The organism is Streptomyces sp. NPDC059002, assembly GCF_042740435.1.
GTDB lineage: Bacteria > Actinomycetota > Actinomycetes > Streptomycetales > Streptomycetaceae > Streptomyces.
Window position 1 is genome coordinate 144,829 of record NZ_JBHYJI010000011.1, and the last position, 57,671, is coordinate 202,499.

The 57,671-nt window shown below is 68.6% G+C and carries 45 protein-coding genes and 1 pseudogene (2 of these 46 only partly in view); 25 read left to right on the forward strand and 21 right to left on the reverse strand.

Translation table 11 applies throughout. The features are described from left to right. Nucleotides 1-254, reverse strand: the 5' end (the start) of a protein-coding gene (locus ACFWZ2_RS13370) for a DUF4236 domain-containing protein (RefSeq protein WP_384545200.1). 310 nt of this gene lie to the left of the window's left edge; the window shows 254 of its 564 coding nt (coding positions 1-254); the start codon lies at nt 252-254; its stop codon lies beyond the left edge, outside the window. A gap of 457 nt (nt 255-711) precedes the next feature. On the opposite strand from ACFWZ2_RS13370, the gene ACFWZ2_RS13375 reads away from it, so the two are divergent. The 3 genes from ACFWZ2_RS13375 to ACFWZ2_RS13385 all read left to right on the forward strand — a co-directional run bounded on the left by ACFWZ2_RS13375 (nt 712) and on the right by ACFWZ2_RS13385 (nt 13,038). Next, nucleotides 712-1,620 (forward strand): alpha/beta fold hydrolase, encoded by a 909-nt coding sequence (locus ACFWZ2_RS13375; protein WP_384545201.1) that lies wholly within the window; start codon nt 712-714, stop codon nt 1,618-1,620. A 190-nt stretch (nt 1,621-1,810) separates the two neighbouring features. Next, on the forward strand, nt 1,811-12,427 hold the full coding sequence (locus tag ACFWZ2_RS13380; protein ID WP_384545248.1) for a LamG-like jellyroll fold domain-containing protein: 10,617 nt from the start codon (nt 1,811-1,813) through the stop codon (nt 12,425-12,427). A 5-nt stretch (nt 12,428-12,432) separates the two neighbouring features. After that, the gene (locus ACFWZ2_RS13385; protein WP_384545202.1) at nt 12,433-13,038 is read left to right on the forward strand and encodes an SMI1/KNR4 family protein; all 606 of its coding nucleotides are present in this window, start codon (nt 12,433-12,435) and stop codon (nt 13,036-13,038) included. Nucleotides 13,039-13,281: 243 nt separating this feature from the next. On the opposite strand, the gene ACFWZ2_RS13390 is transcribed toward ACFWZ2_RS13385, so the two are convergent. After that, nucleotides 13,282-14,322 carry a helix-turn-helix domain-containing protein gene (locus ACFWZ2_RS13390; RefSeq protein ID WP_384545203.1) on the reverse strand — a complete coding sequence of 347 codons (1,041 nt, stop codon included), beginning with the start codon at nt 14,320-14,322 and terminating at the stop codon, nt 13,282-13,284. Nucleotides 14,323-14,766: 444 nt separating this feature from the next. On the opposite strand from ACFWZ2_RS13390, the gene ACFWZ2_RS13395 reads away from it, so the two are divergent. From ACFWZ2_RS13395 to ACFWZ2_RS13410, 4 genes are all read left to right on the forward strand, one after another. After that, nucleotides 14,767-19,902 carry a DUF6531 domain-containing protein gene (locus ACFWZ2_RS13395; protein WP_384545204.1) on the forward strand — a complete coding sequence of 1,712 codons (5,136 nt, stop codon included), beginning with the start codon at nt 14,767-14,769 and terminating at the stop codon, nt 19,900-19,902. Between the two features lie 23 nt (nt 19,903-19,925). Continuing rightward, nucleotides 19,926-20,723 carry a DUF4253 domain-containing protein gene (locus ACFWZ2_RS13400; RefSeq protein WP_384545205.1) on the forward strand — a complete coding sequence of 266 codons (798 nt, stop codon included), beginning with the start codon at nt 19,926-19,928 and terminating at the stop codon, nt 20,721-20,723. Nucleotides 20,724-21,429: 706 nt separating this feature from the next. Continuing rightward, nucleotides 21,430-21,594: a hypothetical protein gene (locus tag ACFWZ2_RS13405; protein ID WP_384545206.1), complete on the forward strand. Its 165-nt coding sequence runs from the start codon at nt 21,430-21,432 to the stop codon at nt 21,592-21,594. Nucleotides 21,595-21,662: 68 nt separating this feature from the next. Then, the gene (locus ACFWZ2_RS13410) at nt 21,663-22,247 is read left to right on the forward strand and encodes a DinB family protein (protein WP_384545207.1); all 585 of its coding nucleotides are present in this window, start codon (nt 21,663-21,665) and stop codon (nt 22,245-22,247) included. 156 nt (nt 22,248-22,403) lie between these two features. On the opposite strand, the gene ACFWZ2_RS13415 is transcribed toward ACFWZ2_RS13410, so the two are convergent. The 7 genes from ACFWZ2_RS13415 to ACFWZ2_RS13445 form a co-directional block, all read right to left on the reverse strand. Continuing rightward, nucleotides 22,404-23,357 carry an esterase/lipase family protein gene (locus ACFWZ2_RS13415; RefSeq protein WP_384545208.1) on the reverse strand — a complete coding sequence of 318 codons (954 nt, stop codon included), beginning with the start codon at nt 23,355-23,357 and terminating at the stop codon, nt 22,404-22,406. Nucleotides 23,358-23,758: 401 nt separating this feature from the next. Then, a complete protein-coding gene (locus tag ACFWZ2_RS13420) occupies nt 23,759-24,322 on the reverse strand; it encodes a hypothetical protein (protein ID WP_384545209.1) in 564 nt (187 codons plus the stop codon). A 453-nt stretch (nt 24,323-24,775) separates the two neighbouring features. Continuing rightward, nucleotides 24,776-25,642: a GNAT family N-acetyltransferase gene (locus tag ACFWZ2_RS13425; RefSeq protein WP_384545210.1), complete on the reverse strand. Its 867-nt coding sequence runs from the start codon at nt 25,640-25,642 to the stop codon at nt 24,776-24,778. A 57-nt stretch (nt 25,643-25,699) separates the two neighbouring features. After that, nucleotides 25,700-25,981: a methyltransferase domain-containing protein gene (locus ACFWZ2_RS13430; protein WP_384545211.1), complete on the reverse strand. Its 282-nt coding sequence runs from the start codon at nt 25,979-25,981 to the stop codon at nt 25,700-25,702. A 28-nt stretch (nt 25,982-26,009) separates the two neighbouring features. After that, complete coding sequence (locus ACFWZ2_RS13435; RefSeq protein ID WP_384545212.1) at nt 26,010-26,432, reverse strand: arsenate reductase ArsC; 423 nt, start codon at nt 26,430-26,432, stop codon at nt 26,010-26,012. Further along, nucleotides 26,425-27,534, reverse strand: coding sequence for an ACR3 family arsenite efflux transporter (gene arsB, locus ACFWZ2_RS13440; RefSeq protein ID WP_384545213.1), 1,110 nt, complete (start codon nt 27,532-27,534; stop codon nt 26,425-26,427). The genes ACFWZ2_RS13435 and arsB overlap by 8 nt, the downstream gene beginning before the upstream one ends. Next, the gene (locus ACFWZ2_RS13445) at nt 27,531-27,917 is read right to left on the reverse strand and encodes an ArsR/SmtB family transcription factor (RefSeq protein WP_384545214.1); all 387 of its coding nucleotides are present in this window, start codon (nt 27,915-27,917) and stop codon (nt 27,531-27,533) included. Before ACFWZ2_RS13445 ends, arsB begins: the two co-directional genes overlap by 4 nt. A gap of 108 nt (nt 27,918-28,025) precedes the next feature. On the opposite strand from ACFWZ2_RS13445, the gene arsM reads away from it, so the two are divergent. Beyond that, complete coding sequence (arsM, locus tag ACFWZ2_RS13450) at nt 28,026-28,853, forward strand: arsenite methyltransferase (protein WP_384545215.1); 828 nt, start codon at nt 28,026-28,028, stop codon at nt 28,851-28,853. 72 nt (nt 28,854-28,925) lie between these two features. Here arsM and ACFWZ2_RS13455 read toward each other — a convergent pair whose 3' ends face one another. After that, nucleotides 28,926-30,161 (reverse strand): FAD-dependent monooxygenase, encoded by a 1,236-nt coding sequence (locus ACFWZ2_RS13455; RefSeq protein WP_384545216.1) that lies wholly within the window; start codon nt 30,159-30,161, stop codon nt 28,926-28,928. Between the two features lie 122 nt (nt 30,162-30,283). On the opposite strand from ACFWZ2_RS13455, the gene ACFWZ2_RS13460 reads away from it, so the two are divergent. After that, a complete protein-coding gene (locus ACFWZ2_RS13460) occupies nt 30,284-30,865 on the forward strand; it encodes a TetR/AcrR family transcriptional regulator (protein ID WP_384545217.1) in 582 nt (193 codons plus the stop codon). A gap of 645 nt (nt 30,866-31,510) precedes the next feature. On the opposite strand, the gene ACFWZ2_RS13465 is transcribed toward ACFWZ2_RS13460, so the two are convergent. Then, nucleotides 31,511-31,711, reverse strand: coding sequence for a hypothetical protein (locus tag ACFWZ2_RS13465; RefSeq protein WP_384545218.1), 201 nt, complete (start codon nt 31,709-31,711; stop codon nt 31,511-31,513). 320 nt (nt 31,712-32,031) lie between these two features. On the opposite strand from ACFWZ2_RS13465, the gene ACFWZ2_RS13470 reads away from it, so the two are divergent. The 3 genes from ACFWZ2_RS13470 to ACFWZ2_RS13480 all read left to right on the forward strand — a co-directional run bounded on the left by ACFWZ2_RS13470 (nt 32,032) and on the right by ACFWZ2_RS13480 (nt 35,813). Next, on the forward strand, nt 32,032-33,222 hold the full coding sequence (locus tag ACFWZ2_RS13470; protein WP_384545219.1) for a hypothetical protein: 1,191 nt from the start codon (nt 32,032-32,034) through the stop codon (nt 33,220-33,222). A 67-nt stretch (nt 33,223-33,289) separates the two neighbouring features. Further along, nucleotides 33,290-34,087, forward strand: a complete 798-nt coding sequence (locus tag ACFWZ2_RS13475) for a hypothetical protein (RefSeq protein WP_384545220.1) — start codon at nt 33,290-33,292, stop codon at nt 34,085-34,087. A gap of 202 nt (nt 34,088-34,289) precedes the next feature. Beyond that, nucleotides 34,290-35,813: a DUF4157 domain-containing protein gene (locus ACFWZ2_RS13480; protein ID WP_384545221.1), complete on the forward strand. Its 1,524-nt coding sequence runs from the start codon at nt 34,290-34,292 to the stop codon at nt 35,811-35,813. A 168-nt stretch (nt 35,814-35,981) separates the two neighbouring features. Here the strand turns inward: ACFWZ2_RS13480 and ACFWZ2_RS13485 are convergent, their stop codons facing one another. Then, a complete protein-coding gene (locus ACFWZ2_RS13485; protein ID WP_384545222.1) occupies nt 35,982-36,332 on the reverse strand; it encodes a hypothetical protein in 351 nt (116 codons plus the stop codon). A gap of 571 nt (nt 36,333-36,903) precedes the next feature. On the opposite strand from ACFWZ2_RS13485, the gene ACFWZ2_RS13490 reads away from it, so the two are divergent. Then, a complete protein-coding gene (locus ACFWZ2_RS13490; protein ID WP_384545223.1) occupies nt 36,904-39,027 on the forward strand; it encodes an alkyl/aryl-sulfatase in 2,124 nt (707 codons plus the stop codon). A gap of 141 nt (nt 39,028-39,168) precedes the next feature. On the opposite strand, the gene ACFWZ2_RS13495 is transcribed toward ACFWZ2_RS13490, so the two are convergent. Continuing rightward, nucleotides 39,169-39,513: a hypothetical protein gene (locus ACFWZ2_RS13495; protein ID WP_384545224.1), complete on the reverse strand. Its 345-nt coding sequence runs from the start codon at nt 39,511-39,513 to the stop codon at nt 39,169-39,171. 219 nt (nt 39,514-39,732) lie between these two features. Beyond that, a complete protein-coding gene (locus tag ACFWZ2_RS13500; RefSeq protein ID WP_384545225.1) occupies nt 39,733-40,584 on the reverse strand; it encodes an alpha/beta fold hydrolase in 852 nt (283 codons plus the stop codon). A gap of 103 nt (nt 40,585-40,687) precedes the next feature. Between ACFWZ2_RS13500 and ACFWZ2_RS13505 the strand changes: the two genes are divergently transcribed. The 4 genes from ACFWZ2_RS13505 to ACFWZ2_RS13520 all read left to right on the forward strand — a co-directional run bounded on the left by ACFWZ2_RS13505 (nt 40,688) and on the right by ACFWZ2_RS13520 (nt 44,497). Then, the gene (locus tag ACFWZ2_RS13505) at nt 40,688-41,101 is read left to right on the forward strand and encodes a winged helix-turn-helix transcriptional regulator (protein ID WP_384545226.1); all 414 of its coding nucleotides are present in this window, start codon (nt 40,688-40,690) and stop codon (nt 41,099-41,101) included. A gap of 98 nt (nt 41,102-41,199) precedes the next feature. Further along, on the forward strand, nt 41,200-41,583 hold the full coding sequence (locus ACFWZ2_RS13510) for a VOC family protein (RefSeq protein ID WP_384545227.1): 384 nt from the start codon (nt 41,200-41,202) through the stop codon (nt 41,581-41,583). Nucleotides 41,584-42,039: 456 nt separating this feature from the next. Next, a complete protein-coding gene (locus ACFWZ2_RS13515; RefSeq protein WP_384545228.1) occupies nt 42,040-42,774 on the forward strand; it encodes a S1 family peptidase in 735 nt (244 codons plus the stop codon). A gap of 775 nt (nt 42,775-43,549) precedes the next feature. Beyond that, nucleotides 43,550-44,497 (forward strand): trypsin-like serine peptidase, encoded by a 948-nt coding sequence (locus ACFWZ2_RS13520; RefSeq protein ID WP_384545229.1) that lies wholly within the window; start codon nt 43,550-43,552, stop codon nt 44,495-44,497. An 83-nt stretch (nt 44,498-44,580) separates the two neighbouring features. Here ACFWZ2_RS13520 and ACFWZ2_RS13525 read toward each other — a convergent pair whose 3' ends face one another. Further along, nucleotides 44,581-45,381: a hypothetical protein gene (locus ACFWZ2_RS13525; protein ID WP_384545230.1), complete on the reverse strand. Its 801-nt coding sequence runs from the start codon at nt 45,379-45,381 to the stop codon at nt 44,581-44,583. 629 nt (nt 45,382-46,010) lie between these two features. Between ACFWZ2_RS13525 and ACFWZ2_RS13530 the strand changes: the two genes are divergently transcribed. Then, a complete protein-coding gene (locus ACFWZ2_RS13530) occupies nt 46,011-46,358 on the forward strand; it encodes a hypothetical protein (protein WP_384545231.1) in 348 nt (115 codons plus the stop codon). Nucleotides 46,359-46,530: 172 nt separating this feature from the next. Continuing rightward, nucleotides 46,531-46,804, forward strand: a pseudogene (locus ACFWZ2_RS13535) (hypothetical protein); the annotation flags it as partial. Between the two features lie 15 nt (nt 46,805-46,819). Here the strand turns inward: ACFWZ2_RS13535 and ACFWZ2_RS13540 are convergent. Further along, nucleotides 46,820-47,842 carry a GNAT family N-acetyltransferase gene (locus tag ACFWZ2_RS13540; RefSeq protein WP_384545249.1) on the reverse strand — a complete coding sequence of 341 codons (1,023 nt, stop codon included), beginning with the start codon at nt 47,840-47,842 and terminating at the stop codon, nt 46,820-46,822. Nucleotides 47,843-48,017: 175 nt separating this feature from the next. Here ACFWZ2_RS13540 and ACFWZ2_RS13545 point away from each other — a divergent pair, with 175 nt between their 5' ends. Both ACFWZ2_RS13545 and ACFWZ2_RS13550 read left to right on the forward strand, forming a co-directional pair. Continuing rightward, on the forward strand, nt 48,018-48,860 hold the full coding sequence (locus tag ACFWZ2_RS13545; protein WP_384545232.1) for an SDR family oxidoreductase: 843 nt from the start codon (nt 48,018-48,020) through the stop codon (nt 48,858-48,860). A 49-nt stretch (nt 48,861-48,909) separates the two neighbouring features. Beyond that, entirely contained in the window at nt 48,910-49,446 is a 537-nt protein-coding gene (locus ACFWZ2_RS13550; protein WP_384545250.1) for a DinB family protein, read from the forward strand. An 84-nt stretch (nt 49,447-49,530) separates the two neighbouring features. Here ACFWZ2_RS13550 and ACFWZ2_RS13555 read toward each other — a convergent pair whose 3' ends face one another. From ACFWZ2_RS13555 to ACFWZ2_RS13565, 3 genes are read right to left on the reverse strand one after another with little or no spacing between them, the layout of a single operon-like run. Then, nucleotides 49,531-50,256 (reverse strand): IclR family transcriptional regulator C-terminal domain-containing protein, encoded by a 726-nt coding sequence (locus ACFWZ2_RS13555; protein WP_384545233.1) that lies wholly within the window; start codon nt 50,254-50,256, stop codon nt 49,531-49,533. Continuing rightward, nucleotides 50,253-50,768, reverse strand: a complete 516-nt coding sequence (locus ACFWZ2_RS13560) for an RNA polymerase sigma factor (RefSeq protein ID WP_384545234.1) — start codon at nt 50,766-50,768, stop codon at nt 50,253-50,255. The genes ACFWZ2_RS13555 and ACFWZ2_RS13560 overlap by 4 nt, the downstream gene beginning before the upstream one ends. A gap of 39 nt (nt 50,769-50,807) precedes the next feature. Next, complete coding sequence (locus ACFWZ2_RS13565; protein WP_384545235.1) at nt 50,808-51,080, reverse strand: hypothetical protein; 273 nt, start codon at nt 51,078-51,080, stop codon at nt 50,808-50,810. 865 nt (nt 51,081-51,945) lie between these two features. Here ACFWZ2_RS13565 and ACFWZ2_RS13570 point away from each other — a divergent pair. After that, nucleotides 51,946-53,676, forward strand: a complete 1,731-nt coding sequence (locus ACFWZ2_RS13570; protein WP_384545236.1) for a hypothetical protein — start codon at nt 51,946-51,948, stop codon at nt 53,674-53,676. Continuing rightward, entirely contained in the window at nt 53,654-55,420 is a 1,767-nt protein-coding gene (locus tag ACFWZ2_RS13575; protein ID WP_384545237.1) for a hypothetical protein, read from the forward strand. The genes ACFWZ2_RS13570 and ACFWZ2_RS13575 overlap by 23 nt, the downstream gene beginning before the upstream one ends. A gap of 13 nt (nt 55,421-55,433) precedes the next feature. Here ACFWZ2_RS13575 and ACFWZ2_RS13580 read toward each other — a convergent pair whose 3' ends face one another. Together ACFWZ2_RS13580 and ACFWZ2_RS13585 are read right to left on the reverse strand one after the other, a co-directional pair. Beyond that, nucleotides 55,434-55,907, reverse strand: a complete 474-nt coding sequence (locus ACFWZ2_RS13580) for a hypothetical protein (protein WP_384545238.1) — start codon at nt 55,905-55,907, stop codon at nt 55,434-55,436. Nucleotides 55,908-56,059: 152 nt separating this feature from the next. Beyond that, a complete protein-coding gene (locus tag ACFWZ2_RS13585; protein WP_384545239.1) occupies nt 56,060-56,545 on the reverse strand; it encodes a hypothetical protein in 486 nt (161 codons plus the stop codon). Between the two features lie 257 nt (nt 56,546-56,802). On the opposite strand from ACFWZ2_RS13585, the gene ACFWZ2_RS13590 reads away from it, so the two are divergent. After that, nucleotides 56,803-57,294 carry a peptidase inhibitor family I36 protein gene (locus tag ACFWZ2_RS13590; protein ID WP_384545240.1) on the forward strand — a complete coding sequence of 164 codons (492 nt, stop codon included), beginning with the start codon at nt 56,803-56,805 and terminating at the stop codon, nt 57,292-57,294. Between the two features lie 36 nt (nt 57,295-57,330). Then, on the forward strand, nt 57,331-57,671 hold the beginning of the coding sequence (locus tag ACFWZ2_RS13595) for a hypothetical protein (RefSeq protein WP_384545241.1). Its footprint extends 1,018 nt past the window's final position; the window shows 341 of its 1,359 coding nt (coding positions 1-341); it begins with the start codon at nt 57,331-57,333; its stop codon lies off the right edge, out of view.

The window sequence follows — 57,671 nt, forward strand, 5'->3', positions numbered from 1 at the left end:
TCGCGCATCTGCTGTACGGCCGTGCGGTAAAGCGTGCGGTAATCCGCTTCAAGCGACTGCTTCTCCGCCGTCAGGTCACTGCTCACCGGGGCAGGCGTGGTCGGCGACTTCTTCGGGCGTTTCCAGGCCGACGTATGGCTGAGGCCGGTTCCCGGGACGGACACAGTGGTCTGCACACGGCCGTCGGCGCGCTTGGTGACACGGGCACCCGGGACGCCCGCCGACATCCCGATGCCCGACTTGGACGCGGTCACACGGACCGTACACCGCTGCCATGACGGTCACCCTGTGGAGCGGAGCCGGCCTGCTCGCCCTGGCCTTCTTCACCGCCTTCCTCCTGCCGGGCCCCGGGCCCGACCGGAACCGCTGACGCTCTCCACAGGCTCCGAAACGGGCCAGAGGATCCGTCTTTGCCACCGTTCCGGCGCGGCAGTCGCGGAGGACCTGGACAGGACTCGGACACTGTGTCGGTCGTGGCCGGGACGGCCGTCGGCAGTGAACCGGCGTGGGTGCTCGCGGGTTCGGCGACGGATTGATGCCGGCCGGGGATGGGCATGATGCGCCAGAAGATCTCGATCGGGGGCCCGTTGGGAGGGCGTCCGGCGGGGTTCCCGCTCCCTTGTCCTGGAGGCGCTCGTGTCACCGTCGGCTCAGCCCTCAGTCGCTCACCGAGTCGTGTCCTCGCCTGCCGGCCGGACTCACCTCGTCGAGATGGGCAGCGGCCCTCTCGTCCTGTTCGTCCATGGGTTTCCCGAGACCTGGTACTCCTGGCGGCATCAGTTGCCGGTCGTGGCCGAGGCGGGCTACCGGGCGGTCGCCATCGACGTGCGCGGCTACGGGCGTTCCTCGAAGCCGGTTGAGCAGGACGCGTACCGGATCGGGGCGTTGGCGGCCGACAATCACGCCGTCGTGACGGCTCTGGGCGAGGAGACGGCCGTCATCGTCGGGCACGACTGGGGCGCGCCCATCGCCACGGCCTCCGCCTTGTCGTACCCGGAGACCTTCCGTGCCGTGGCCCTGCTGAGCGTGCCGTACGTACCGCCTGCGGACATCAGACTCACCGAGGCCCTGGCCCCCTTGGCCCAGGACGGCGAGTTCTACCTGGACTACTTTCAGCAGCCCGGCCGGGCCGAAGCCGAGATCGAACCCGATGTGCGCGGCTGGCTGGCCGGTTGCTACGCGGCCCTGGGCGCCGAGGGCATGGGAGATCCCGGCTGCCCGGATCCGTTCACGATCCCGCCGGGCGCCCGGATGCGCGACCGCTTTCCCGCCGGGCCGCTGCCCGACTGGCTCTCCGAGGCCGATCTGGACTGCTACGCCGCCGAGTTCGAGCGCACCGGACTGACCGGAGGGCTCAACCGCTACCGGTCCATGGACCGTGATGGCCAGGATCTGCGCGAGTACCACGGCGCCCCGTTGGTCCAGCCTTCCCTGTTCATCGGCGGAAGCCTGGACGGGCCGACCCAGTGGTTCGGTGAGGCGATCGCCGCGTTCCCGACGACCATGCCCGCGCTGACCGCGTCACACATCCTCGACGGCTGCGGCCACTGGGTGCAGCAGGAGCGTCCGAAGGAGACCAACTCCCTTCTCCTTGACTGGCTCGCAGCCCTGCCCTCATGACCCTAAAGCCCGTTTCGCCAGGCTTTATTGGGTTTTTTGATGTGTTCATTATCATGGCACCATGTGGAATCCCATGAGCAAGTTGTGAGAATTACCTGAAGATGCGTATAACTACCCCCGCTCTTGATCTTTGAGGTGGGGGGATTCCGTGCATCCGGCACGTCCGCTTGTTGTTGCTGTTGCGTTCCTGATGGCCGCGCTGGCCGGAACGGAGCAGGCCGCGCTGGCAGTTGACCAGTGGACGGGTGGCCCCGACGGCTCGGCCCCCGACCAGCGGTGGGGCTCCGCGGCCGGTCGCCGCCACAGCGCGCCCGCCGGTGCGACGGACGCCGCGGCGAAGGGCGGCCACGACGGTCCGCTCAAGGGGCAGGGGGAGCTGCCCGCCGACGAGGCGTCAGGGACGGTCCGCCTTGGCGGCGCCCCGAAGTTGCCCGAGCCCGGTCCGGTGGAGGCGACGCGTGCGCCCGACGGATCCGAGGTCCAGGGCTTCCAGGCCAAGCGCAGCAAGGAGCTGAAGGGCGAGCGCGAGGAGCGGCAGCGTACGTTCCAGAACCCGGACGGCACCTACACGACCCGCTACTACACCGAGCCGGTCAACTTCCGTACCAAGGGCGGAAGTTGGAAGCCGATCGACACCACGCTGGTCCGCCAGGACGTCCCGGGCGCGCGGACGATGAGCGTGAGCGAGCCGGGCTGGGAGACCGAGTCGACACAGTCGCCGGTGTCCTTCGCCGGCAGTGCCGATGCCGAGCCGCTGGTGCGGATGGGGCTCGGCAGCGGCCTGTCGGTCGGCTATGCCCTGGACGGTGCGCGCTCCGTCGAGGGACGCGTCGAGGGCAGCACCGTCACCTACCCGGAGGTGCGGGGCGGCTCGGATCTCGAACTGGTCGCGGGCGGCTCCTCGGTGAAGGAGACGGTCGTACTCAAGGGCAAGGACGCGCCCACGGAGTGGCGCTTTCCGCTGGCGCTCCAGGGCCTGACCGCCAAGGACGACGGGCATGGCGGCATCGTGTTCACGGACCCGGACGGCACGCAGCACGCGTGGATGCCGCAGAGATGGATGCAGGACTCCGCGTCCGCGGACGGCTCCCAAGAAGGAGCGGTCTCCTCGGGTGTCACCTACCGCCTGGCCGACGACAACGGCCGCCAGGTCGTGGTGATGAAGCTGGATGAGGACTGGCTGGCCGCGCCGGAGCGGGTGTTCCCGGTGCGCGTCGACCCCTCGGTCAAGTCGTTCGGTGCCACGTCGGGCACGTACGTCGAGCACCCGTACAACCAGAACTTCGCCTCGGACACCGTGCTGAAGGTGGGCACGTACGACGGAGGCCGCCACAAGGCCGCGTCGTTCCTGCGCTTCACCGGAGTGGAGAGCACGCTCAAGAACGCCTGGGTGCTCAACGCCAACCTGGCCCTGTACAACACGTGGTCGCAGTCGTGCACCGCGCGCCCGGTGACCGTGCACCCGATCACGTCGAACTGGTCGGAGTCCACGACCACCAAGTACCCCGGCCCCTCGACCGGCTCCTCGCTGGCGTCGAAGAGCTTCGCGCACGGCTGGCGCCCCGAGGGCACGGAGAGCTGGTCGTGCGGCGCGGCCTGGGAGAGCATCAAGCTCGGTTCGGCCGGGCGCAAGCTGGTGGACGACTGGACGCACGGCCGCAAGAAGAACTACGGCCTGGCTGTGAAGGCGTCCACCACCGACTCCAAGAGCTGGAAGCAGTTCGGGTCGGACGACTACCCGAACGGCAAGCCCAGCCTCGACGTGACCTGGACGAAGTACGGCGCCACCTACAAGCTCGGGGACTTCACCGCGCCGGTGACCGCCACCAGCCACGGCGTGCAGAAGATCACCGTCACCAACAAGGGCCGGGAGACCTGGCCCAAGGGCGGCGGCTACAAGCTGCGTTACAACCTGTTCAACTCCGCGGGCAAGGAGATCACCGACAGCGCGAAGATCGCGTACACGGAGATGCCGAAGGCGGTCTCGCCCGGCGAGAGCGTCACACTGGACGCCAGGGTCGCCCCGCTGGACCCCGCCAAGTACACCGTGCAGTGGACGATGACGGACTACGGCGTGAGCCGGTTCACCACGGCAGGGGTGCCCGGCCCCGCGGTGAAGATCGCCTCGGTGAACATTCCGCCGCAGCTGACCGCCGAGTCGCCGGGCAGCGGCATCACGGCCGACTCGCTCACCCCCACCCTGTGGGCCAAGGGCACGGACGCGGACCACTACCCCAAGTCGGCGCTGCAGTACACGTTCGAGGTGTGCGAGGTGGCGGGCAGCAGCCTCCGCAAGAACTGCCGCAAGGGCACCCGCAGTACGGAGCAGCAGTGGGCGGTCCCCGACGGCTGGTTGTCGTGGGGGAAGACGTACGCCTGGTACGCGTATGTGTACGACGGGGACGCCACCTCGGCCCGCCCCGGGGCGGCGCTGCTGACCACGCAGGTGCCGCAGCCGACCGTGACCGGCCACCTCGGTGGCGCGGACGGCGGCAAGGAGATCGGCACCCGTGCGGGCAACTACGTCACGGCGGCCACCGACGCGGCCGTCACCACGGTCGGTCCTGAGCTGTCGGTCACCCGCACCTACAACTCGCTCGACCCGCGCTCCGGCGGCGCGTTCGGCACGGGATGGTCGACCCGCTGGGACATGAAGGTGCGCGAGGAGCGGGCCGCCTCGACCGCGTTGGTGACGCTCGCCGACGGGTCCCAGGTGCGGTTCGGACGCAACGCCGACGGCACCTATACCGGTCCCTCGGAAGCGGCCCTCACGCTCGCACGCGAGGCGGCGGGCTGGACACTGCGGGAACGTTCCGGCACCACGTACCACTTCACGGCCAGCGGTGTCCTGACACAGATCAAGGATGCGGCAGGACGCGTCCAGTCGGTGACCCGGGAGTCCGAGGACGGCGGCCCGGTCAAGAAGGTGACGGACCGGACGTCCGGCCGCTCGCTGAGCTTCACCTGGTCCGGCGGCCATGTCGCCTCGGTCTCGACGAGCCCCGTCGCCCCGGACAAGCCCGGCCTGACCTGGAAGTACACCTACGACGGCGACCGCCTGACGAAGGCGTGCCCGCCCTCGTCGGACACCAAGTGCACGCTGTACGCATACGGTGACGGCTCGGTCTACCGCAGCGGAGTCCTGGATGCCGCCCCGTCGTCGTACTGGCGCCTCGGCGAGAGCGAGGGCTCCGCGGCGGCGAGTGAGGCGGCTTCGCACACCGGCCTGAACGAGGCCGTCTACCGGGACGTCCAGCTGGGCGGCGGCTCGGCGATCGGGGGCACGACGGACACCTCCGCAGGCTTCGACGGCACCGACTCCGTCGTCGAACTGCCCGCGGACACCCTCAAGGCCGCCGCCTACCCGACGATCGAGCTCTGGTTCAAGACCAAGACCCCCTCGGGCGTCCTCGTCGGCTTCCAGGACGCCGAACTGGGCGACAAGCCCACCTCCTACCGGCCGGTCCTGAACATCGACCCGAACGGCAAGCTGCGCGGCGAGTTCCGCCGGGCCGGGGTCACCGGCGCGAGCGGCCCCATCACCTCGCCCGGCAAGGTGACCGACAACGCCTGGCACCACGCCGTGCTGACCGCCTCGGCCACCGGGCAGACGCTCTACCTGGACGGCAAGAAGGCCGGCTCGATCGACGGTGCGGTGTCCGAGCAGTCCCGCGACTACGCCTACCTCGGCGCCGGTTACGCCAGTGCGAGCTGGATGGGCGCCGGCACGGGGGAGTACCGCTTCACCGGCCAGCTGGACGAGGTGGCGGTCTACGGCCACCCGGTCGACGCCGCGACCGTCGCCGAGCACTACGCGGCCCGCGCCGCGATCGGCCAGGTCAAGAAGGTGACCCTGCCTTCCGGCCGCGTGCACGCCACTGCCACGTACGACCCGGCCAGTGGACGGCTGACGGAGCACACCGACGACAACGGCGGCGCGTGGAAGGTCTCGGCGCCCTCGTACTCGACCTCCTCGTCCTCGTACGCGAAGACCATCCAGCGCAGCGGCCCCACCGGATACTGGCGCCTGGGCGAACGGAGCGGGGCCACGGCGGCCAGCCCGCTCGGCGACGGCCTGGACGGCAGCTACCTGGACGGTGTCCGCCTGGGCAGCGCGGGCATCTTCGCCGACGGCGACGACACCGCCGCGAGCTTCACCGGCGACGGCGCCATGGAGGTCCCCGCGGAGTCCCTGGGCACCGGCACCTCCCTGTCCGTGGAGCTGTGGTTCAAGACCACGGATCCGGGCGTGCTGGCCACCCACCAGAACGCGGAGTTCGGCGACACCCCGACCGGCTGGCGGCCCATGCTGCTGATCGACTCCGACGGCAAGCTGCGCGGCAAGTTCACGCCGAGCGCGAACAGCATCTCGTCCCGGCAGACCGTGACCGACAACAAGTGGCATCACGTCCTGCTGACGGGCAACGAAGGCGCTCAGGCGCTCTTCGTGGACGGCGCCTACCAGGGCAGGTCGGCCAGTGGCGTCGAGAAGCTGCGCCACCCGCACGTCCTCATCGGTGGTGGCTATGCCTCCAGCGGCTGGGACGGCAAGGAATCCGGCTACCGCAACTTCACCGGCCAGATCGACGAGGTCGCCTTCTACGACAAGCCGCTGGTGCGGTTCGTGAAGATCAACAATTCCTGGACCTACATCCCGGCGATGGCCGCACTGCCCGGTCACACGGATACGGCCAACCAGCACATCCAGGCCCGTACTTCGCGCATCGAGGGAACAGGCGGCCAGTATCAGGGGGTGGCCGTCGCGGATGCCCCCGCCGCGTACTGGCGGCTGGGCGAGAGCACCGGCACCACGCTGCGCAGCGAGGTCGGCGGCCCGGACACGACCGCGACCTTCCATCGCGACGAGGGCACCGTCTTCCAGTCGAAGCTGGACACGACCGGAGTCTTCGGCCCCGGTGACAACCGCGCGGCGCACCTGGGCAGCAGCGGTCACATCGAGCTGCCCGGCTCAACGCTCGCCGGTACGACCGACATCTCCGTGGAGCTGTGGTTCCGTACCTCCAGCCACTCCGCCGTACTGACGGGTTTCCAGGACGCGAAGCTCGGCGAGAAGCCCACCTCGTACCGGCCGGTGCTGAACATCGACGCGGCGGGCAAGCTGCGCGGCGAGTTCCGCCAGCAGGGAGTCACCGGAGCCCAGGGGCCGATCACCTCCAAGGAGGCGGTGACGGACGGCGCATGGCACCATGCCGTCCTCAGCGGTGACTCCAAGGGCCAGACCCTGTACCTGGACGGAGCCCAGGTCGGTTCGATCAACGGGCCCATCTCCGACCAGTCCCGCGCCCACGCCTACATAGGCGGCGGATACGCGAACTCCGGCTGGATGGGCCTGCCCGCGGACACCTACTACTTCCAGGGCGACGTCGACGAAGTGGCCCTGTACCGCGGCAAGCTGACCGCCGACCAGGTCTCCGCGCACTACCGGGCGCAGGCCGAAAGCGTCGACTCCGGTCTGACGGCGACGGTGACGGTCACCGACCCGAAGCAGCGGACCAGCAGCACCAGCTACGACGCGCTGCGGGGCCAGCGCGTGGTCTCGCGCACCGACGCGACCGGCGCGGTCACGGGCTACGCCTACGACAACGGCGGCAACCTGCACACCGTCACCGACCCCAACGGGCACGCCACCGTCACCGGACACGACGCGCGGGGCAACGTCGTCTCGACGACGACCTGCCGGGACGCCGACTCCTGCTGGACGGACTTCCGCTCCTACTACCTCAACAAGAGCGACCCGCTCGACCCGCGCAACGACAAGCCGCTCACCTACCGCGACCAGCGGTCGAAGGACCACAAGGACGACCGCTACCGCACCGAGCACACCTACAACGCACAGGGCCTGCTCACCACCACGACGCGACCGGACAACAGCACCGCGGACATCACGTACACCAAGGGGAGCGAGAGCGCGGTGGGCGGCGGCACCACACCGGCCGGCCTCGTCGCCGCGCAGACCACGCCGGGCGGCGCGAGCACCAAGAACCGCTACTTCGCCAACGGTGACCTCGCCGAGGTGACCTCGCCGTCCGGCCTCGTCACCACGTACACCTACGACGGATTGGGCCGGAAGGCGTCCGAGACCCAGGTCTCCGACACCTACCCGAGCGGGGTGACCACCACCTACGGCTACGACGAGTCCTCACACGTCGTCACCGAGACCGGCGGGGGCGTGAAGAACGAGATCACCGGGGCCACCCACACCGCCAGGACCACGCGCGCCTACGACGAGGACGGCAACCTGCTGACCGAGTCGACCAAGGACACCACCGGCGGCGACACCGAACGCAGCACCGCCTACCACTACAACGAGCACGGCCTGAACGACACCGTCACCGACGCCGAGCAGAACACCACCCGGCTCGAACACGACGAACTGGGCCGCGTCGACGGCATGACCGACGCGGCGGGCACGCACTTCACGTACACCTACACGCCACGCGGCCAGCACGCCTCGACCGTCGTCGACGACTGGACGGGCGATCCCTCCGGTGCCACCCGGGACCTGGTCGTGGTCTCCAACGCCTACGACCCGGCCGGCCGCCTTGCCTCCAGCACGGACGCGATGGGCGCCACCACCGCGTACACCTACTACGACGACGGCCTCGCGGCCACCACCACGGCCAAGCAGGTCACACAGGCCGACGGCACCCGGCACGACATCGTCCTGGAGAACAACACCTACGACTCGGCGGGCAACCTGACCCAGCAGGTCACCGGAGGCGGCGCGACCACACGCACCTTCGCCGTGGACACCCTGGGCCGTACCACCCGCAGCGTCCTCGACCCGGGCGGCCTCGACCGCGTGACCACCGTCGGATACGACGCGGACGACCGGATCGACGAACAGACCCAGACCATCAGCGGCAAGACGAAACTGACCACGACCTCGGAGTACGACGCCGCGGGCAACCCCAAGAAGCAGACCGTCACCGACGGAACGAGCACGCACACCACCACCCACACCTACGACAACCGCGGCATGCTGCTCACCACCGTGAGCCCGCGCGGCAACGTCACCGGCGCCGACCCCGCCGCCCACACCACCACCTATCGGTACGACGAGTTGGGCCACGTGGTCCAGCAGACCTCGCCCAAGGTCCAGGCCGAGGAGAACGGCGACGCCGCCACCGCGGTGCGACCGGTCACCCGCACCGGCTACAACACCTTCGGTGAGGCCACCGAGACCAAGGACCCGCGCGGCCACGTGACCCGCACCGAGGTCGACGGGCTCGGCCGCGCGGCCGCGGTCACGCTGCCCGGCTACACCCCGCCGGGCAGTGACACAAAGATCACTGCGACCACCCGCACCACCTACACCCCCCTCGGTCTTCCGCAGACGGTGACCGATCCGCTCGGCCGCGTCACGCGCTACGGCTACGACCAGCTCGGGCAGCAGACCAGCAGGACCGACCCGGTGCCGGACGCCGCCACGGCCGCGGCCCAACGGGACGCAAGCCCGGGGCTGGTGACGGGCCCGGCCTCCGGAGTCGACGGCGGCGGCGTGACCCGCTCCGCATGGACACCCACCGGGCGCCGCCTCTCGGTCACCGATCCGACCGGAGCCAGGACCGACGCCACCTACGACGAGCTCGGCCGTCAGCTGACGACCACCACCGTCGAGCGCCATCCGGCCGTGCAGAACCTGACCACCCACTACGCCTGGGACGACGCGAGTCGGCAGACCACGTCGACCACACCCGCGGGACGCACCACCACCGCGGCCCACAACCCGGCCGGTGACCTCACGTCCGTCTCCGACCCGGCGGGCACCACGCGGTTCGGCTACGACGGCCTGGGCCGCCGCACCGAGACCACGGACGCGACCCAGCGCAGGAGCACGGTCACGTACGACGCCCTGGGCCATGTCACCGGCACGGCCGACTACGGCACCGGGAAGGACCGACTGCGCTCCACGTCCGCCGAGTTCGACGCCGACGGCAACCAGACGTCGGCGACGAACGCGACGCAGGCCCGCACCACGTACACGTACGACGCGCTGGGCCGGATGACCGGACAGGTCGAACCCGTCTCCGACACGACGTCGATCACCACGACGTTCGGCTACGACGCGGCGGGCCACCGCACGCGCCTGACGGACGGTCGGCACAACTCCACGACCTACACCTTCAACCCCTGGGGACTGCCCGAATCGACCGTCGAACCGGCCACCGCCGCCCACCCGGACGCCGCCGACCGCACCTGGACCACGTCGTACGACAAGGCAGGACAGGACGTCCTCCAGACGCTGCCCGGCGGCGTCAAGCGGGAGCGCACCTATGACGGCCTCGGCCGTCTGACCCACGAGACCGGCTCCGGCGCGGAAGCGGCGACCACGGACCGCACCCTGGCGTACGACCTGGCCGGACGCATCACCAGCACCGGCGGGGTACTGGACCAGAACACCTACACGTACAATGACCGCGGCCAGCTCCTGACCGCGAACGGCCCCGGCGGCAAGGCGAGTTACACCTACGACGCCGACGGAAACATGACGCACCGCGCCACCGCGGCGGGCGACACCGACTACGGCTACGACAGCGCCGGGCGCCTCGACTGGGCCTGGGACGAACTGACCGGCAACGACATCTGGTACGACTTCGACGCTGCCGGGCGGCCCGAACTGGAGCGGTACACCGTCAAGCCCGAGGGCTCGGCACCCCGCACCGAATCGACGCGCCGCACCTACCAGTACGACGGCCTCGGCCGACTGGCGAGCGACAAGGTCACCCAGCCCGACGGCACCGGAACCATCGCGTCGACCGCCTACGACTACGACGCCGACGACCGCCTGACGTCCAAGAAGACCACCGGCACCGCAGGCGCCGGAGACAACGGCTACACCTATGACGACGCCGGACGCCTGACCTCGTGGACCCACGGCGGCACTACCACGGACTACGCGTGGGACGCGGCCGGCAACCGCACCAAGGCCGGGAGGGTCACCGCGGACTTCGATGCCCGCAACCGCCAACTCGCCCAAGGATCATCGGCCTTCACCTACACCCCGCGCGGCACCCTCGCCTCTGTCGACGACGGCAGCGGCACCCCGCGCACACTCGCCTTCGACGCCTTCGAACGCAAGATCACTGACGGCGATGCGGCCTACACCTACGACTCCCTCGACCGGGTCCGGACCCGCGGCAAGACGGCCTTCACCTACGACGGAGGCTCCAACAACCTCGCCACCGACGGCACGACCCACTACAGCCGCACACCGGACGGCACCCTGCTGTCCTCGGCCACCGGCACCACCAAGCAGTGGGCACTGACCGACCAGCACACCGACCTCGTCGCGGGCCTCACCCCCGACGGCAAGCAGATCAGCAGCTCCACCGCGTACGACCCCTTCGGCACCGAGACCACCACCGACGGCACCACCCCCGCCGTCGGCTACCAGTCCGGCTGGACCGACCCCGACACCGGCGACGTCAACATGGCCGCCCGCTGGTACCGGCCCGGCACCGGTTCCTTCGCGACACGGGACACCTGGCTGCTCGAAGCGCAGCCCTCGGTGCGGGGCAACCGGTACACCTACGGCCACGCGAGCCCGCTCAACGGGACCGACCCCACAGGGCACGACGTCTGGGACGCCATCGGCTGGGGAATCTCCGCCGCCACCAGGAGCCCGGCCGGAGTCTTCTGGAACACCTGGACCATGGGACACGACAGCATCGGCTCCAGCGACTGCACGAGCCGTTACGGCGTGGACTGCAACCAGTGGTTCCACCTGAACAGCGGCCTGCGTTCGTCGGTGAACAGCGCCGGGCGATGGGTGCAGGGCCAACTCCAGCAGGCCGGAGGGAAGTCGGGCCTCTTCAACTCGGGGTACAGCAGCAGCCGCAGCTACGGCCGTTCCTCTTCCGGCTACGGCCGTTCCTATGCGGGCTATGGCCGGACCTACGCCGGCTCCGGCTACGGGTACGGAGGAGCAGGTGCGGGCGGCGCGGCCGGGGGCTGCGGTGCCGGTTGCGTAGTGACACCGCCCAAGCCGCCGATCGACCAGAACCCCAACAACGGCCCCCACCCCAAGCCCGCCCCCACCCGCCCCGCGGCCAAGGCCGCCTGGACCGCGGCGACATGGACGGCAGGGCAGGGTGTGAGCACTACTGTCACGGCGCAGGCCATGCTGGACTTGGCGGGCGTTGCCCTCTTCGCTCCCTCAGCTGTGGAGAAGGAGTTGGTGCACCCTGTGCCGGCCGACAACCCGGGCGGCAAGAACAACGGGCGCACTCGGAACGACAGGAAGTGCGACACCGGCCCCGGTGTGAGTCCCACCGGCCATGCCGTCTACCTTCCTCGTGAGCGGTACTTCGACACCTTCGAGGGGCAGACCGAGTGCCGGGCCACCGGTGTGTACGGTCTCCTCGACAGCAGTGACTACAACAAGGGGCGCAAGGCCGCAGGAACGAACACCAATCAATCGACCCAGCCGCCCGGCATGCGTGAGATCGCGTCCCAGGGCCACGTACCTGCCAACGGTCACCTCATTCCCGCGGCGGCATCGGGGTCCGGGATCGATCTGCGGAACCTGGTGGCGGAATACGGCAGGACGAACACTCCCTACCTCAATCACGGTGTGGAGAGGGAGATCAGGGGAGCCGTCAAGTCCGGCAAGCACCTGGCGATTTCGGTGATCCCGCACTACGGAAACAGCGGCTCCGGAATTCCCACCGAAATCGAGTACAACTATGGGACTGTCGAGGACGGCAAGATGAAGCACTGTGTGATCGAGCAATCGCCGACCGGCGGCACCACCCGGGGCAGCGCAGACTGCCCGAGGCGGTGAGAGGGATGCCCGAGAACTATCTGGGCCGCGTACGCGGCATGCTCGGCGAGCCGCCCAAGCGGTATGCGGACGCCGCGGCCTGGCGCACGCTGGAGAGCGATCTCGAAGTCAGCCTGCCGGCGGACTTCAAGGAAATCGTCGACGACTATGCCCCGATCCAGATCAACGGCCATCTGTGGCTGCACCATCCGGCGACCGAACGCTGGAACCTGGGTGAGTGGATCCGGAGCACATCCGAAGCCTGGTCACAGATCGACTGGGACTCGGCTGAAGCCGACGGCGACCCCCGCATCCTTCTCGGGACCCCCGATCTGCTCTTCGGAACCGCGGCAGGGCTGATCCCGATCACCTCCACCGACAGGGGCGAGACCATCTTCTACGCCCCTCGGGGAGCGACGGGGAAGGGAGCACTCTTCATCGAGGACGGCGACGGCGAGTTCTTCGCGTACGCGATGGAGTTCGCGGAGTGGCTCTACCGATGGCTCATCGGCGAGGACATGACCGGCCCGGGAGGCAGCGCCTTCTACCCCGGCCCCGTGGCTCTGCAGGACCTTCCCATGACCCCGGACGACAGGCCGATGGAGCGGAGCGGGCCGGACCGCGGAATGTGAACACGGAACCACCAGGGCCCCTCGATCGCCGGTGTGATGAGGGGTGTCACCACGCCGACGACGAGAGGCCCTGTCCTCTCACGACCCCCGTGGACCAGGCCACTTCACGCCTGCGCGACAGGACGAAAGAGGTTCAGTACTTGTTCGGGTGCCCATCGCTTGGAGTTGTCACCGGGCTGTCGCCGCTGCCCCGCATACTTCTCGCGTGACGGCGACGGGACCAGCGCAGAGCCTGCCCACCGCTTAGCGCTGAGTGCCAGGAACCGTGCGCAGGAAGGCGTGTCGGTACTCGGTGGGAGTGGCACTGTGGGCCAGGTGCCGGTAGTCGCGCGGCGGCATGCCGTAGGCGGTGCGGAAGGCCCGGGTGAAGTCGGCGGCACGAGGAAAGCCCCATCGCGCGGCGATCGCGTGGATGGGATGTGCGCGCAGCATCGGGTCGGCCAGGTCCCGTCGGGCCGATTCCAGCCGCTTCTGGCGAATGAAGGCTGCCACCGTGGTGCCCTGGGCCTGGAAGAGGCGGTACAGGGACCGGAGCGAGATGTGGTGGGCCGCGGCGACGTGCTCCGGGGTGAGTCCGGCATCGTCCAGGCGCTGCTGGATGAAGTCCTGGATGCGCAGGAACTGGGCGCGGTGGTGGTCCTCGTCCGGGAGCGGGACGTCCAGACGGCGGGCCACGGTGTCGGCGAACAAGTCGCGCAGGGCCGTCGACAGCCGTGGGGCGTCCTGAGGGTGGAACTCGTGGGCGTTGCGGGTGACGTAGATCAGGAACTGGGACAGCAACGCGCCGAAGCCCTCGTCGGCCGGGATGCGCGCAGCCGTGAGCCGGGCGAGGGCGTCGTGGGGGAGGGGGATGAGGGGCGAGGGGATCTGCGCGATGACCAGTTCCACCGGCGCGTCCTGGGGCCTGCTCCAACCCTCGTAGGGAAGAGAGGAGTCGAAGTACGTCAAATCGCCTGTCCTGCACACGGTTTGGCGGTCCGCCTGGGCTATTCCCGGCGCCCCGCGCAAGGTGAGCGCGACCTGCAGGTGCTCAGGATCGCTGCGCCGGATCAACTTGGGGGTCCGGCAGGTGACCAGTGAGGGATAGGTCATGGACAAGATCTGTACCGGGCCGAGGGGCAGGACCAGTATCTTCGCCGAGAAGTCCGCCGCGTCCTGGCTTGCCATGACCGAGGGAATCAGCCCGGTGGCGGCCCGATCGTGCCACCAGGTGAAACGGTCGCCACGCGGTAAGTCATCCGTGCTCAGCCGCGTTGGGATCACGGCCCCTCCTGATGTTTTCACCGGTCGCCGAGCGGTGGTGCTGTCACCTTATGTCTGGCCCACTGCCCCGGAGACGGGTTGCGGAAGTTGCCCGAGCCGCGGCCGCCCCGCGAACGTTTCCGGCCGTGCCGAAGAGGTCACCCGCCGTGCAACTCCTCGCCCCCGTGGGGGAGATGGGGCGGCAGTAGTCATGTGGGGTGGGTTGTATCGGGCCATGGTGGGGCCGTCGGCTGCGGGCCGCATCGAGGGCTTCCGGATGTCGTGTGTCAGGCAGGCCGTGCGTGCGGGCTCGCGTTCCAGTTGGCAGGAGCTTGCCCGGGACACGGGGCTCCGGGGCGGTCAAGGCATGGCTCGGAGGAGCCTTGCCCCTTGGGTGGCGACGCTGTTGTCATGCCGTGGTCAATCCCGCACCACGGGGGATCGCTGTCGGCGAAGCACAGTGCGCCGGCCGTCGAGGGAGCATCAATGACATCACCGGCGGGAGCGCCACTCTCCAGGCCCATTCGGGAACTGCTCGGCAGGGAGCCCGACTACGGCTTCGGCGGTGACAACGTGAGCACCGCGACCGGGAACTACACCAAGCGCGTCACGGACCTGGGCTTTCCCGGCACCTTGCTCGGGCTCCTCGACTGGTCGCGCAGGTACAACTCGCTCGGCAGTTCCGACGGTCCGCTCGGGCGTGGCTGGACCACCTCGTTCAGCAGCCGCCTGGAGGAGAAGCAGGGCGGGGACGTCGAGTTCCACAACGGCGACGGCCGGGTGCTGCTCTTCACCCGGCAGCCGGACGGCGACTACCGACGCCCGCAGGACCTGGCGGCGGACCTCACCCAGGACGACGAAGGTGGCTGGACGCTGCGCACCAATGGCGGCGCCCGCTGGCTCTTCGACTCCGACGGGCGGCTGGAAGCCCGGGAGCGGGAGGGCCAGCGCGTCACCCTCGCCTACGGCGGCGAGGACCGACTGCAGCGCGTCGTGCACTCCCTCGGCCGACAGCTCGCGTTCTCCTACAACGGGGCCGGGCAGCTCACCAGGGTCGAGTCCGACGACGGGCGTGCGGTGACGTACGACCACGACGGCGACGGCAGACTCACCTCCGCCACCGGCCCCGCCGAAGGCGCGGCCACGCGCTATGCCTACACCGAGGACGGCAGGCTGAGCCGGGAGACGGACCCCGACGGCACCGTGATCGTGACCAATGTCTACGGCGACGAAGGCCGGGTCGTCCGCCAGGAGCACCCGGCGGGCAGCACGACTCGGTTCGCATACGACGCCGGTGCCACCACCGTCATCGCCGAGCCCTCCGGCGCCCGCAGCCTCCATCGCAGCAATGCCCAGGGCCGCCTTGTCGAGATGACCGACGCGCTCGAGCAGACCGCCACCTTCCGCTACGACGAGGACGGCCGGCTCGTCGCCAGCACCTCGCCGGGCGGCACGGAGGTGGCGCAGCGCTACGACGACCGCGGCAACCTGACGCGGTCCACCATCGCCGGTGAGCCGTCGACGTACAGCTACGACAGCCGCGACCGGCTCACCGGTGTGACGGACGCGGAGGGTACGACGACCCGGTACGCGTACACCGGTGACAGCCACGTTCCCTCCCGCATCACCGAGCCCGGCGACGCCGTCACCGAGCGGACCATCGAGAACGGACTCGTCAGCGTCTCGACCGACCCCGATAAACACACCACCCGCTACCACTACGGCGAGCGCGGCGAGCTCACCTCCGTCACCCACCCCGACGAGAAGGTCACCCGCTACACCTACGACCGCGCCGGGAACATCACCGAGGCGACGCTGCCCAGCGGCAGTGCGCTGCGCTGGACGTACGACGCCGCGGGGCGCAACACCTCGTACACCGGGCCGCTGGGTGAGGAGAGCCGCCAGGAGTGGTCGCCGGGCGGCCGGTTGCTGCGGCAGACCGATCCGGTCGGCGGGGAAACGACGTTCGGCTACGACGACGCGGGCCGGCAGACCTCCGTCACCGACGTCACGGGGAACACGACCACCCGTGAGTACGACGCCGAGGGCCACTTGGTGAAGACCACCGACCCGGAGGGCGGCGTCACCACCTACACGTACGACGCCCTCGGCCAGGTCGTCGGCTCCACCGACCCGGCCGGGATCGAGACTCACTACCGTTACGACGCGGACGGCCGCGGCACGGAGACGGAGGACCCGAACGGCGTGACCCGCACCGCGTTCGACGCCGTCGGCCGGATCACGTCCGTGACCACCCCGGAAGGCGGCACGACCCGCTACGGCCACGACCGGGCCGGCCGTCCGACCGGCGTCACCGACGCCGAAGGCGGCAGGTGGAAGATCGAGCACGACGCCGCCGGCAACCCGGTGCGCGTCCTCGACCCGACAGGTTCACTGGCCAAACAGCACTGGACACAGAGCGGCTATCTGGACGAACTCGTCGACCCCGCAGGCCAGTCGGCCAAGATTCGGCGGGACCGCCGCGGCCAGGTGGTCGAGGTCGAGGACCGCCAGGGCGGCATCACCCGCACCGCGTACGACTCCGACGGCCGCCCCATCGCCGTCACCACCCCGGCGGGGCTGACCACGCGCAGCGAGTACGACGCGTCCGGCCGGCTGATCGCCCGCACCGACCCGCGCGGCTGGGTGACCCGCTACGCGTACGACAAGGTCGGCCGGAAGACCGCGGAGACCAGTCCCTCGGGGATCACCATCCGCTACCGGTACGACCAGGCCGGCCGGCTGACGGCCGTCATCAACGGCGAGGGCAACCAGTCCCAGTACGGCTATGACCGGGCTGGCCGGCTCATCTCGGTCACCGACGAGAAGGGCGCCGTCACCCGCTACGAGCACGACAAGGCAGGCCGGGTTACCGCCGTCACCGACCCGCTCGGGCGCACAACCCGCCGTGAGTACGACCGGGCCGGGAACCTCAGCAGGATCATCGACCCGGACGGCAACGCCCAGCACTACAGCTACGACCGGGACAGCCGACTCACCCGCTGGCGGGCGGACGACGGCACCGAGGTGACGTACGCCTACGACAAGGCCGGGCGTCGCACCAGCATGACCGACGCCTCCGGCACCACCCGCTTCGACCATGACAAGGTCGGCAACCTCACCCGCGTCACCGAGCCGGACGGCAGCGTGATCAAGGCCGGTTACAGCAAAGCCGGACACCTGTCGCGGCTCGGCTACCCCGACGGCCTCCAGGTCGACTACCGGCACAACCCCAACGGCCGGCTCATCGCGATGAAGGACTCGCGGGCCGGCAGCGCACAGTACGCACTCGACCCGGACGGGCGGCTGCTCACCGAGCAGCTGCCGGAGCGGATGGCGCGCCGGTACGCCTACGACCAGGACCGGCTGCGGCAGTACGAGGTGGTCCAGGACGGCCGGCCGGTGGCACGCACCGACCTCACCCGCGACCCGGACGGCCGGATCCTCACCCAGCGGGACACCAGCCCGGTCGCGAGCACGTTCAGGTCCTTCCGCTACGACCGGCTCGGGCAGCTGGTCGCCGGACGGTGCTGGGACATGAACCCCTGGCCCTGGCAGTCGCCCGGGCACCACCCGGAGCCCACCGTCCACCAGCCGAACGACAGCCACGGCCCGTGGACGGAAAACCGCCGCGGCGCCCTGGACTTCACCTACGACGCGGTGGGCAACCGCACAGTGATGTGCCACGGCGACCGCGAGACGCACTATCGCTACGACGACGCCGACCAGCTGGTCTCCTCGCGGTCGCACGGCCTGCACACGCGCTACGCGTACGACGGCTCCGGCCGGCTCACCGAGATCTGCACCGGCGACTGCCACAAGCGCATCACGTACGACGGCTTCGGCCGGCCGGTCAGGTCGGTCACCGACGACGGGGCGCCGGAGGAGGAGACCGAGGCCACCTACAACGGCGACGGGCTGCTCACCCGCTTGGTGATCACCCACACCGACCGGCGGCGCGACGAGGTGCGCTCGGCGTCCGTCCGCTACTGGTGGAGCCCGGAGAAGATCCCGCAGATCCTCAGCCAGCGCGCCGACCCGGAGCTGGCCGACACCGAACGCGGCCACCCGAGCCCGTTCAACGCGGACTTCAGCTACGGATACGGCCGCACCTTCGCCACGTGGCAGGGCGGAAGCGAGAACTTCCACCGGGACATACACGGTTCGACGATCCGCACGCCCCGGACGCGTGCATGGGCGCAGGCCGAGCGCTACGGGCTCTTCGGGGAGCCCGGCGGCGACGGCCATGGGCATCCCGGGCACTGCTGCCGGACGCATTGGCATCATGGCGGCCACGGAGGTGACGAGTCCTGCGAAGGCCGTCACGACGGGCACGAGCCGGGGCGTGGCGAAGGCCGTCACGATCGGCACGAACCCGGTCATGGCGAAGGCCATCACGGCGGGCACGAACCGGGGCATGGCGACGATCACGACAGGCGCCAACCCGGTCATGGCGACGATCACGACGGCCACGACCACTGCGGGTGCGGACACGCGCGGTTGCCCGCCCCGAAGCTCCCGCGCTTCGGCTACCGGGGTGAGCAGGCGCTGGGCGGCACCCTCAACCTCCGGAACCGGCTGTACTACACCGGACTCGGCCGCTACACCTCCCGTGACCCGGTCACCAGTGAGCACGCGGGCCCGGGCGGCGCCGAGAACCCGTACACGTACACCCGCAACGACCCGCTGAACCGCACCGACCCGCGCGGTCTGCTCTCAAGCCCGGGGGCGGCCCTTCAGGTCAGCGCCTGGGCGGCGCTGGCCGGTGGCACGGCGGTGGAGAGCGCCGTCGCCCAGCGGCGGCAGAGCTCGCACCAGCAGGTCTACGGGTTCGTCGGCCAGCTCGCGGCCGGTCCCGGCATCAACTACCGCTGGGCACACGATCAGGCCCAGCACGTTGCCGCCGGAGTGCTGCGCACCCAGGTGACCGGCGGAACCATCCGCGAGACGGTGACCCTCCCCGGCGGCAGCTTCAAGCGACCGGACGAGCGCTACCCGAAGAACCCCGATCCCAGCGACAACGCGGGCGAGATCGACATCCTGCACGAGAACACGGGCACCAAGACCGCGGGTATCTGGGATGTCAAGGCACTGGGGCAGACGATCGGGTCCAAAGGGGTCCTGGCCAAAGCCCAAGTGCTCCACTACAGCGAGCGGTTCAAGCAGTGGAAGGACGCACAGGGCGACCCGGGCTGGACGGCGGGGCCAGGCGGGCCCATGACCGGGGTGTGGCCCGTGCCCGGAACGGGCAACGTGGTCCATTCCTCGGGAAATCAGGACGGCATCATCACTTACGAGGATGAACGCGGCAAACCGCCGACGCCGCCGCCCGTGCCTGTGCCCGTACCGGAGCAGAAGCCGCAGGAGAAGCCCCGGCCTTGGTGGGATCCGCGGGGCTGGAAGCCGCCCTGGGAGTGGGACTTGCCGTGGAAGGACATCCTGGTGTGGGGCGGGATCGTGCTGGGCGCAGCCGCGCTCATCGCGCTCGCCGTCATCCTGCTCCCGGTGGAGGCCGTCGTCGCTGCCGTCGCGGCCGCTGTCGCGGCCGTCTCGCTCGCCCTGGCGGTGGCGAGCCCCGCCACCGCAGCAGAGCCACGCCCGAACGACTGCCAAGTCTGCTGATCGCCCGGCGCTAGCCTCGCGTCATGACGTTCACCATGCAACAGCTGCCCGGCGGCCTGCCGCCGGGCCGGCTGATCGTCCCCGACCCCCAGTACTCGTGGCCCGGCACGGCACTCCCGACGGACCCGGTGCTGTGGATCTCCGACGAGCCCTCGCCCCCGGCAGAAGCCGGCCGGTGGTGGGGCGAGTTGCTGCGGCGGCATCGCGAGACCGGGTTGTGGCCCTTGCTGCTCGGCACGCTGCCGGCCTCCGGCGACGCCGTACTGCGCCCGTGGCACAACGGCGAACTGAAACCCACCTCGTCCGCCGCGGTGGACGAGGTGGACCTCGCCGCGATCTGTGCCGATGGCTGGGAGGAGCTGTGGGAGGGCGGGCAGCCGCCGTATCCGGCGTGGCCGGGGATGGCCCCGGGAGCGTCGCCGACGGGCGACCCCGACGACCAGGCCCTGGCGCTGACCGGCAGCAGCGAAGGCGTAACCGCGGTATGCGCAGGCAGCGGTGACGGCCCGTATCTCGGCCTGACCGCCGCCACGGACAGCGCCGCCGCGATCATGGCATGCGGCTGGCAGCCGGAAATCGGCTCCGACGCCGTCGCAGCGATGGTCCGCACCTGGGACCGGCGCTTCGGCGTGCGACTGTGTTCGCTCGGCTTCCAGGCCATCGGCCTGTCGGTCGGCCGGCCACCGCGCACTCCCGGCCACGCCCGCCAAGTCGCCGCGGAGCACGTGGCTTTCTGCCCGGAAATCATGGAGTTCGGCGACTTCGACGCGTACGCGGCCGCTCTCGTGGATGCGCCGGTGTGGACGTTCCAGTGGTACTGATCCTGGCTACAGCCGTACTCGTGCGCTTCTTACGCCTCTCAGGACCCTGACCCGCCACGAACCCCCGACTGTCCGTCCGTGTAACTCATGTGCTGATACCGCCACTTGACCAGGCCCGTGCTCTCCGGCCACGCCGATCGCCCGAAATGCCACATGCGTCGACTGGACGGCATCTGCACCGCGGCTCCCGGCATCTTTGACGACGCCTATATTTCCTGATCTCCCAGGCGCAGAGAGTGCAAGAGGACGGCAGAGATGCGCCATCGGGCCTCAGATGGTGACCCCACCCTCGCACTGGTCCGCGACCAGGGCCTGAACTGGCTGTTCTTCGCCAACGACACCTACCACGCGAACCGCTTCGAACCCGCGCCCAGTGCCTGGAGCGGCAACCGGTGGGACGAGACGCTGGCACAGCAGTGGCGTGCGTGGTGGAAAATACTGTGGCTCGAGACCATCCACCCATCCGATGAGCGAGTGTCGCAGCCTGGCCGCAGGCTCGGCTGCGATGCTCCGTCCTTCGACTCCTTCAACTCCTTGACGACACGGGCCGACAGCACGGCGCTCCAGGCCCGCTGCCAGCTCCGGTGGGAGCCGTTCCTGCACTGGTGGAACACCGACGGAGCCAAACAGGCGCTCTCCGAACTCACCCTCTCCGCCTCCGCGACCGCCGAGAACACGCGGTCAGCCCTGCCCCCCCGCGACGGAGGTGTCCCTCTATATTCTGGGCCTCTCGGCCACGCACAGCTTCGGCTTCCATCGCCGACGCCTCCCCACCCGCACCCTGATCGCCGCCGGCGTCACCGCGGGCCTGCTCCGCGACACGACCAATTTCGCCCGCTGGTCCGAAATCCTCACCCGTCACGGCTCGTAGGCAACAGTCGTTGCGGACCACGTTCGCGATCTTGAGCCCACGAGCAGCCCATGGCAGGCTCATGCCGCATGATCGATGAATTCGCGAAGGACACCCTGCACGGGAGACTCCGGCGGGACCGCGAGGCGCTGCTCTGGAAACTCGATGGCCTGTCCGAGTACGACGCCCGCCGACCTTTGACAGCGACCGGGACCAACCTCCTCGGCCTGGTCAAGCATGTGGCCACCGTCGAGGCCAGGTACTTCGGCGAGGTCTTCGGCCGCCCTTCCCCGGAATCGCTGCCCCGGTGGCAGGACTACGACGGCTACGATCAGTGGGCGACCGAGGACGAGACCCGCGATCAGATCGTCGGGTTCTGCCGGCGCACGTGGGAACACTCGGACGCGACGATCAACGAGCTTCCCCTCGACGCCCCCGGCCACGTGCCGTGGTGGCCGGAGCCTTCTCCCAACACGAACCTGTTCGCCGTCCTGGTCCATGTCCTCGGCGAGTCCAACCGGCATGCCGGGCACGCCGACATCCTGCGCGAGGGCCTCGACGGCCGGACCGGTGTGCGCCCCGAATACGAGCAGCAGATCGACGAGGAAGCCCGCGCGGCCTACCGCGCGAAGATCGAGCAGGCCGCCAGGTCGGCCGCACCCATCAAGGCTTAGAGGCTGTCTCACGCCGGTCCCGCCGGGGACCACGGCGGCGCCGAAAGCGGCTGCGTCCCAGCTCAGGGGCTGGGCGACAGCAGAGGACCCCGGCGAACGCATCGCCGGGGTCCTCCGCTGTGTCGCTGTGCCGCTGTGTCGCTGTGTTGCGCGGAATCAGAAGGCGGGCGCCCTCGGCACACAGGGAGCCGCCGGGGCCGAGGGGTCCAGGGCCCGTTTGACCAGTCCGATCGCACGCGGGCTGTACGACATGCTCAGATGGGCGGAGAAGTCGACGAAGCAGCCGTCCTGCAAGGTGATGTTGTGCACCGTCGCTCCGGGGCCCGCCGTCATGAACGTGCTCTGCCAGGGGGTGGTGATTTCGTCGTACTTCGTGCCGATCACGGTGTAGTCGACCCCGGGAACGGTGTCCCCGTCGGCGTTGAGCTCCTTGATGAAGTCGGATTTCCAGTACTGCTGGATGCCCGCTTTCCCGAGGGGCTTCTCCCCGGATTCCAGGATGTTGAGCGCGTCGGCGAGGGTCTCGATGCCGCTCATGGTGGTGCCGTGGTTGGTCGCGCCGAGTTGGACGATTTTCTTGACCTTGTTCTTCGCGGGGTCGGCCGGGTTCGCGCCTCCGTCGGCCTTGAGATACCAGCGGGCCAGGGTCCCGCCCTGGGAGTGGCCGACGAGGTCGACCTGGCCGGAGCCGCTGGCGGCGAGCACCTTGTCCACGAAGGCGGCGAGCTCCTTGGAGGACTTCTTGATGTCTCCGTAACCCTTGACGGTGGGAGCGAGAGCCACTCCGGCGTCGTCGGTGTCGCCGAAGTCGAGGGCGTAGACGCAGTAGCCCTGGGCCTTCAACTCGGGGGACATCCGGGACCAGTTGTTGTAGCGGTTCTCGTAGGTGCCGTGCACCAGGACGACCGGACGCGGGTGGGCGGCGCTGGGGCGGCAGTTCCAGTCGTTGGCGCCCGGCGGATCGATGTCGAGGTGGGCGATGGAATGGAACATGGCGGGAAGGAAGTTGTCCTGCTGAGGGCCGGTCTTCGCTGCCGCGGACGTGGAGGTGGCGAAGACTGTCGCTGCTGCGGCGGCGCAGACGGCGGTGACGTATCTGGGTATGTGCAAGACGGCTCCTGAGAGGTGTGGGGCTCGGGCCATGTGCGATGTTGCGCATGAGTGCCGACAGAGGAGGGAACCTCGGGTGAACTCCACCGACGTCCCTATCGGATGACGCACCGTCAGGATCCCGGCCTGGTGCCGCCCGTGGCGGTCTCACCCAGGAGCTGCTGGATTCGCTCGTCGTCCACGTCGCCCAGCAGCGGCTCGTCGGCACTCAACATGGCCGCGACGCTACCGACCCACCCGTCACCACCGCACCGTTTCCCCGAGATCAGCCCAGATCAGCGGTGCCGCACGGCTTGGCGTTGTTCTTCCGCGAGAACTGCCGGAGCCAGGACCCGCCCCGCCGCGACACCCCGCCCTGGGGCAGCCTCCACGGCGTCATGTACGCGCTCTGACCGGCATGACTATGAGCGCAGTCGTGACAGGGGATAGGTCGGCAGGTCGGGCCTTGTCAGGACGTGGTACCCCGGCCCGCCGTTGTCCAGGAGCTTGCTGTCGCTGCGCCCCTCGGCGACCCAGTTCACGCGAACGGTGAAGCGCACATCCCGGCCGCCGGGGCTCAGGAGCAGGCCAAGCTGTTCCGGGTCGTTGTCAGAGACCTTCAGAGGGAAATCAACGGTCGTGCCGTCCGCGGACTCACGCGGCCGCACCGACGCCGGCGTGGCCGCGAGGTCTACGTCGAAGTCGCGCGTCTCCATAGCGCCACCGCACGGATTGTCTTCCACGATGACCACTCCGGACTTGGGCAGTGCCGCACGGGACAGCGCTGTGACCTCGACGCCTGTGATCACGACGGCTTGGGAAGTCTTCGCCTGGATGGTCAGGTAGAGGCCCGGGGGAAAGTTGCCGCCGTCGTCGACCGGCGTGTCCAGGCCGCCCGCACGAGCGGGGTTCTTTCGTAGCTCTCCGGGCGAGGCATCGACGTACCAGGGGCCGCATCCGTCGCCTATTCGGGCGTGCACTGTCACGTTGGGTTGCTCACCGAGCCGCGCCGCCAACCAGTCCCATCCGCCGAGCAACGCGGCGGAGATCAGGCTGGCGAGTACGGCGAAGCAGAGGGCGATCCACTGGGCTCGGTGCCGCCCTTGTGAGGGCCTTGAAGGAGGGTGAGGCGGCACCGGCGGTGGCCCCGGCGGTGGCCCCGCTGGGGGGTGCGGCGGCCGAGGGGGCGGAGCGCCTGCACGTCCTGCCATCGCTGCCCTCCCCCTGGGGCCCTGAATCCTCGCGCGGCGCGGTGCCGTCACGGCGGCGCTGGGCGCGTCCATGCCGGTTCACAAATTCTCAACCTGTGAGGAACGCTTGACAAGCGCCGCCCCCGCCCTCATCCGCGACCTGCGCACCGACCAGGTCCGCGAAAAAGGGAGTTCGGCCCCGGCCAGGGTGAGCGACGCAGCCTGTCCGATACCGCCGCCTGATCATTTTCAGGCGGCTCGGCTGACGTCCAGCCGTTCGGCCGACGGTTCGTATCCCGCGGCCCTGTAGGTGGCGACGGCGGCAGCGTTCGAGGTCGGGGTGCTGACGAGTGCGCTTGATGCGCCCAGTTCACGCAGTGCTGCCGCGGCGGCGATGCTGATCGCCGTCCCGTGGCCGTGGCCGCGATGGTCGGCGTGCACGCCCACCGGCTCCAGGAGGCCGGGCTTGCCGGGCCCGGCCGACCAGACCGTCGCCGCGGCCACCGCGTTGTCCTGGTCGTCGTAGCCGATCAGGCAGCGGGCGTCGGCGTAGACCGGCCCGGCCGCGAGGACGTGCCAGATCTCCTCGGTGAACCTCGGGCTGCCGAACGCCGAGCGGTGCACCGCGGTCCGCACCCCCGCCGTCTCCGGACCGGCCACCTCGATCCGCAGGCCGGAGTCCTTCACCGGCGCGGAGAGGTCGTGGCGCAGCGGCGTCCACGGCTCGTCCAGATGCCAGCCCGCCTCCAGGAGGACCTCGCGGAGCAGGGCGCCGTCGGGGATTTCGAGGCCGACTTTCCCGGGTGGCAGGACCCCGCGCTCCGGATCATCGAGGTCCGTCAGCAGTTGGCGCGCCAGATCGCCGTCCTGTCGCAGGTGCGGCGCGGTCGTCAGGCGCAGCACATCAGGGCCGTCCAGGTATCCGACGGCAATGATCCGTCCGTCCGCGCTCCAGGTGCGGACGTCCGCGGCCAGCCTCTCCGCGCCCAGCGCCCAGGCCCAGCCGAGGTCTCCCGGATGGAGTTGCAGCGGCGTGCGGTCGTCCTGCCATACGCGGAGGGCGTCCACGGCCCCGGTCAACCCGTCGACACCGGGCTCGTTCAGAACGATCGTCATGCCCCGCATCCCACACCATCGCGGCGAACAGCCGCACCTGGATTTACTCAGCTGGTTTTAGTCAGCCGGCCAGGCCGACAGGACACGCCCTAGGCGGTGAGCCGCAACCACGGTGTCGGGGGCCGTATGGACGCGTTGCTCATTGGGGCAGGGTCTGGGTGACACGCCACAGACGGCGGGGCAGTGCGCGTCGCCGGTGTGGCGCACGGTGTAGACGAAGATGCCGCCGGGCCGCAGGACCTGGCGGACCTCTCCGACCGCCGCGTGGATCTCCTTGGCGGACAGGGCCATGCACAACAGCATGTGCGCGAACACTGCGTCCGCCGATGCGCCCGTCATGCTCGCTGCGTCATCCCGTGGCGAGTCATCAGGCCGTGGACCGGCGAGTGCCGATCTCCGAGATGAGCGCCTCGACGCGCCTTTTGATCTCGTCACGGATCGGGCGGACGGTTTCGAGTCCCTCACCCGCGGGGTCGTCGAGCTGCCAGTCGAGGTAGGTCTTGCCGGGGAAGACCGGACACGCGTCGCCGCAGCCCATGGTGACGACGTAGTCGGATGCCCGAACTGCCTCGGTGGTCAGCACCTTGGGCTGCGCTCCGGTGATGTCGATGCCGACTTCGGCCATGGCCTCGATGGCGGCCGGGTTGACCTGGTCGGCGGGCAGGGATCCGGCGGAGCGGACGTCGATGTGGTCGCCTGCGAGGTGGGTGAGGAATCCGGCGGCCATCTGGGAGCGTCCGGCGTTGTGGACGCAGACGAACAGCACCGAGGGCTTGGCGAGGTCAGACATGGGCGGAGCCTTCTGGTGCGGCGGTTGGTGAGGCTGTCGGCGCGGGGGAGTTGGGGAAGTGGCGGCGCGCGGCGCGTGCCACGTGGACGAGGCCGATGAGGACGGGGACCTCGATGAGCGGGCCGACGACTCCGGCGAGGGCCTGCCCGCTGGTGGCGCCGAAGGTGGCGATGGCGACTGCGATGGCCAGCTCGAAGTTGTTGCCCGCGGCGGTGAATGCCAGCGTCGTGGCCTTCGGATGGTCGAGCCCGACTGCCTTGCCCAGGGCCATGGATCCGGCCCACATGAGCGCGAAGTACACCAGCAGTGGGAGCGCGATCCGGGCCACGTCGAGGGGCTGGGAGGTGATGGCGTCGCCCTGGAGCGCGAACAGTACGACGATGGTGAACAGCAGCCCGTACAGGGCGAACGGGCCGATGCGCGGGATCAGTTCGGTCTCGTACCAGGTGCGGCCCTTGGCCCGCTCGCCGAGGCGGCGGGTCAGGAATCCGGCGAGCAGTGGGATGCCGAGGAAGATCAGGACGCTGCGGGCGATCTCCCACACGGACACGTCCAGGGTGGTCTGCTCCAGGCCCAGCCAGCCGGGGAGCACGGACAGGTAGAACCAGCCGAGCAGACTGAACGTGAGGACCTGGAAGATCGAGTTGAGGGCGACCAGGACGGCGGCGGCCTCGCGGTCGCCGCAGGCGAGGTCGTTCCAGATGATCACCATGGCGATGCAGCGGGCGAGCCCGACGATGATCAGGCCGGTGCGGTACGCGGGCAGGTCCGGCAGGAAGGTCCACGCGAGGGCGAACATCAGTGCTGGGCCGAGCACCCAGTTCAGCACCAGGGACGGGATGAGCAGGCGGGGGTCGCGGGTGACGGCGTCGAGCCGGTCGTAGCGGACCTTGGCAAGGACCGGGTACATCATCACCAGGAGGCCGAGGGCGATCGGCAGTGAGACCCCAGTGACGGTGACCTTCGCCAGCGCGTCACCGAGGCCGGGTACGAGGCGGCCGAGACCGAGGCCGGCGGCCATCGCGACCAGGATCCACACTGCGAGGTAGCGGTCGGTGAAGGAGAGGCGTCCGGTCACGGGTCCGGTGGTGCTGTCGCTCACGAGGACGTCTCCGCGGGCGTGGGCTGTCCCGGGCGGGTGAGGATGCCGACGAGCTTGTCGGTCGTCTCCGGCCGCAGCCAGTAGTAGACCCAGGTGCCGCGCCGCTCGCAGTCGATGAGCCCGGCCTGCCGCAGCAGCTTGAGGTGGTGGGAGATCGTCGGCTGGGACAGGTCGAAGGCGGGAGTGAGGTCGCAGACGCAGATCTCGCCGCCCTCACGCGAGGCGATCATCGACAGCAGGCGGAGCCGCACCGGGTCGCCGAGTGCCTTGAACACCTTGGCCAGTTCCACGGCCTGCTCCTCGCCCAGCGGCGCGGTGAGCAGCCCCGGGCAGCACCCGTCGGCGCTGTCCTGGCCGAGCAGCACCAGTTCTTGTTTCGACATACCTCTATGTTGACGAACTTCGATTCAGGGCGCAAGGTTGCATCGATAACCATCGAAACAGCCCGTTCCGGCCCTCCGGCCCCGTCCCGCCCACCCAGGAGGCACTCCATGAGCGATCCGTCCACTGACCTGCGTGAGGCCGTCCGCGAGCGCTACGCGGCTGCCGCCGTCCAGGTCGCCGAGGGCGGCACCGCCTGTTGCGGCCCGCAGGCCATCGAGATCGACGACAACTTCGGTGCGACCCTGTACGCGGCCGACGAGCGCGATGCCCTCCCCGCCGAGGCCGTCGCCGCCTCTCTCGGCTGCGGCAACCCCACCGCGGTGGCCGACCTCCATGAGGGCGAGCGGGTTCTCGACCTCGGTTCCGGCGGCGGCATCGACGTCCTGCTCTCAGCCCGACGCGTCGGGGCGACCGGCAAGGCGTACGGACTGGACATGACCGAGGAGATGCTCGCGCTGGCGCTGGCCAATCAGCGGAAGGCCGGTGCCACCAACGTCGAGTTCCTCAAGGGCGCCATCGAGGCCATCCCGCTGCCCGCGAACACCATCGACGTCGTCATCTCCAACTGCGTCATCAACCTGTCGACGGACAAGCCCGCCGTGTTCGCCGAGATGTTCCGCGTCCTGGCCCCCGGCGGCCGCGTCGGCATCTCGGACGTGGTCGCCGACGACGTACTCGCCCCGGCCCAGCGCGCGGAGCGCGGCGACTACGTCGGCTGCATCGCCGGTGCGCTGTCCTTCGCCGAATACCGCGACGGCCTGGCAGCGGCCGGTTTCACGGACATCGAACTCATCGCCACCCACGCCGTCGCCGACGGCATGCACTCCGCCATCGTCCGAGCGGTCAAGCCCACGGCGGTTTCCGGCGCCGATGCCCAGGCGCCCACCGCCGTGGTGGCGAACACCGGCTCCTGCTGCGGTGGGAGCGGTTGCTGAAGCGGTTGGCTGCAGACGCCGACATCGGCCCCCCAGCCCCGGGAGCCGTCCTGAGCCCGTCCGGCCGGACGGTCAGACGCTCGGACTGGTCTGCGGCGGAGCTCCGTTCGGACTGCCGGTACGGCCGTGTTCCGAGGCGGCGAAGGCGCGGTTGACGAGCGGGCGTGCGGCCGTCGACTGGAGGGCGCGCATCGCCAGCGCGTTGACGCGGATGCCCAGCGCGGACTTGGGGGCCATGGACACGACCCGGCCGGGCGGGAGTTGCTGGGCCGAGGCGGTCCTGGGCCGCATCGTCCGCTCGAAGGCGGACAGCGCGGCGGGCACCCCGGAGGTGTCGCCGGGCGCACCGGCGGCCCGGAGCGCGGCCGTCAGTTCGGCGGCGCCGCGCAGGGCGAGGGCGGTGCCGAGGCCGCTGAGCGGGCTCGCGCACCAGGCGCTGTCGCCGAGCAGGACGGTCCGGCCGGTGTGCCAGCGCGGCATGTGCACCTGGTCGTAGGTGTCCAGGGCGAAGTCGTCGGCCTGCCGGGCGGCGGCGAGGAACTCGGGGGTGCGCCAGCCGACGCCGGCGAACGTCCGCTCCAGCAACGCGAATTGGGCTTCGCGGTCGCGCCGCGGGGGCAGCGTGCCGGCGGCGAAGGTCAGGCCGATCTCCTGCTCCCCGGGGTGGCCGGGGCGGGCTGCGACGCCTCGGCGGCCGGGCGCGTTGTGGATGAGGAACCAGCCGTCCAGCGGCGGCGTCCCGGGCTGTTCGGTGAGGGTGAACCAGGCGTGCGCCAGGCCGAGGGGTTTGCGGTAGCTCGCCTCAGGCCCGAACCGTAGCGCGCGGACCCGCGAGTGCGCGCCGTCGGAGCCGACCACCAGGTCGAACTTCTCCTCCGTGCCGCTGCGGAAGCGGGCGAGCACGCCCGTGCCGGTGTCCTCCAGGGCGTCCACGGTCTCGCCGAACCGGTGCGTCACGCCCGGCCCGGCCGCCTCGTGGAGGATCCGGGCGAGGTCGGTGCGCAGCAGTTCCTCTCGGGAGACGTAGCCGCGCCCGTCGAACGCCTCCACCGGCATCTCGGCGAGGCGCCGCCCCCGCGCGTCGATCCAGGCCGCACCGCGCTGCGGCACCAGGCGGTCCAGGGCCTGCTGGAGGAGTCCGGCGTGCTCCAGCACCTCCCGGCTGTCGCCGCGCAGGTCGACGGTCTGGCCTCCGGTGCGCAGGGCCGGCGCGATCTCCGCGACGGTGACCGTCCAGCCGTCCCGTTCCATGAGCAGCGCGAGTGTGTCCCCCGCGATTCCGCCGCCGACGACGAGTGCGTGAGCCATGAGGGCCTCCGGATTCCGCTTCGGTCTGCGAGGCACCCTCTGCGCCTCTGATGCGAATAATTCGCGTTTAACGTAGACCCGTCGGCCGCACTAATGCAAGAGATTCGCGATAGAGTGAAGGGGTGACGCAAGCATCAGGGACAGCCCGACCCGGAGGCCGCACCGCCCGCACTCGCGAAGCCGTGCGGGCGGCCACCCGCGAACTGCTGGCCGAATCCACCGACGGCACCGTCGAGATCGCAGAGGTGGCGGCCCGCTCGGGCGTCCACCTCGCCACCATCTACCGGCGCTGGCGCACCGCCGACGGCCTGATCATCGACGCGGTCGTGGACGAGCTGGACAGCCGTTCCCCGCTCCCTGCGACCGGCGACCTGCGGGCCGATCTGCAGACCTGGGTCACCAACCTGCTCACCGACCTGGCCCGCCCCGGCCACCTGACCTTCTTCCGGGCCCTGCTCCGGGCCGGCAACGAAGGGCAGGACGCCCTGAGCTTCGCCGAGCCCCGGATCCGCCAGATCCAGGCCACCCTGGACGCCGCCGACGCCACCGTGCTCACCTGGATGGACATCTTCGAACTGATCCTGTCCCCGGCCTACGTACGCGCACTGCTGTCCCTGCCGATGGACCCGGCGACGGACGCCGTGCGACTGGTCGACAACGTGCTCACCATCCGGTCGGCGCGCGAGCAGCGGACGGGGGAGTGACCCGGCAACGGGCTCGCGCCTCCACCAGCGCTGGTTGACCCAGCCGTCCGGCCGTCCCGGAACGGCTCCTGAGTTCCAACCGGGCCACCCGCGATGCTGCTGCGGCATGGATCAGCGAGGTTGCCGGGTCGCCGACCACGGTTCGATTGATCCCTTGGGCTGTGACCGTTGAGGCGGTCCAGTCGCCCGGCGTCGGGATCACGACGGGGTGCGTCAGCCAAGCTCCGAAGCCAACCGCGCGCCACCGACCACGAACCCGGAGACCGCCCACCGCCGCACCAGGCGATCACCCCTGTCGAGGCCGCCCGCAGCAGGAGCCGTCCGGGATGTTGGCGAGCTGCTGCTCGTGGTCGACGTCGGGGTTGACGTTGGAGGGGCCTTCGTTGTCGAGGAGGGCTTTGAAGGTGTCGTACGCGGTGATGCGTTCGGCGACGACGTCGAGTTCGTCGCCGCTGTCCTTGACGTGGAAGCGGATGCGGTCGTCAGCGGTGAGGTCTTCGAACTTGGGGTAGCGGACGCGTACTTCGATGGTCCTGCGGCCAGGCTGCCACCAGGTCGAAGTGCTGCTGGTAGACGCTACCTCTCCTCGGTCTGCCCCGGTCGCGGTTCCCCCGGGCCGGGGCTTCGCTACGCGAGGACGGACCGTCAGGTCGACGTGGTGGTGTTCTTCTTGATGTCGTCCACGAGGCCCATGACGCCGCTGACGGGCTCGTTGTAGATCTTCACCCCGTGCTCGAGGATCTTCGCGGCCATCTTCAGTTCTTCAGCCGCAGTGACCGGCGGCTTCCCCTGCTCCTCACGGATCTGATCACTCAGCTTGATCACTTGCTCGCCGATGTTGTCCACTTCGCAGCTCCCACAGTTCCGGGCGAACGCGCAGGGGTCCATCGTCACGCATCGCCAATTACGGCTGATAGAAGGGCAACAGTAAAGAACTAAGCCCATTCGGCGCCTACTGGCGCATGGCCCATTTTCTCCGCAGCTGCCTCACACGTCGTGACGTGAGGCGCCACGGAGACGTGAGGCGCCACGGAATCGCAGAACCACGTCTCAAGCCCGGGCCGAGGCGGTGAACTCCGAAGGGGATGGAGGGAGCTCACCGAAGATATGCGACCCCTGTGACGGCGCCCTTGTTGATTGAGGGGCATCCGTGAACGATGACGAGCATGGATGGGGAGACAGCCAGGCACATCATCCGCGTCGAGAACCAAGCGGCGCGGGAGTTGCTGAGGGCGGGGCTGATCGAGAAGGGGCGCGAGGCCGAAACCCTCGCCGAAGCCCTCCGCCCATGGGCAGAAGGCAGACGCGTAAGCAACTGGAGGGAGTGGAGGCCGCCGGACCGGGCCATAGGGCCCGAGCTGTTCCGCGCTCTCTCCGCGGCGTACCAGTGGCGGAACATCCGTCCCCTTACGGGCCGCACCTGGCACTACGACCACTTCAAGGGCGAGCGCCCGGTTTACCCCGAAATTGATGGGGACGAGATCCCTATCTTGGCCAAGGACTTGTCGAATCCTGGCGCGCGATACCTGGGGGGCGCGATTGACTCCACTGTGTGTCTGGTTCATGACGGCCTCAAGTACTGCGCGCAATTCTGCCGGGACGCTCGCCCCCCGGAAGTGGTGCTCGTTGTGCCGGATGAGGTCCATCCTCCCCGCCACGGTCGGCTCAACGATGGGGTGCTCGCCAGGCTCCTGACCGAAGACCTCATCAATCAGATCAAGGCCGGCCGGGCGATGGAGGCTGCCCTCGCCGCCGGGGAGCCCGTTGTGTCAACCGTGCACGACTGGTGCCGGGACGTGGCCGGGGTTCTGGCGGGTCTGACGCCGGAGGCAGGACAGGGCTTCGCGTACTTGATCAGTGACAGCGTCGCCTGCGAGAGCCAGTACATCGCCGATGCCAGCACCCTGCGCCGGGCCTATCTGGCCCTTGCCCTGGCCTACCTGGAAGAGGTGCAAGAACGCATGCCGGACTACGCCGAGGCATCAGGACAGGAGCCCCGTGTCTCGATGAGTATCAGCGGAAACACCATCTATGGCGGCCAGTTCGGCGCGCAGATCGCGAACATCGACTCAACCATCGCAGGTGTCGCCCAGCAAGGCAGCCGCGAAGTGGCCGACGCACTCAAGGCGTTGGAGCAGGCGGTGCTGTCCCAGGAGGGGCTGGACGAGGAGCAGCGCAGGGACCTGCTCGACAACGTCGGGTATCTCGCGGAGGCCGCCGAGACGCCTCCAGGGCAACGCAACCGCGGCATCATCAAGTCCGTCCTGTCCGCACTCTCGCTCGCGGCGACCAGCGGTGACGACCTGAACAGGACGATGGAGACATGGGGTGGAGTGCTGCACGGGCTCATGCCCTGAAGCTCGGCCGAGGCGGCCCGCGCCACTGTGGCGCCCTGCCGGGTCCTCGGGGCCGTCCCTTGCCCCCGTGGGCGACATCGCGTCGAGCGTCATGCGCGGGGAGAAGGACAAGCAGAAGCTCCACGGCAAGAAGTCCAAGGTGGACAAGGGGCTCGACAGGCTCCTCGACCGCCTCACGCGCAAGAGTGAGCGCGGCCGCAAAGCCGTGGGCGCGGACTGCGTGGGACCTGACCGTACGTATGGGACGGCCTACGACCGAACCCGCACCGTCAAGTCGATCAGGGCGAAGGCCATGAGGCTGGTCGACGTCGCAGCCGATGCCCAGGACGAGAGCGGCGTGCCCGTCGCGACGCAACTCCAGGACGATGTAGGGCAGTTGCTGTTCGACACGGGTGTGGGCATGGCGCTCGACGCCGTTCAGGAACCGACCTCGGGTGCGGCTGACCCGGCACGCGCGTTCAACCCCCGCCCCAACAGGGGGCAGGACAAGAAGAAGCTCGCCGCGGACTTCACCTTCGTGGCGAACGTTTCCGATGCCCTGACCCCGGTGGGCGGCCTCGCCACCACCGTCCTTGAGGGCTCGACGGACGCGTCGGCACTGACCGCGATGAAGACCCAGGCAGAAGAGGGCCTCGACGAACTCCTCGCGATCATGCCTGGAGGCAGCCCCTACGCGCGAGGTGCGGAGTCGGAGCTGCGTGCGACCGTCAGGGCCGTCAAGGCGAACGTCGCCGAGCTGGTCGACGCGGCTCTGCGCTCTGACCAGGGCGGCTCGAGCGCCACGACGGAAGCCGCCGTGGGCCTCAACGGCGACCTGGATCACCCGGGACCAGAGACTCGCTCCTGCTCCACATCGCCTCAGTGATCACTGATCGTGCCGACGCATCCGGTCAACTGACCAGCAGACCCAAGAGATACGCGCTGGCGGGCAAGAGCGGTGCGTGAGTAAAACGTCAGTTTCCCGTTAGTGAGACGGACAAGACTGTCCGCGGCCTCTCCACTGCCACGTATGGCGTCTCCCAAGAGGCCTTCCACTTGTGGCAGTCGGGCCTTTTGTACGGCAAGGCATGGCTGCTCCGGGCGTGTTGAAAGGTGATCGCGTGACCAGCAGGCATCCCCACAACGATCCGTCGCAGAAATCCGACCACCAGCCACGGGCCCTGGCACGCCGGGCCACCACGCCCGGGCGGGCGGCGGCGCCGACAGGTCTGATGGCGCTCCAGGCCGGTGCGGGCAACGCCGCGGTCGTGCAGATGCTGCGCCAGGCCGGTCATGCCTGGGTCCAGCCGGCGCAGCACCAGCACGGAGCGGGTTGTGGCCACCAGCAGGCCGAACAGCCCGCGGTGCAGCGTTCTGCCGTCCATGACGTCCTGCGCACCCCCGGAAAGCCCATGGACGATGCCACCCGCACCGACATGGAGTCCCGGCTCGGCGCGGACTTCTCCGACGTACGCATTCACAACGACAGTGCTGCCAGAGCCTCCGCCGCTGAAGTCGGCGCCCTCGCGTACACCTCCGGCAGCCACGTCATCATCGGCGACGGCGGCAGCGACAAGCACACGCTCGCTCACGAGCTCACCCATGTCATCCAGCAACGGCAGGGTCCCGTCGCCGGTACCGACAACGGCAGCGGGTTGAAGGTCTCCGACCCCTCCGACCGGTTCGAACGCGAGGCGGAGTCGCATGCCACGCGGGCCATGGCGGGCACGGTGGCTGCCTCCGAAGCCGCGGATGCCACTCCGGGTGCTCCCGTCTCTGCGACCGCCGCGGTGCAGAGGCAATCCGTGGTGTCCGGCAACTTGCTCGTGAAAAGAGGCCGCCACGACTTCAGGAACGACCTGTGTCAGGCCATGAACCTGGCGCCGAACCAGGCCCGCTGCCACACCGTCTCCTATGAACTCATGTCAGAAGGTGTCATCAGAGCTGTCAACGCCGCCCTGGCAGCCGCGAACTCTGACAACCTCGGCGAACTCTGGGGCCTGGTGGACGCAGTATTTCCAACTGCCGGAAATCTTCCTGCAATTCACCAGAATCACCCCAACGCGGTGGCACTGCAAAGAATCTGCACGGATGAGTTCAATAAGGCTTACGTGGCCCTGAATGACCTGAACAACCTCTTGACGCTGCCGGCCCGCAACGTGCAGGTCCTCAACCTCTGCAACACTTACGCCAACAATCTCATCAAGGCTCTCAACAACTCTCCCGCCAACCTTCGGCCCGGCGCGTCCAATACCAACAGCTCCATTCAGGGAGCACTGGACCTCACCCCCGTGGGTCCTCCGCAACTGCTGCGCCAGAACACCCCCATCGTGGACACGAACCAGACATACGACGAAAATGGGTACCGGCATACGCCGCTCGCGGTCGCCACTGATGTTCTGCGTGTCGCACCCATGCATGAGGAGCAGGTCTGGAACCTGATCACCAGAACTGCAATTCCCCAAGTACACCTCTTCAGCTCCGGGGCCCAGCTGCAGACCTCTGACGTTCCGAACATGAACAGCGGAACAATGACACAGAACGCCCCCAGGCCTGTGGCAATCCAAGTTCCTGGATCAAATCCGCCCGTGTACTTCCTTTTCCAGCCCTGAGAGAAGCTACCGGCATGGCGAGTGAGGGGCTCTCGTCTTCGGCGATCAGGAGGTCGTCCGCCCCGGCCTGAAAGCGACGGATCCGACGTACCTTCCGAACGCTCTCTCACGCGCTATGCGGCTGAACTGCCTCGGCATCGTGGGGAAGCACGCGGGCCGGTCGGCCGTCTACTCGTAGGCCTGGCTCAGCGCCCAGATCGCCCAGAGGATCACGGCCAGCGGCAGCACGATGGCCACCGTGCCGAGCATGACGCCCGCCCGTGCCCGGAAGGGATCGGCTCCCTTCTGGGTACGCATCCTGCGCAGCGCGACGAGGCCGGAGGCGACCGCCCCGATCCCCGCGGGCACGATGAAGTACACGGGAAGGAAGCGGACCCACGTCGGAACCGGGACAGGCAGCAAGGGGCAGATGATCATGGCGACTGCGGCAGCGCCCAGAGCAAGTGACGTCGTGCCCCGCGGCCGCACCCGCACCGTCACCTGCTCACCGGAACCAGTCGTCTGCTCAGCGGAAGTCATGCTCCGGATGCTAGGCAGCAGATGCCGCGCACCGCTTGGGCGCGCATACCTAGACCGCTCTGAGTAGCGGCCACCGAACTGCTCAAGGCGATTCGAGCCCCTCACCCAGGCGGGGGTTCTGCACGCGGTGGTGGGCCGCGTTGCGGCGCTCGACGCGGTGGGTTGTGCCCCGGCTCGTTGCTGAGGAACAGCTCCCTCGTACCGCTTGCCCCCCCGGAACTCCCGGCGGTCACCGCCGCACAGGCCACGCACCGCGCCGGAACAGAGCACGTCGGCCTACTCCGGGATGACCAGCCCGCGCTCGCGCATCCGCTCGGCATCGGTCTTGAACGACACCGTGACCCCTTGCTCGGCCAGCGGCTCCATCACCCGCACCGCATCCATCGAGATGCCCCGAAGGCGGCAATGGGGGCGGACGTCCGATGCCGTCGGCGACGTGCTGGTAGTCGTGGCGGCCTGCCAGCCAGGCGGACCCCTTGGCCTGATCACTCTCTTGTGAGTAATGAAATGCATGCATAGCGTCACGATCGTTCTCGAACGGTTCCCGCACCTCTATGGAGGCGATTTCGCCATGCCCATCGAGCCCTCGGCCGCGGTCTCCGCGGCAAACCAGCAGGTCACCGAGGCGGTCCGTGCCGCAGACGAGAAGAACGGCCAGGACTTCGCCGACGCGAATCGAGGCCTGATCGCCCCGCCCGACGTCTCCGCCATCATGTCCCGCAAGGATCCGAAGGAGATGGTCTGGGACTTCGCCGCGTACGCCTTCCTCGATCCGAATCAGCGCACGGACATGCCCTCGGTCAACGGCAGCCTGCTCCGGCAGGGCGAACTGACCGCCATCGCCGGGCTGTTCCAGGTCACTTCCTGTTCCGCCTACCGCATCTACCAAGTGCGCGGCTACGACCTGTCCAACATGACGATCGTCGAGTACGACGCGGGCCTGATCATCATCGACCCGCTCGCCTCCTACGAGACCGCGCAGGCCGCCCTCCAGCTGTTCCGCGACAAGACGGGACTCAGCAGGAACCAACGGCCCATCAAGGGCCTGATCTACACCCACTGCCACGTCGACCACTTCGGCGGCTCCCGCGGCCTCTTCCACGAGGTGGGCGATCCCTTGGAGCCGGACATCCCCGTCATCGCGCCGGAGGGCTTCCTGGAGCACGCGGTCAGCGAGAACATCTACGCGGGTCCGGCGATGGCCCGGCGCGCGCAGTACATGTACGCGGCGCAGCTCGACCGGGGCCCGTCGGGGCAGGTGGGTTCGGGCCTGGGCCTGACAATTTCCACGGGCGAGGTGACCCTGGCCCCGCCGACCACGTACATCGGCGGCCCGGAGCACAAGCCGGTCCCGAGCGGCAGTTGGCAGAGTTCGTACGTCATCCCGTGGCGGGAGGGGCTGTACGCGCTCGACGAATTCGGCTTCCCGCTGATCTTCCAGCTGACACCGGGCACCGAGGCGCCGGCGGAGATGAACATCTACTTCCCGGACGCCAGGACGCTGTGCATCGCCGAGAACGCCGTGCACACCATGCACAACATCCTCAGCCTGCGCGGCGCGCAGGTGCGTGATGCGCACGCCTGGGCGAAGTACCTCACCGAGGCGATCCAGACGTTCGGCAAGGACATCGACGTCCTGTTCGCCTCGCACCACTGGCCGTTGTGGAGCGAGCCGGAGGGCGCGGAGCCGCCCAACCGGCGCATCCTGGAATTCCTCGACAAGCAGCGCGACATGTACGCCTACCTCAACGATCAGTCGCTGCGGCTGATCAACGACGGTTACACGGGCCCCGAGATTTCCCAGCAGCTCGAAACCCTCCCGCCCGGCTTGCGCGACCATGCCTACAACCAGGGCTACTACGGCTCGATGAGCCACAACACCAAGGCGGTCTACCAGCGTTACATGGGCTGGTACGACGGCAACCCCGCCCACCTGGACGAGCTGCCGCCGGAGCAGTCGGGCGCGGCCTACGTGCGGGCCATGGGCGGCGTGGACGCGGTGCTGGCCCAGGCGGAGGAGGCCTATCGCACCGACAGCCCGAAGGGGTTCCGCTGGGCGGCCGAGCTCCTGAACAAGGTCATCTTTGGTGCGGCCGAGGCGGACAGCCAGATCTCGGCAGAGCGGCTCCAGCGGGCCAAGGACCTTCAGGCCAAGGTCTTCACCCAGCTCGGCTACGCCAGCGAGAACGGCACCTGGCGCAACTTCTACCTCACCGGTGCCCAGGAAGTCGTCGCGGGCCCCCAGCCGTTGATCACCAGCCAGACCTCCGCCGACCTGATCCGCAGCACGACCCTGGAGCAGTACTTCTCCGCACTCGCGCGGAGCGTGGACGGGCCGACGGCTGCCGAGCAGTACCGCGTCCCGATCGCGCTCAACTGGGTCTTCACCGACGAGACCACCGGCGCAGAGACCGGCCAGAAGTGCACCACGACGCTCCGCAACGGCGTGCTGGTCTTCGTGGACGGCGGTGACCGCCTCCTCGAGGCGCCGCACGCCACCATCAAGCTGGCCCGCCAGACCCTCGACAAGCTCGCCGAGACCCCCGGCTTCAAGAAGAACTTCGACCAGGCGGTGCAGGACCGGAAGATCACGCTGGAGGGCGAGAACGCCCAGCAGGCGGCGGACAGCGTCTTCAGCACGCTGACCCTGCCCGACCCGATGTTCCCGATCGTCACGCCGTTGCCGCGGAACTGACACCGTGTACTGACAGCGTGTATCGGGCCTGCTTCGCGGCGCCGTCCAGGGGCAGGCCCGAGCCGTCAGCCGCGGGCCGCGGGCCGGGGCCCGGAATCCAGTCGCCTTGGCCTGGGCGGGCCTGGCTCTTCTGGCGGCAGCTCAGGAGCATCGGCGTCCCATCTTCGCCGACCGGCGGTTGTACCCCTTGGTGTCCCACCACTCCTCCATCAGGCCGCGCACCAGCTGAACCAGTTGGCGAAGACGCTCAGCATCAGGGGCAGACGCGGTGAATACGTCCACAAAGGATTTGTCGCCCCACGGCAGAGTGAACACCCAGCACTCGTCAGCGTGCCCCTTCCGTTCGACGACGAGCCCGTAGGTCAACGTGACACTGCGGTTCGGTTGGTGGTCTACCGTCAGGTCGGTGACGTTGAACCTGATCGCGTCATCATCGGTGGTGAATGAGCGAGCCAGGACACGCTCAGCCGGCGTGGGAGTCGCCATGTGCACCTCTCATCTTGTACAGCCTCCTACAGACAGATAGCAGGAGTTGCTCGCGGTGGGCGGTCGACGGGCGCGGCGGGTCATGCGCCGCAGGCTGGAGCCGCGGAGTTCCCAGTTGATGTCGCGCTTGCTCTCGCACGCGCGGCAGAGCGGGCGGCTGATCAGGGTGCGCAGAACGGGCCACTGGGGCGAGTATCGAAAGCCCGCCCCCGGCCCTGGTCAGGCCGCTTTCGCGTTCTCACCGGTCAGGAATGGATGCAGCAGTTCGAGCAGGGCGTGCGGGCGGTGCAGCGGGATGATGTGGCCGCAGTCTTCGATGACGTGTCCGGTGAGATCGTCGGTGACCGGGCGGAGTTGGCGTTCCAGCGCCGCACCGACGGGCTGGGCGCCCAACGCCATCGTCGGCACCGTGAGGCGGGCGGTGGCGACCGCCTGCTCGATCTGTATTGCGCTTTGGGGGAGTGCCCGGTAGTAGGAGAATGCGCGGCTCAGCGCCTGGCGGCCGGTGTATGCGCGGACGAAGGCGTCCCGGAGGGCGGGGCGCACCCCGTCGCCGAGCGTGCCGGTGTGCAGGAACCAGTCGACGTAGGCGGCCTCGTGGCCCTCCAGCACGGTCTCGGCAAGGCCGGGTGCGGCGGAATGGAAGCCGAACCACCATGGCGGTCCGTCGGCGAGGAAGTCCTCGGCGCCGGGCAGCGTGCCCAGGAGGGATTCCATGACGACCAGGCGCCGGACGAGAGCGGGGCGGTGCAGGGCGAGGAGGAAGGCCGGCGCGGTACCCGCGTCGATGCCCACCACCGCGGCCGAGGACACGCCGAGCGTGGTGAGGAGCGCCGCGGCGTCCTGGGCCAGGGTGCCCGCGTCGTACCCGGAGGCGGCCCGGCTGCTCGCGCCGAATCCGCGCAGGTCCGGTGCGATGACGCGGTAGCGGTCGGACAGGTCGGCCATGACGTCGGTCCACATCTCCCAGGTGTGCGGGAAGCCGTGCAGCAGCAGTACGGCCGGGCCCGATCCGGCGAGAGCGACGTTGAGTTCGACTCCGTTGACGGGGACGCGCCGCAGTTCAGGCATGGGGAGGCTCCAGGTGTGTGGTGAGGAATGGTGACCAGGTCACGCTATGGAACTAACCTGGGTCGTCCAAGACGGCACTTTCCCTTCAGGTGGTGAGCCCTGAGTGACCACATCGAGGCCCGGCGAACCCGGTCGGCGGCCCGGTGAGCGGGGTGATCTGCTGGATCCGTACTGCCCGACCCGCCAGTTGCTCGACCGCATCGGCACCAAATGGATGTCGATGGTGGTCAAGGTGCTGGCCGAGGAGGCTCCGGACGAGCTCCGTTTCGCGGAACTGCGCCGCCGTATCCCCGGCATCTCCCAGAAGATGCTGTCCGTCACCCTGCAGAGCCTGGTCCGCGACGGGCTGGTCGCGCGCCGAGTGGAACCCACCGTGCCGCCCGCCGTCCACTACCGGCTCACCGAGCTCGGCCTGTCCCTCGAAGGGCCGCTCTCCGCCCTGCGGGTCTGGGCCGAGACACACATGCCGGAGATCGACCGCAGCAACCAGCTCGCCGACGCGACACCCCCCAACTAGGCGTGTATCGAAGGTGCTGCCATGTGCCTGAGCTGCGTACGCGAAAGCTGCGCACAACTCCGTGGCGTCTGGAGTGGAAGTAGGGAAGGCTCGCGCACATGGTTGCGATATTGCAGAACGTGGCGATCGACTGTGCGGATGCCTACGAGCTGGCTCGGTTCTGGAGCGGAGTGACTGGCCGTCCGCTGCATCCGGAGGACAAACCGGGTGACCGGGAGACTGAGGTGCTGCTGGCGGAGGGCCCAGTGCTGTACTTCAACCAGGTGCCCGAGCCCAAGAAGACCAAGAACCGGATCCATCTGTGTTTGCGCCCTGAGACATCGCGTGAGCAGGAGGTGGAACGGCTGCTCGGTCTCGGTGCCACCCTTGTCACCGATCACCGGAATCCCGATGGCTCCGGCTGGGCAGTCCTAGCTGACCCCGAAGGCAACGAATTCTGCGTTCTTCGCAGCGAGTCCGACCGAGCCGCGACGAGTTCCTGACGCCCACGCGCCATCCCGGCCGGCTTCGTATGACCGCTGGTCACAGCCACTCGTTGACGGCTGCTACGAGGACACGCCGGAGGCAGTCCTGGCCGACGGAGCGTAGGCGCGGTCATCACGCAACCGGCCGACCGGATCGCCACGCGCAAACGCCGTGGCCGATCCGGCGGTCGGCTGCCGACCTTGACCGCGCCACCTACAAGCTGCGCAACACGGTCGAGCGATGCATCAACAGCTCAAGCAGCGCCGAGGACTGGCCACTCACTACGACAAGACCGCAACCATCTGCCTGGCCGGACTCCACCTCGCCGATCACGTTCTCGGCTGAGGCTGCAACCGGGGCCGGGGCCTGCCATTTTGCTGTCCTGAGGCAGTAGAGCTCGTGCGGAACGCTTTTGCTCAGCGGGGCCTCTCACTACCTGTACAGCTGTACCCCCCTGAAAGGAGTTGTTCTGCATGGTGCGTCGCTTTCGTGTCCTGCTGCTGACCGCCCTGGCGCTGCTTGTGGGCTCGGTGATGTCGTCCGCTCCGGCCTTCGCCGTCATCGGCGGGTCGAAGAGCACCTACGGTCCGTGGGCGGTGCGCATGCTCGTTGACGGCAAACCGGCGTGCACCGGGACAGCGGTCGCCCGCCAGTGGATCCTCACCGCCTCGCACTGTTTCTACGAGCAGGCACTGCCGGTCGCCGACAAGCGGATCTCCTTCCGGGTGGGCAATCTCGACATGCGGAGAGGCACCACGGTCCGCCCCATACCCCGCAAGCGCGTGGGCAGCGCGCACGCCGACATGATGCTCGTCAAGGTCGCGCCGATGAATGTCCGCACGGCGCGCCTGGCCACGGTCGGCGTCCACCGCGGCCAGGCCGTGCGGCAGTACGGGTGGGGCGCCACCTGTACCACGGACGAGAGCGCCTGCCAGTCTCCCGTCCTCAAGCAGTCGGACCTGAAGGTCGTACGGCCCAACGACCCCCTGTGCGCGGGTCACACCGCACCGGGCGGCCCCGACTTCTGCATGAAGAAGGTGTCCGGGATTCCCGCCGGGGGCGACTCCGGCGGCCCGGTGATGACCGTCGGCCCGCGTGGCACCGAAACCCTCATCGGCGTCTTCAACGGCTCCGACCGGGAGAAGAGCGCCGAGGCCGGAGAGGTCTCCCAGCAACTCGCCTGGATTCGCTCGGTCATTCGGCGATAGCGCCGTCACGGCACCGGCGCCGTGTCATCGAGGCCGACGACGAAGGACTTGGTGGGCACCCTCGCGTGAATCACCGGTGGGCCCCGCGGTGTGCGGGCGGGCGGGCGGCACGGCTCCGGCGAGTGTCTGGTAGTTACGCGCTCGTATGCCGGGCCGTCGCCGAGGGGGAGTGGCGGCAGGCGCGCCGCGCGTCCTTGACTGCGGTGCAGTGAAGTTCGCCCCACGGCGCCAATGGCCTGACCCTCTGGGCATTTCGGCCGGGTGTCAGTGGTGTCTGGGACCGTGGGGGCGCGGGCGGCAGTGTGCCTCCGGTTCAAGTTCCTGAACCGGAGTGGGCTCAGCCCTCACTGGGTTGGGGTGTGCGATGCCGTGCTTTCGGGGATCGGCGTCCTCGATCCCGGAGAGGTGGCCTGGCACGGGTGGCTGACCGAGTCCGAGCTGCGGCGGACTCTGCAGCAGTGGATCTTCACTCCTGACAGTCAGGAGATTTTCGATCGGTATCTTTCATGCCGCGCTGACCCGGCGTCTTCGCGGAGAGCCTGATCGGAACGGGCACGGGCCCATTGATTCCGTCGGGTTGGGTGGTGTTGCGCTGCCACCGACGCAACGCCTCCGCCCGGATGAGGGGCGGCATGGGGAGTCCGGCTATGTGGGTCGGGGCGACGGATTAACGTATTGACCGGCCCCTGACAATGCGTGCACGCTTCCCCTCGCACGTCGATCCGCACCGCACAGCCAACCCGGCTCATCCCCACTGCGGCAGAAGGAGACACGCGTGAGACTCCAACGCACCGCCACAGCAGTTCTGTTGGCCGTCGGAAGCCTGTTGACCGGATCCCTCGCGGCCACCACCGCGGGCGCCGCTCCGGCGCCCACCCCCACCACGTCGTTCCAGCATCATGAGGCGGCCGAGGGATTCTGGACGGCTGACCGGATGCGCCACGCCACGCCGCTCGACCTGGACCTCTCCCGCTCCGGGGCGAAGGCCGTGAAGACGCCATCTCCTGGGGCGGAGCGGAGCGTCGTCTCCCCGACCGTCATCCCGCAGCCGGGTGGCCCCTGGACCGGCAACGGCGCCGTGGTGAAGACGACGGGCCGCGTGTTCTTCACCTTCGAGGGGCGTACGGCGTCCTGTTCCGGCTCCTCGGTCACCAGTCAGAACGGCTCAACTGTCCTGACTGCCGGGCACTGTGTGAAGTACCGGGGCGCCTGGCACACGAACTGGGTCTTCGTCCCCGCCTACAACGACGGCCAGGCCCCCTACGGCCAGTGGTCGGCGACCAAGACCCTCGCCACCGATCAGTGGGCGGCCAGCGAGGACATCAACTACGACGTCGGCGCGGCCGTCGTCGCCCCGCTGAACGGCAAGAAGCTCGCGGAGACGGTCGGTGCGCAGGGGCTGGAGTTCAACGGCGCCTATGGCAGGGCGATGTACGCCTTCGGGTATCCCGCCGCGTCGCCGTACGACGGGAAGAAGCTGATCTACTGCAGCGGTACCGCGGGCAGGGACCCCCTGGGCATGACCAAGGACCACGGCCTGGGCTGCAATATGACGGGCGGCTCCAGCGGCGGCCCCTGGTTCACCTCGTTCAACGAGTCCGCCGGGACCGGGCTGCAGGCGTCGGTGAACAGCTTCGGCTACACCTTCCTGCCCAACAGGATGTTCGGCCCGTACTTCGGCAATGAGGCCAAGGCGGTGTACGACAAGGCCCAGACCTCCTGAACGTCCACGGGCCGTGACCCCCTGTCCGTCCCACCACGGGGCGGGGCCACGGCCCGGCCCGAGGTCAGTGCTGTTCGGCCGGTTCACGTCTCACGACGGTTGCCCTGGTCGTCGCAGGGCAGGTCGGCGCCGGGGGCGTTGGTGTGGAAGTCGCGGGTGGCCTGCCGTTCGGCCTCGGTGATCGCGGTCGGTTCGACGACGATGACGCCGCTGAAGGGGCGGTCGACGTCCCGGATGATGCACAGGGTCGTCGTCAGCAGAGCGGTGATCACGGCGAGGGTGATCAGCTGGCCCCGGTTGTTCCTGCGGGGGAGGCAGATGCCGAGTCCCATGACCGTGATGGTCAGGGTGGCCAGCAGGAACCAGAAGATGGCACTGGGGACGCTGGCGGTGGCCTGGGTCAGACGTTCCTCGCGTTCGTCGGAGCGCTTGTTGTCGGCGGTGACCAGCATGCCGAAGGCCGGCTTGCCCTCCAGGTCGCGGAAGGCGTGCCGGAAGTCGGTCGACCACACGCTCGGCGCCGTCGAGGCTTGCCCGCGGGCCATCGCGGGCCACTCCTGCTCGCGCACGGCCCGGGCGTAGCAGGCGGCGTCGGCCTGGACCTGCGCGCGCTGGGCCTTGGGCGCGTACTCGGCGGTCTCGACGAGCTGGTCCAGGGCGCGGGCTTCACCGCGGGAGGCGACCTCGGCCTTGCCGTACGAGCCGTTGGCGGTGACAAGAACGAAGGCGAGCAGCAGCACGGTCAGGGTGAGCAGTGGGCCGACGAGGTCCTTGACCGCCATGCCCTCGTCATCCTCGGCAGTGATCAGCCGCGGCCGCAGCCAGCGGTTCGCGGCGAGCCCCGCGAGCAGAGCAATCACGGCAACGACGATGACGAGAACCATGGACGGCCACCTTCAAGGGCGCGGGGGATTCCCCGTGCCGGACCGGTCCGGGGCGCTGAGATCCTCACTGCCTCTGGGCCTCTTGAAACTGGCGAAACGTTCGTTCGCCTTCGATCGGATGACCGCACCTACTCCGAAGAGACCTTCGAAAGAGACCTTCGAAAGAGACCTTCGAAAGAGACCTTCGAAAGAGACCCTCGAAAGGGGCCTTCGAGCCCAGGACCCCAAGTCGTCGTCGGCACGGGCGGGAGCAGCGCTGCTCACGGCGGCAAGCGTGAGGGGGGCGGGACGGTGCCTCTTGCCGGCCGCTTCTGGAGGAGGGGCGCGAGCGCTGGCGGGTCGTCAAGTGAACGGGGCAGAAGTTCGCTTCGGGCCGGCAGGCACTCAAGAACTGCGAGCAGGATGACGGGACCGTAACCCTGACACCTGAGGCACCTGCTGCTGCCGATCGGCGACAGTGCGGCGAAGTCCCGGCAGATCTCCCGGCCTCGAGCGTGCACCTCCCGGTGACGTGTGTGAACGCGCCTCTGAGGCGCTTGATCCGTTCGGCTTATGATGCGGTTTGTTGCGCCCGCCACTTCGCGTGCGGGGACGAGGGGGAGCGCCCTGCGGGACTCATCCGGCAGGACATGGTCGGCACCTACCGTGCCGACCCCTTCGGGACGGTGATGCTCAAGGATGACGGGACGTTCAGCGCCACCGACTGGCCCGAGTTCGACTATCCCCAGGATCCGGAGCGTGCGGGCGGTGGCACCGGCACCTGGAAACTGACGCCGGAAGCAGATGCCGTGGGGACGATGGACGACGACATCGAGCTGTCGTTCAAGAGCAAGCGGTTCCGGGACTCGGACTTCGGGTCCCGGCGGGACGCGTTCGGGTTCGGGTTCGCGGTCGCGGGCAGCCGGGAGAAGCCCCGTATGTATCGCTTCACCACGGACCCGGACGTCTGCGAACTCCACACGCTGCGCCGCAAGTAGCCGTTCCGGGGCCGCAGGGCGCCGGTGCGTCGGCCGGTCAACGTCCGCAGGACTCGTCACCGACGCTGCCCGCCGCAACGATCCGCCCTCAGGGCCGGGCACTCGGCCCGTTGGAGGCGGGTGCCTCCTCGTGTGCGTTATCCGGCATTGCGGTCAGCGCCTCGTCGGCCGGGCGACCTGTCACCGCACCCACGGCGTCACCTACTTCCACGGCTGCTGCTACTCCGTCGGCGACGACACCCTGTGGGGCGTCAACCGGCGCCGCAAGGGCACCGCCAACAGCCTTGCCGCGCTGAAGTCGATCCGTGCCGCCCGCCCTGACCTACGCCTCCTGGGCCAACCCCATCGAGGCCCACTTCGGCCCGCTGCGGCAGTTCATCCTCGCCAACTCCCACCACTCCATGGGGAGGACGTCCCTTTGCCGAAGCAGCCTGAGCACACGGTGAATTCTGCGCAGAGCATCAGAAGGGCAGGCCCCGCAGGTCCGCACTGATGGTGGGATGAGGCAGGCTGGCCAGGTCGTAGATCATGGTGATCAGTGGCGAGATCCGCGCGCCGTCGGGCTGTTGGACGGTGACGGGCACCGAGAGCCGGCTCCATCCCAGCTGCGTGTAGAACGGAACCAGGTCCGGGCGGCAGAGCAGAATCATCGTCTCGGCGCCGGCCGCTCGTGCGTGTTCGACCGCCACGCTGATCACCGTCCGGGCGATGCCCCGGCCTCGATGAGCGGGGTGCACCAGCACACCACCCAACCCCGCGACACGGCGCGGCAATCCATCAAAGACCATGTCCCGCAGCAGCCATCCCGCGGATGCCACCGGCCGGCCTTCGAAGACAGCGGTGAGGGTGTGCTGCTTGTCAGCCCACACCAGACCGAGCCCATTCACCCCGAAGGGATCGGGCAGGCCATCGCGGAGTGCGGCTCTGTCATCACGAGAACCGGGGCCCGGCGCATGGACCAGCTGGAGCTCCGTACCACCGTCGTTCACCACATGCTCCGCAGCGGCCACGGCGGTGGGGTCAAACCGGTAGCGCAGACAATGCAGGCCACTGGACTGGACAGTCCCGTCCGCCTGGGCGCCCAGGCGGCGCAGTACCGCGATCGAGGCCGTGTTGTCGGGCAGGACGAACGCGAAAACAACGGGAAGTGAGAGACGGCGAAGTGCCAGGTCCAGGCATGCGCGGCCCGCCTCGCCGGCGATCCCACGGCCCTGCGCCCGCGGATGCAGGGCGAAACCGAGGTCGACTCCGTGCTGGGCCCGATTGCGCAGTCCCACCCGGCCGAGAAACGCGTGCGTTGCGGCATCCCTGACCGCGAAGTCACCGTAGCCGTGTCTGGTCCAGTGGGCGACGTGGTCGTCGCACATGACCTCGGCCGCGGATCGACTGTCCGCCCGGCCGGTCGCCAGCCATCGCATGACGCCGTCCTGACTGACCACAGCCGCAAAGAGATCGTCGCTGTCCCCGCGTCGGATCGGCTCCATCACAAGCCTCTGGGTACGCAGAACGGGTCCAACTAACCGGGCCACTCAGCAACTCCTCTCGACCAAGGATCGAAAGAGAGCCTACCTGGCAACTCTTTGGAACGATCAGGAGGCAGCCAGTGGACCTTTCCGGCCACGGCACTAGACGGCCCTTCCCGCCATAGTGTGTCGGGCCATGACCTTGCTCATCATCGGCGCCGGCGGTTTCCTCGGTGGGGAACTGGTACGACAGGCGACGGCTTCCGGGTGTGCCGTTGCCGCGACCTTCACGAGAAATCCCGGTCGCCTCGCCGGGGCCAAATGGCTGCGACTTGACCTTCGCAACCACGAGGAGATCGTCTCGGTGCTCGACGAAGTGGATCCACGTGTTGTGATCAACACGGCTTCCCGGAAGGCAGATTGGGCGACCACAGCGGAGGGCGCCATCCGGGTAGCGATGGCCGCAGCCGACCGGGGGGCACGGCTGGTTCATGTGTCCAGCGACGCGGTCTTCTCCGGAGCTCAGGTCCACTACGACGAAGCCGCCACGCCAGATCCGATCACCGCTTACGGCGCCGCAAAGGCCGCTGCAGAGACCGCGATTCGCCTTTTGGCCCCTGCGGCCGTCATCGCCCGAACATCGCTGATCATCGGCGATGGGGATTCCTGGCACGAGACGTTGGTGCATGAATTGTCCGACGGGCGCCGTGAGGGGGCCCTGTTCACCGATGATGTCCGTTGCCCTGTGCATGTGTCGGACCTCGCCGCGGCGATTCTGGAACTCGCGTCCTCCGATCACGCCGGGATCCGTCACATCGCGGGGCCAGACGCGGTCAGCCGCTACGAACTCGGCCTCCTGATCGCTCACCGCGATGGACTGGACCCGGCCACTCTGTCTGCCGGACGACGGGTGGACACAGGCATCCCTGGACCGCTGGACGTGCGTCTGGACAGCAGTGGAACCCAGCGCACTCTCCGCATCAAGGTGCGAGGGGCTCGCGAATTCCTGTCGGGCGAGGCCTCAGATACGGCCAGGTGATCGTCCTCACGAGAATCTTGCCTAAATCCGCAACTCACGTACATGGCCGCTGGGCAGAGGGCGGGCCCGTCGCGGTGGCCTGGACGGTGGTGAGAAGGAAAGTCTGCACGCCGCTCTGGATCGACACCGCGACGCGGTCCTATGGAAGCTCGAGGGGCTGGATGAGGACCAACTGCGTCGCCCCGTGGCCCCGTCGGGTATGACCCTCTTGGGGCTGGTCAAGCATCTCGCTGGTGCCGAACTCGGCTGGTTCTGCCTGACGTTCGGCCGGGGGTGTGAACCCCTTCCCTTCGAGGTCGAAGGTGAAGTCGAAGGCGACGAGGCATCCGACTGGTATGTGGCTGCTGACGAGTCGGCCGAAGACATCCTGGACTTCTATGCCCGTGCCCGGACCGCCGCTGACGAGGCGATCGAGGGCCTCGACATTGACGCCACCGGCACCGCCTTCGCGTTCTTCGACGGCGCAACGGTGTCCCTTCGCTGGGTGCTGATCCACATGCTTGAGGAAGTCGCCCGGCATGCGGGGCATGCGGACATCTTGCGGGAGTCTGTCGACGGTTTCACCGGAGATCACAACTGGGGCTGACGCATCCACCCTGTCTGACAGGGAGTTCAGTGGCCTTCTTCGACCAGTTGGGCCAGGGCGGGCCTTTGCGCGTGAGGCGCCTGGTCATGAGGGTGAGGTGGAGGAAGTCCTTCGACCAGTTGATGGGCGGGCCACGTGGTTCTCCCGTGGAAGGCTCTCCGGCGGTTGGTCGGCCCCTCCCGTCAGAGCACGGTCGAGTGCCGGGCCGGCCAGGCGGAGGAGAGTATCGGCCACGGCCCTCAGGCGGTGGGCCTTCTCCAGGGGCAGGTAGGCGGCTACGGATCCGATGCGGTCGGCGGCACTGACGGAGACCGCGGCGGAGGCCCAACCCACGCTGTACTCCTGCAGGTCCAGGTAGAACGGCGGCTGCGAGGAAGGGGTGAGGAGCTTGTGGAGGAGGAGGCGTTCGCTGGTGATGGTGCGGGACGTCAGCCGTGCCATCTTGTGGCGCGCCAAGTGGTCGCGAAGGGCGTCCTCGTCGAGTTGTGCGAGCAGGCACTTGCCAAATGAGTGGGCGTGAGCGGACTGACGGAAATCCACCCACTCGGTGACGGGTGGAGCGGTCGGCCCGGATGATTCGGCGACCACCTGGACCTCGCCCTCTTCGTAGACCGCGAAATACATCGAGGCCCCGATCTCGTCGCGCAGTCCTTGGAGCACCCTGTCGATGGACGCGGTGACGGCGTCCGGCAGCGGGCGGGACGGCAGGGATGTGAGGAAGAGCCGGTACCGCTGGGCTGTCTCCTCCTCGCCTTGCCACAGCTCGTCGACCGCTTCGACCGCTGCCCTGAGCCGCCTGTCGATGTTCATGAGCGGTCTCCTTCTGTGCCGCCGTCCCCGAGTATCGCCCTGAGGGTCTTTCTGCCTGCGTGGACGTGGGAGCGTACCGTCGCCGGGGTTGTTTCCATCGCTTGCGCGATGTCTTCGTACTCCATGCAGAACTGGAGTCGCATGGCGAGGGCTTCCTGCTGGCGTGCGGGGAGTTTGCGGACGGCGTGGATGATGTCGAGACGCAGATCGCAGGCGGCGATTTCGTCCTGTGCGGCGACCCGGTCCCGTAACGTCGCGGCGTCGAGAAGCAGGCCCTGGCGGTTGCGTGCCTGGCGGGCGTCGTCAAGGCGCTGGCTGGCGACTTTGAACAGCCAGCCCCGGGGGTCGCTCATGGCGCCCACGCGCTCCCAGTAGCGGTAGGCGGAGAGCATGGTGAGTTGAGCGGCGTCCTCGAGCACACTGTGTTCCGCCTCGCGCCAGAGCAAGTAGCGGCAGACCGTGGGGTGGTAGGTCTTGAAGAACCTCTCGAATCCGGGTGGTCCTTGGGGCATGCCGTCCTCACTGTGCCGAACAGTCCGCGTGCGCCGAGATCACCGGTTTTCCTCGCTCCAGGTGGACACGTGGTAGGTGCGCCGGTGCCCCCGGCCGTCCACCATGTCCAGCCTGCCGCCTGCGGGCAAACGGTCGAGAACCTCGACAGCAGTGGCCCGGCATTCCCGCTCCGCTGCTGCGGCTGAACGGCCGCGGGCCAGTTCCCGCAGCACCTCCCACGGCCCGATCCGTCCGTGCCCCCTCCAGAGCCGGATGAGCATCGTGAGCACCACGACGGTGATGGGCCCGGCAACAGCCACGACGTCAGCCAACGCAACCTCCCTCATCCTGCCGCTTCTGGCACGCGGCCAGCAGTCAGCTTGTCGATCCTGATGACATAAGGGATGTCGGGGCTGCTTTGTTGAGTCGGGTGTGTGAGTCTCCGGGGAATCGCCCGGCGGACGGTTGCGTGCGTGTGGTCGGCGTCAGCCCCGACAGTGCACGTGAGGCTGCGCCCCAGGGCCAGTCCGACGGGTCGGGTGACCGGACCGTACGGGGGTCGAAGCGGAGCACGTGAACGCGCCCGCTTCGTGGTGCCGAAGCGCGGTGCCTTGAAGGTGACTCTCAGAGGGCGTTCGCATGCTCCGTCATGCCGTGCACCCCGCGGATCACCGCGTTGAAGGTCCACTCTGTATCGGTGAGTTCGCCGTCTTCGGGGCTTCTTGACCGTGACGGAACCCGTCGCCGATGTCCTCGGAGCCGAGGTCGGGCAGAGTGGGGATGCCCAGGGCGGCGGCGAGCCGGTTGAGGGCGTCGACCATGCCGTGGGGGCGGGCGCAGGTGTTGGCTCGCCTCTTCTGACCGATGCGTTCCGGTGCTGCAATGGGAGCGCGCTTTGGTGCCGCCTCCCTGAGTCGGACAGGAGTGTTCTGAACCATGGCAGAGTCACGTTCTCCGTCGAGTTTGCGTGCGACCTCCCAGGCCGACGCGCCAAGAGAGGGCTCTGCCTCCTCAGGCTCGCGGACGCCCCACGGCTCCACCGGACCGCTGGCGCCATGCTCCTCCCCGGACCAACGTGCCTGGCCTGACCAGCACCTGGGCTTCCAGCGGCAGATCACATCGGCAGGAGATCCGACTGAGGCGGGATTCCCTGTCGCTTTGGGCTGCTGGAGCACCACGGCGCGCCTCAGCGTCTCCGTGCAGGCCGGTTTCACCCAGCGGTGGGCGCTGCGGGAAGTGCTCGTCGGGGATCTCACGAGCACGCTCTCGCTCGCCCCGGGTGAAGTGCTCACTGTTGAACTCCACCGCACCGACCGGTCGTTGATCGATGAGAGCCGGGAGCAGGCTTCGACTGTCGAGGCGGCGTCCGAGGGGACGTCAAGTGACAAGGAGGCCCTCACCGTCGCGCATACCGCGGCTCGCAGTTCGAACTGGTCGGTGTCCGGAAACGGCAGCTTCTCCCTGGGTGGGGTAGGTGTCTCTGCGAACGCGACTTCTTCGGGCACGATCAGCAACACGCTCTCCTCGACCGTGAACGAAGTTCACGAAGCAACGGTCAAGTCCAGCCGGAAGATCGCCACCCAGGCCAAGATCCAGGTGCGAGGAGTCACCGAGGGGACGGTCGAGAGCCGTCACACGCGCGTTCTGCGCAATCCTTACCAGGACCGGTCACTCGCCCTGAATCTCTACGAGATATGCAAGCGGTTCCGAGTGACGACGGCTCAGGACCAGACTCAGCCGCTTGTCATCGCAGAGTTGGCTCCGCTGGACTTCGGCACCTCGGGTGCGGCACAGTCCTTCATCGCCGCCAACGCGCAGTTCCTGTCCGAGTACCTGATCGATGACGGTTTGCGGGACTCGCTGCCTTCGATCGTCGAGTCAGTGCGGCAGCTCGGGACCGTGCGGCAACAGCGTTGGGCGCAGCAAGCGCGTCTTGAGCAGTCCCTGGACAGCATCGACGAGTACCTCTTCGGCAACCGCTCGGGATGGCAGCCGTACCACCACGAGAACTACGAAGAAGACATCATCGCGGACGTCCTGCAGACACCGACGGGACTGCGGGACATCGGCGCGTTCAAGGACGGGAAAACAACTGCGGTAAGCGGCAGACCTGACGAGATCCCCGCTGCCCGCGCGGCCGCTGCGGTCGGTGCGGACGCCTTGCAGCTCTTCCTCGTCCTGCACTCCGTCTACACCCTCCGCGAGGCCGCGAGCTTCCAGAAGGAGGAGTACAGGAAGCGGAGGTACGAACTCTTCAAGTCGTTGGCCAAGACGGTCGGCCATGTGTGGGACACCAGGCTGGACGACGCGGGACGCAAGGCCCTGCTCGACGACCATGCCATGTCGGAACTGTTCCGTCGCATCCCCGGCTTCCTCTGCATGGCGGAGGCACTCTTGGCGTACACGGTTCCCCAGCCTGATGACCCCAAGATCATGGCCCTGATCGCCGCGCAGGAGGAGCACCTGCGCTGTCACCGGCACTACTACACCGAGCAGTACCTGCGATTCCTGTGGGACCGTCTAGGGCGGACGTTCGTCGTACGACTCGTCAATGCACTGCTGCACGTCGTCTACAACGGCGTTGCCGTGCCGCCGGCCCCGCCCGACGTCGAGAGCTTCCGGCCGTTCCGGAACATGTACCGCGTCGAGGACGTCCAGCGCGACGGTTTGTGCGTGCTCATTCCGATCCAGGCAAGCGCGATCTCCGACCTCGCCAAGGGCAGCACACCGAGCGCCGGGGTGTTCGCCAAGGGGATGGAGGACCTGGCGAAGGCCATCTCAGGTGCAACGAGGCCGGACCCGCGGACCGAGGAAATCCTGGTCACCGCCGACGGCCTGCTCATCGAACCGGTAGCGGGACGCTGCGTATTGCCCTCGTCCAAGAGCGGCACAGGGGGAACTGCCGGTGGGCGCACGGCGAGCGACTGACCGGCATTCCCAGGAGAAACAGGACCTGGCCGAGGAGTTGACGGACTCGGAGGCGATCGCTGTACAGCTCCGGCGTCTCTTCGAGACGGCGGCGCCCGCATCCAGAGGGGGCGGTTTCACGCGCGAGGCCAAGGCCCTCCAATTGAGTTTGAAGGGCATCTGGGAGCGACCAGATCCAGGCTTGGATGCCTACAAGGAGACGGAGGACGCCGTCACTTACTTGGATGGCTTCTTCGCCCCGCTGCTCAGTCCCGACGGCTTCCACGTGGCGGCGCGCACTGGTGACCGTTTCCTGCGCCGCTACCCGGGCGGGACGGCACTGACATCGCAGGCGCCCGGTGACCCGGTGTATGTCGACTACGCGCTCAGGGCATTCACCGGCACTTTCATGGAACTCGACGAAGCGTTGGGCTCAGCTCTCGCTCCTCCGCTGGGCGCCCGCCTGGCCAACTTCGTGGCCGGCGTCGTGGTGCTCTGCTCCGTCCCCGTCCGGATCGCGTACCACCACTTCCATGGGACGGCCGCGTATACCGTGATCGCTGACCGTCACGTCAAGGTGCTCGCCAGAGCACGGGCATCGGCGCGCGACGCCCATGCCGAGATGCTGCTCGGCGGCTCTGCGGGCGGGCGTGCCCTCTCCTCCGATGAGGAGTACCTGCTCGTGACGACGCTGGATGTGCTGCGGTCGATGGCTGGCAGCAAGTTGGACTCGGTGGCCAGGTTCCAGCAGGACAAGTCCAACCTGCCGCCCCGGATCAGGGTTCCCGCTGCCGAGCTCGTCCAGCGGATGAGAGCCACCGAGTTCTGGGTCCACGGTCCGCCGGACAACCGCCAAGCCCAGCTGGGCAAGCCCTCGAACGCCGGACCTGAAGACAAGCCGCTGCCGTACTACGGAACGGTGATCGACGCTGACGGCGAGCGTCTCCATGCTCGTAGCTTTCATGCCCTCCCGGAGAGCTGGCAGGTCTTCGAGAACTTCTGCCGACTCGTCTGCCAGGCCGGATTCACTGTCCACGTGAACGCGTGCAGCAACGCCCATGGGGGGCGGCACCCGAAGCACGTCACACACCGAGAGGGCGTGGAGTTCGACGTGGACTGGACGTTCACGTCGGACCCGGGCGACAAGGTCCGCAATCTCGCACGCCGCAGGAAGAAGTACGGGACCGGGATCTTCCGAGACGTGGAACGGGACCAGTACTTCTCACTGGAGCCGGTGCCCGGAGACCCTGAACTGCACAGCCACCGGAACATTGAGGCCCTCAGCGCGCTGGTCGTCTTCCAGGCCGCGGCACTCTCAGGGCTGCACCGCTACCTGTACTCCGACGTGGAGAACCTGATCCTCGCCCCGGAGTATCTCGGATGGGTCGTCGATCAGAGACTGTTCGCCGAGGTGGGGCGGAAGGCGAACATTCCCGTCGCGGAGGGCGCCAACCACGCCGACCACCTGCACGGCGAGGTCCCCTCGCCCGCGACGAGACGGCTCGACGACGCCGTGCTGACCACGATCTTCCACCAGGCACTCGCTCGTGACGGGCACAAGGAGTTCGCATCCACCTATCTCCTTCCCCTGTGGTCCGCCTCCCCTCCGAAGACGAACGAGGGGGAGAAGGAACGCACGCCGCAGGAAAAGCGTGTTGCGGCATTCATCCAACTCTGGGCAGAGCGCGCGACGGCGGGGCTCCCCGCTCTCCTGCCGGTATGGCTGCCGACCGAAGAACTGCAGCGGCGCTGGCTGGCGGAATAGTCCCACGTTCCCTTCAGGGCAGAGCCTGCTGAAGATCGGTGAGGACGGTCTGGGCGAGCTGAGCCGTCCCGTTGGCCACCCCGGTGGCAGTGCCCGCGGCGGCACCCGCCGCTATCGGCGCCAGGACCGCTTGGATGCGCGCCATCAGGCGGCGCAGGTGCCCGACGTCCGGCTCCTGCCGGGTCGCCTCCTCCCAGGCGGCCTCCGCGTCCTGGCGCACCCCGGTCTCCTCCTCGGCGCGCAGGCCGAGCTGCTCCAGGGCCGCCAGGAGGACACCGACCGCCTGGCCCGGACCGTCGACGGGCTGGCCGACACCACGGTGGCCGCAGTGCCGGTCGAGCTCGGCTTCGCCCGCCTGAAGAACTGGCGCGTGCTCGGCAGGGTCCGCACCGACCCGAAGTGGGCGACTGCCCCGGTCAGGGCTCTGCTCGTCCTGACGAACCGCGAGGTCTCCCGGTGGCCGACGATCTTCACCGAAGTCATGCACCCACGACCAGGCCGAGGGCCCCGAAGCTCACGCGCACCAGAGCCATCACCGCAACTTCACGATGCACACGGCTCACTCCGCATCGGACCGTTCATGACGACGTATCACCCGGCCATGGTCCATGACTCATGATCGCGATTGGGCGACAGGTATCAGGCATTGGCGTTGACTGTGGCCCCGCAGCGGTCGCCGTCCGCGCCGTTGTCCCGGCAGGCGACGATCTGGACCTTGCGGCCCTCCTTCAAGTTGAAGTTCTTCCACCGGACGTCGATGTCGCCCTCGTCCGGGCCGGAGTCGTAGTTGTGCCACCTGGACCACTCGCCGCCGGAGCACCAGCGGATGCTCCCGATGGTGCGGTTGCCGTCCGACAGGGAATCCACGATCTTGAGCTTGTCGCCGTGCTCGTACCAGGTCGCCATTCCGGGGTGGACGGACATCTCGGCCTCGGCGGTCCAGTGGTCGCCGTTGTTGATGTTGCCGACGAGGCAGTCCATGCGTCCGCTCTGGGCTTCGGCCCGGGACTGGGCCTCGGTCATGGTCGGTGAGCCGGCATCGGCGGAAGCGGACGGCGCGGTGACAGCGAGGGCCCCGGTGGCGAAGAGAACGGCGGCGGCGCGTGTGAGGTGCGGTATCCGCACAGTGATCCTCCCGTTTGCTTGCGGTTAACTCCACGGGAGGCTAGGGAGCGGCTACTTGGCGGCGGTAGGCGTTTCGGGCAGAGCCGAAACCTCCGGGCAACTCCGTCGTGACAGTGGCTCAACGGGTGCCCGCCCCTGACTGCCTCACAGGGCTGCTGCCGGAGTGTTTCGGGCAGGGCCGAAACGGCTCCTGCCGATCGCCGCGTGTGCGCCAGAGTGCCGATTGTCATGTCCGGAAAGAGCGAGGAGATATGCGCATGACACATCGGAGACGGTTGGCTGCAGCCCTACTGGCCGCAGGCGCTCTGGCGCTCGGCGGCGTGGCGGCCCAAGCCAACACCACCGCCAACGGCGAGCGGGCGTCGGCCGCCGACCGGTTCAAGATCATTGGCGCCACCGACGACCCGGGCAAGGACTGCCCCTCGGGCTACCTGTGCGCGTGGACCGAACGGAACTACGAGGGCAGGGGCCTCGCGGTCTACGGCAGCGAGTCCGATTGGCAGTCCTTCCCCGACGAGTACCGGTTCATCATCGGCAAGGTGCGGTCCCTCTACAACAACGGCAATCCGGATCCGGAGAAGGACGCGGTCATTCTGGGGCGCACGGCCGACTACAAAGGAGGCACGTTCGTGCTGTGCCGCCGTGATGGGCTGCCCAGCCTGTCCGAGGGCCGCATCGACACCTACCCCGGCTACGGCTGGGACCGGCAGATCTGGTCCAACAAATGGTTCACGCCCGTCTACTGCTGAATCCCGGACGCCACTGGGGAGGTTGGAGAAGCAAGCATGCGTAACAGAACCAGAACACTGATCCGTATCGGCGCCGCGACAGCGGCCCTGGCCATGGTCCCGGTCGAGTCCTACGTCACGGGGACGCCCGCCACCCAACAAGCTGCCGCAGATTCTGTGGTGCCTGATTCCTGGCGCGGCCCGACCGCATACCTCACCGCCGCGTACGGTTTGAGCGACCAGCAGGCTGTCAAGCGCCTGGAGATGCAGGAAGACGCTCTCCAGCTCAACCGGAAGCTGCGCACCACCCAGCAGGGGACCTATGCGGGCATGAAGCTGGACATGGCCAAAGGCGTGGTCCATGTGCGCTCCACCCAGCCCGACAAAGCCCGTGCCGC

Excerpts from the sequence above, each read along its gene's own strand:
- ACFWZ2_RS13555 (WP_384545233.1), bottom strand. The coding sequence starts at position 50,256 with ATGAACATCGACAGGCGGCTCAGGGCAGCGGTCGAAGCGGTCGACGAG.
- ACFWZ2_RS13590 (WP_384545240.1), top strand. The coding sequence starts at position 56,803 with ATGACACATCGGAGACGGTTGGCTGCAGCCCTACTGGCCGCAGGCGCT.
- ACFWZ2_RS13545 (WP_384545232.1), top strand. The coding sequence starts at position 48,018 with ATGACCTTGCTCATCATCGGCGCCGGCGGTTTCCTCGGTGGGGAACTG.
- ACFWZ2_RS13515 (WP_384545228.1), top strand. The coding sequence starts at position 42,040 with ATGGTGCGTCGCTTTCGTGTCCTGCTGCTGACCGCCCTGGCGCTGCTT.
- ACFWZ2_RS13380 (WP_384545248.1), top strand. The coding sequence starts at position 1,811 with ATGGCCGCGCTGGCCGGAACGGAGCAGGCCGCGCTGGCAGTTGACCAG.
- ACFWZ2_RS13435 (WP_384545212.1), bottom strand. The coding sequence starts at position 26,432 with ATGTCTGACCTCGCCAAGCCCTCGGTGCTGTTCGTCTGCGTCCACAAC.
- ACFWZ2_RS13510 (WP_384545227.1), top strand. The coding sequence starts at position 41,200 with ATGGTTGCGATATTGCAGAACGTGGCGATCGACTGTGCGGATGCCTAC.
- ACFWZ2_RS13525 (WP_384545230.1), bottom strand. The coding sequence starts at position 45,381 with ATGGTTCTCGTCATCGTCGTTGCCGTGATTGCTCTGCTCGCGGGGCTC.
- ACFWZ2_RS13410 (WP_384545207.1), top strand. The coding sequence starts at position 21,663 with ATGATCGATGAATTCGCGAAGGACACCCTGCACGGGAGACTCCGGCGG.
- ACFWZ2_RS13445 (WP_384545214.1), bottom strand. The coding sequence starts at position 27,917 with ATGTCGAAACAAGAACTGGTGCTGCTCGGCCAGGACAGCGCCGACGGG.
- arsM (WP_384545215.1), top strand. The coding sequence starts at position 28,026 with ATGAGCGATCCGTCCACTGACCTGCGTGAGGCCGTCCGCGAGCGCTAC.
- ACFWZ2_RS13500 (WP_384545225.1), bottom strand. The coding sequence starts at position 40,584 with ATGCCTGAACTGCGGCGCGTCCCCGTCAACGGAGTCGAACTCAACGTC.
- ACFWZ2_RS13560 (WP_384545234.1), bottom strand. The coding sequence starts at position 50,768 with ATGCCCCAAGGACCACCCGGATTCGAGAGGTTCTTCAAGACCTACCAC.
- ACFWZ2_RS13375 (WP_384545201.1), top strand. The coding sequence starts at position 712 with ATGGGCAGCGGCCCTCTCGTCCTGTTCGTCCATGGGTTTCCCGAGACC.
- ACFWZ2_RS13385 (WP_384545202.1), top strand. The coding sequence starts at position 12,433 with ATGCCCGAGAACTATCTGGGCCGCGTACGCGGCATGCTCGGCGAGCCG.
- ACFWZ2_RS13470 (WP_384545219.1), top strand. The coding sequence starts at position 32,032 with ATGGATGGGGAGACAGCCAGGCACATCATCCGCGTCGAGAACCAAGCG.
- ACFWZ2_RS13540 (WP_384545249.1), bottom strand. The coding sequence starts at position 47,842 with ATGGAGCCGATCCGACGCGGGGACAGCGACGATCTCTTTGCGGCTGTG.
- ACFWZ2_RS13485 (WP_384545222.1), bottom strand. The coding sequence starts at position 36,332 with ATGACTTCCGCTGAGCAGACGACTGGTTCCGGTGAGCAGGTGACGGTG.
- ACFWZ2_RS13400 (WP_384545205.1), top strand. The coding sequence starts at position 19,926 with ATGACGTTCACCATGCAACAGCTGCCCGGCGGCCTGCCGCCGGGCCGG.
- ACFWZ2_RS13495 (WP_384545224.1), bottom strand. The coding sequence starts at position 39,513 with ATGGCGACTCCCACGCCGGCTGAGCGTGTCCTGGCTCGCTCATTCACC.
- ACFWZ2_RS13425 (WP_384545210.1), bottom strand. The coding sequence starts at position 25,642 with ATGACGATCGTTCTGAACGAGCCCGGTGTCGACGGGTTGACCGGGGCC.
- ACFWZ2_RS13490 (WP_384545223.1), top strand. The coding sequence starts at position 36,904 with ATGCCCATCGAGCCCTCGGCCGCGGTCTCCGCGGCAAACCAGCAGGTC.
- ACFWZ2_RS13530 (WP_384545231.1), top strand. The coding sequence starts at position 46,011 with ATGGTCGGCACCTACCGTGCCGACCCCTTCGGGACGGTGATGCTCAAG.
- ACFWZ2_RS13430 (WP_384545211.1), bottom strand. The coding sequence starts at position 25,981 with ATGACGGGCGCATCGGCGGACGCAGTGTTCGCGCACATGCTGTTGTGC.
- ACFWZ2_RS13455 (WP_384545216.1), bottom strand. The coding sequence starts at position 30,161 with ATGGCTCACGCACTCGTCGTCGGCGGCGGAATCGCGGGGGACACACTC.
- ACFWZ2_RS13395 (WP_384545204.1), top strand. The coding sequence starts at position 14,767 with ATGACATCACCGGCGGGAGCGCCACTCTCCAGGCCCATTCGGGAACTG.
- ACFWZ2_RS13480 (WP_384545221.1), top strand. The coding sequence starts at position 34,290 with ATGGCTGCTCCGGGCGTGTTGAAAGGTGATCGCGTGACCAGCAGGCAT.